Source organism: Pseudoflavonifractor sp., from assembly GCF_050943825.1.
Taxonomy (GTDB): Bacteria; Bacillota; Clostridia; order Oscillospirales; family Oscillospiraceae; genus Pseudoflavonifractor.
Genome location: NZ_JBMNPX010000011.1, coordinates 1 through 55,657 on the forward strand (window position 1 = coordinate 1; position 55,657 = coordinate 55,657).

60 protein-coding genes (1 of these 60 cut by a window edge) are annotated in these 55,657 nt (G+C 62.0%); 34 read left to right on the forward strand and 26 right to left on the reverse strand.

The features are described from left to right. The 4 genes from ACOX7T_RS09825 to eno all read left to right on the forward strand — a co-directional run. Positions 1-212, forward strand: a 212-nt coding sequence (locus ACOX7T_RS09825) for a hypothetical protein (protein WP_433442264.1), incomplete at its 5' end; no start/stop codon positions are given. A 452-nt stretch (positions 213-664) separates the two neighbouring features. Then, a complete protein-coding gene (gene tpiA, locus ACOX7T_RS09830; protein ID WP_433442266.1) occupies positions 665-1,441 on the forward strand; it encodes a triose-phosphate isomerase in 777 nt (258 codons plus the stop codon). 252 nt (positions 1,442-1,693) lie between these two features. Continuing rightward, positions 1,694-3,214, forward strand: coding sequence for a 2,3-bisphosphoglycerate-independent phosphoglycerate mutase (gene gpmI, locus ACOX7T_RS09835; RefSeq protein WP_433442268.1), 1,521 nt, complete (start codon positions 1,694-1,696; stop codon positions 3,212-3,214). 310 nt (positions 3,215-3,524) lie between these two features. Further along, positions 3,525-4,826, forward strand: coding sequence for a phosphopyruvate hydratase (gene eno / locus ACOX7T_RS09840; RefSeq protein WP_433442270.1), 1,302 nt, complete (start codon positions 3,525-3,527; stop codon positions 4,824-4,826). A gap of 422 nt (positions 4,827-5,248) precedes the next feature. Here eno and ACOX7T_RS09845 read toward each other — a convergent pair whose 3' ends face one another. The 4 genes from ACOX7T_RS09845 to ACOX7T_RS09860 form a co-directional block, all read right to left on the reverse strand. Next, positions 5,249-6,463: a hypothetical protein gene (locus tag ACOX7T_RS09845; protein ID WP_433442272.1), complete on the reverse strand. Its 1,215-nt coding sequence runs from the start codon at positions 6,461-6,463 to the stop codon at positions 5,249-5,251. Between the two features lie 96 nt (positions 6,464-6,559). Then, positions 6,560-6,820 (reverse strand): hypothetical protein, encoded by a 261-nt coding sequence (locus ACOX7T_RS09850; protein WP_433442273.1) that lies wholly within the window; start codon positions 6,818-6,820, stop codon positions 6,560-6,562. A 277-nt stretch (positions 6,821-7,097) separates the two neighbouring features. Next, positions 7,098-8,231, reverse strand: coding sequence for an AI-2E family transporter (locus ACOX7T_RS09855; protein ID WP_433442275.1), 1,134 nt, complete (start codon positions 8,229-8,231; stop codon positions 7,098-7,100). Between the two features lie 81 nt (positions 8,232-8,312). Next, complete coding sequence (locus ACOX7T_RS09860) at positions 8,313-9,242, reverse strand: patatin-like phospholipase family protein (RefSeq protein ID WP_433442277.1); 930 nt, start codon at positions 9,240-9,242, stop codon at positions 8,313-8,315. Between the two features lie 189 nt (positions 9,243-9,431). Here ACOX7T_RS09860 and nifS point away from each other — a divergent pair, with 189 nt between their 5' ends. Further along, positions 9,432-10,625, forward strand: a complete 1,194-nt coding sequence (gene nifS, locus ACOX7T_RS09865) for a cysteine desulfurase NifS (RefSeq protein ID WP_433442279.1) — start codon at positions 9,432-9,434, stop codon at positions 10,623-10,625. Positions 10,626-10,643: 18 nt separating this feature from the next. Then, complete coding sequence (nifU, locus tag ACOX7T_RS09870) at positions 10,644-11,081, forward strand: Fe-S cluster assembly scaffold protein NifU (RefSeq protein ID WP_433442280.1); 438 nt, start codon at positions 10,644-10,646, stop codon at positions 11,079-11,081. Between the two features lie 42 nt (positions 11,082-11,123). On the opposite strand, the gene ACOX7T_RS09875 is transcribed toward nifU, so the two are convergent. Further along, complete coding sequence (locus tag ACOX7T_RS09875) at positions 11,124-11,573, reverse strand: helix-turn-helix domain-containing protein (protein ID WP_433442282.1); 450 nt, start codon at positions 11,571-11,573, stop codon at positions 11,124-11,126. A gap of 252 nt (positions 11,574-11,825) precedes the next feature. On the opposite strand from ACOX7T_RS09875, the gene ACOX7T_RS09880 reads away from it, so the two are divergent. From ACOX7T_RS09880 to ACOX7T_RS09895, 4 genes are read left to right on the forward strand one after another with little or no spacing between them, the layout of a single operon-like run. Next, positions 11,826-12,044 (forward strand): hypothetical protein, encoded by a 219-nt coding sequence (locus tag ACOX7T_RS09880; protein WP_433442284.1) that lies wholly within the window; start codon positions 11,826-11,828, stop codon positions 12,042-12,044. Beyond that, a complete protein-coding gene (locus ACOX7T_RS09885; RefSeq protein WP_433442286.1) occupies positions 11,980-12,633 on the forward strand; it encodes a hypothetical protein in 654 nt (217 codons plus the stop codon). The genes ACOX7T_RS09880 and ACOX7T_RS09885 overlap by 65 nt, the downstream gene beginning before the upstream one ends. A 29-nt stretch (positions 12,634-12,662) precedes the next feature. Then, complete coding sequence (locus ACOX7T_RS09890; RefSeq protein ID WP_433442288.1) at positions 12,663-13,148, forward strand: RNA polymerase sigma factor; 486 nt, start codon at positions 12,663-12,665, stop codon at positions 13,146-13,148. After that, positions 13,135-13,773: a hypothetical protein gene (locus tag ACOX7T_RS09895; protein WP_433442290.1), complete on the forward strand. Its 639-nt coding sequence runs from the start codon at positions 13,135-13,137 to the stop codon at positions 13,771-13,773. Before ACOX7T_RS09890 ends, ACOX7T_RS09895 begins: the two co-directional genes overlap by 14 nt. Positions 13,774-13,868: 95 nt before the next feature. Here ACOX7T_RS09895 and rpsR read toward each other — a convergent pair whose 3' ends face one another. The 3 genes from rpsR to rpsF all read right to left on the reverse strand — a co-directional run bounded on the left by rpsR (position 13,869) and on the right by rpsF (position 14,991). After that, on the reverse strand, positions 13,869-14,108 hold the full coding sequence (gene rpsR, locus ACOX7T_RS09900; RefSeq protein ID WP_006572919.1) for a 30S ribosomal protein S18: 240 nt from the start codon (positions 14,106-14,108) through the stop codon (positions 13,869-13,871). Positions 14,109-14,198: 90 nt separating this feature from the next. Continuing rightward, positions 14,199-14,684, reverse strand: coding sequence for a single-stranded DNA-binding protein (locus tag ACOX7T_RS09905; protein WP_433442292.1), 486 nt, complete (start codon positions 14,682-14,684; stop codon positions 14,199-14,201). Positions 14,685-14,694: 10 nt separating this feature from the next. Continuing rightward, positions 14,695-14,991, reverse strand: a complete 297-nt coding sequence (gene rpsF, locus ACOX7T_RS09910; RefSeq protein WP_006572921.1) for a 30S ribosomal protein S6 — start codon at positions 14,989-14,991, stop codon at positions 14,695-14,697. Positions 14,992-15,365: 374 nt separating this feature from the next. Between rpsF and ACOX7T_RS09915 the strand changes: the two genes are divergently transcribed. After that, positions 15,366-16,142 carry a PepSY domain-containing protein gene (locus ACOX7T_RS09915; RefSeq protein WP_433442294.1) on the forward strand — a complete coding sequence of 259 codons (777 nt, stop codon included), beginning with the start codon at positions 15,366-15,368 and terminating at the stop codon, positions 16,140-16,142. A gap of 77 nt (positions 16,143-16,219) precedes the next feature. Here the strand turns inward: ACOX7T_RS09915 and galU are convergent, their stop codons facing one another. The 3 genes from galU to rd all read right to left on the reverse strand — a co-directional run bounded on the left by galU (position 16,220) and on the right by rd (position 18,079). Further along, positions 16,220-17,089, reverse strand: a complete 870-nt coding sequence (gene galU / locus ACOX7T_RS09920) for a UTP--glucose-1-phosphate uridylyltransferase GalU (RefSeq protein WP_006572926.1) — start codon at positions 17,087-17,089, stop codon at positions 16,220-16,222. Between the two features lie 43 nt (positions 17,090-17,132). After that, positions 17,133-17,678, reverse strand: coding sequence for a QueT transporter family protein (locus ACOX7T_RS09925; RefSeq protein WP_433442296.1), 546 nt, complete (start codon positions 17,676-17,678; stop codon positions 17,133-17,135). A 242-nt stretch (positions 17,679-17,920) separates the two neighbouring features. After that, positions 17,921-18,079: a rubredoxin gene (gene rd / locus ACOX7T_RS09930; protein ID WP_433442298.1), complete on the reverse strand. Its 159-nt coding sequence runs from the start codon at positions 18,077-18,079 to the stop codon at positions 17,921-17,923. Positions 18,080-18,195: 116 nt separating this feature from the next. Between rd and dusB the strand changes: the two genes are divergently transcribed. The 3 genes from dusB (at position 18,196) to ACOX7T_RS09945 (ending at position 20,938) form a co-directional block, all read left to right on the forward strand. Next, positions 18,196-19,167, forward strand: coding sequence for a tRNA dihydrouridine synthase DusB (gene dusB, locus ACOX7T_RS09935; RefSeq protein WP_433442300.1), 972 nt, complete (start codon positions 18,196-18,198; stop codon positions 19,165-19,167). A 33-nt stretch (positions 19,168-19,200) separates the two neighbouring features. Beyond that, complete coding sequence (locus ACOX7T_RS09940) at positions 19,201-19,797, forward strand: RNA polymerase sigma factor (protein WP_433442302.1); 597 nt, start codon at positions 19,201-19,203, stop codon at positions 19,795-19,797. Between the two features lie 64 nt (positions 19,798-19,861). Further along, positions 19,862-20,938 carry an anti-sigma factor family protein gene (locus tag ACOX7T_RS09945; protein WP_433442304.1) on the forward strand — a complete coding sequence of 359 codons (1,077 nt, stop codon included), beginning with the start codon at positions 19,862-19,864 and terminating at the stop codon, positions 20,936-20,938. Positions 20,939-21,034: 96 nt separating this feature from the next. On the opposite strand, the gene secG is transcribed toward ACOX7T_RS09945, so the two are convergent. The 7 genes from secG to ACOX7T_RS09980 form a co-directional block, all read right to left on the reverse strand. After that, complete coding sequence (secG, locus tag ACOX7T_RS09950) at positions 21,035-21,283, reverse strand: preprotein translocase subunit SecG (protein WP_433442306.1); 249 nt, start codon at positions 21,281-21,283, stop codon at positions 21,035-21,037. 151 nt (positions 21,284-21,434) lie between these two features. Next, positions 21,435-23,432: an FtsX-like permease family protein gene (locus ACOX7T_RS09955; protein ID WP_433442308.1), complete on the reverse strand. Its 1,998-nt coding sequence runs from the start codon at positions 23,430-23,432 to the stop codon at positions 21,435-21,437. Next, positions 23,422-24,189, reverse strand: coding sequence for an ABC transporter ATP-binding protein (locus tag ACOX7T_RS09960; protein WP_433442310.1), 768 nt, complete (start codon positions 24,187-24,189; stop codon positions 23,422-23,424). Before ACOX7T_RS09960 ends, ACOX7T_RS09955 begins: the two co-directional genes overlap by 11 nt. Positions 24,190-24,252: 63 nt before the next feature. Then, a complete protein-coding gene (locus tag ACOX7T_RS09965; RefSeq protein WP_433442312.1) occupies positions 24,253-25,296 on the reverse strand; it encodes an ATP-binding protein in 1,044 nt (347 codons plus the stop codon). 31 nt (positions 25,297-25,327) lie between these two features. Further along, a complete protein-coding gene (locus ACOX7T_RS09970; protein WP_433442314.1) occupies positions 25,328-26,011 on the reverse strand; it encodes a response regulator transcription factor in 684 nt (227 codons plus the stop codon). Between the two features lie 96 nt (positions 26,012-26,107). Then, entirely contained in the window at positions 26,108-26,443 is a 336-nt protein-coding gene (locus tag ACOX7T_RS09975) for a hypothetical protein (protein ID WP_433442316.1), read from the reverse strand. Positions 26,444-26,454: 11 nt separating this feature from the next. After that, entirely contained in the window at positions 26,455-27,657 is a 1,203-nt protein-coding gene (locus ACOX7T_RS09980; RefSeq protein ID WP_433442318.1) for a hypothetical protein, read from the reverse strand. A 204-nt stretch (positions 27,658-27,861) separates the two neighbouring features. On the opposite strand from ACOX7T_RS09980, the gene ACOX7T_RS09985 reads away from it, so the two are divergent. From ACOX7T_RS09985 to ACOX7T_RS10005, 5 genes are all read left to right on the forward strand, one after another. Continuing rightward, positions 27,862-29,034, forward strand: a complete 1,173-nt coding sequence (locus tag ACOX7T_RS09985) for an NAD(P)-dependent malic enzyme (protein ID WP_433442320.1) — start codon at positions 27,862-27,864, stop codon at positions 29,032-29,034. A 98-nt stretch (positions 29,035-29,132) separates the two neighbouring features. Next, positions 29,133-29,969, forward strand: coding sequence for a ubiquitin (locus tag ACOX7T_RS09990; RefSeq protein WP_433442322.1), 837 nt, complete (start codon positions 29,133-29,135; stop codon positions 29,967-29,969). A gap of 38 nt (positions 29,970-30,007) precedes the next feature. Beyond that, entirely contained in the window at positions 30,008-30,688 is a 681-nt protein-coding gene (locus ACOX7T_RS09995) for a response regulator transcription factor (RefSeq protein ID WP_433442324.1), read from the forward strand. Further along, positions 30,685-31,176 (forward strand): hypothetical protein, encoded by a 492-nt coding sequence (locus ACOX7T_RS10000; RefSeq protein WP_433442326.1) that lies wholly within the window; start codon positions 30,685-30,687, stop codon positions 31,174-31,176. The genes ACOX7T_RS09995 and ACOX7T_RS10000 overlap by 4 nt, the downstream gene beginning before the upstream one ends. A 61-nt stretch (positions 31,177-31,237) precedes the next feature. Further along, complete coding sequence (locus tag ACOX7T_RS10005) at positions 31,238-32,731, forward strand: sensor histidine kinase (protein ID WP_433442328.1); 1,494 nt, start codon at positions 31,238-31,240, stop codon at positions 32,729-32,731. Positions 32,732-32,814: 83 nt separating this feature from the next. Here the strand turns inward: ACOX7T_RS10005 and ACOX7T_RS10010 are convergent, their stop codons facing one another. Both ACOX7T_RS10010 and cdd read right to left on the reverse strand, forming a co-directional pair. Beyond that, positions 32,815-33,054 (reverse strand): hypothetical protein, encoded by a 240-nt coding sequence (locus ACOX7T_RS10010; protein ID WP_433442330.1) that lies wholly within the window; start codon positions 33,052-33,054, stop codon positions 32,815-32,817. 192 nt (positions 33,055-33,246) lie between these two features. Continuing rightward, positions 33,247-33,651 carry a cytidine deaminase gene (gene cdd, locus ACOX7T_RS10015; RefSeq protein ID WP_433442332.1) on the reverse strand — a complete coding sequence of 135 codons (405 nt, stop codon included), beginning with the start codon at positions 33,649-33,651 and terminating at the stop codon, positions 33,247-33,249. A gap of 208 nt (positions 33,652-33,859) precedes the next feature. Here cdd and ACOX7T_RS10020 point away from each other — a divergent pair, with 208 nt between their 5' ends. The 9 genes from ACOX7T_RS10020 to pgsA all read left to right on the forward strand — a co-directional run bounded on the left by ACOX7T_RS10020 (position 33,860) and on the right by pgsA (position 43,292). Beyond that, positions 33,860-35,218 carry a hypothetical protein gene (locus ACOX7T_RS10020; RefSeq protein WP_433442334.1) on the forward strand — a complete coding sequence of 453 codons (1,359 nt, stop codon included), beginning with the start codon at positions 33,860-33,862 and terminating at the stop codon, positions 35,216-35,218. A 25-nt stretch (positions 35,219-35,243) separates the two neighbouring features. After that, the gene (locus ACOX7T_RS10025; protein ID WP_433442336.1) at positions 35,244-35,930 is read left to right on the forward strand and encodes a response regulator transcription factor; all 687 of its coding nucleotides are present in this window, start codon (positions 35,244-35,246) and stop codon (positions 35,928-35,930) included. Between the two features lie 29 nt (positions 35,931-35,959). Continuing rightward, positions 35,960-37,390, forward strand: a complete 1,431-nt coding sequence (locus tag ACOX7T_RS10030; protein WP_433442338.1) for a sensor histidine kinase — start codon at positions 35,960-35,962, stop codon at positions 37,388-37,390. A gap of 74 nt (positions 37,391-37,464) precedes the next feature. Next, positions 37,465-38,445 (forward strand): DUF1385 domain-containing protein, encoded by a 981-nt coding sequence (locus tag ACOX7T_RS10035; RefSeq protein WP_433442340.1) that lies wholly within the window; start codon positions 37,465-37,467, stop codon positions 38,443-38,445. A 216-nt stretch (positions 38,446-38,661) separates the two neighbouring features. Further along, on the forward strand, positions 38,662-39,525 hold the full coding sequence (gene prmC, locus ACOX7T_RS10040) for a peptide chain release factor N(5)-glutamine methyltransferase (RefSeq protein ID WP_433442342.1): 864 nt from the start codon (positions 38,662-38,664) through the stop codon (positions 39,523-39,525). Between the two features lie 45 nt (positions 39,526-39,570). Then, the gene (gene recA / locus ACOX7T_RS10045; RefSeq protein ID WP_433442344.1) at positions 39,571-40,683 is read left to right on the forward strand and encodes a recombinase RecA; all 1,113 of its coding nucleotides are present in this window, start codon (positions 39,571-39,573) and stop codon (positions 40,681-40,683) included. Continuing rightward, the gene (locus ACOX7T_RS10050; protein WP_433442346.1) at positions 40,670-41,317 is read left to right on the forward strand and encodes a regulatory protein RecX; all 648 of its coding nucleotides are present in this window, start codon (positions 40,670-40,672) and stop codon (positions 41,315-41,317) included. The genes recA and ACOX7T_RS10050 overlap by 14 nt, the downstream gene beginning before the upstream one ends. 94 nt (positions 41,318-41,411) lie before the next feature. Then, a complete protein-coding gene (gene rimO / locus ACOX7T_RS10055) occupies positions 41,412-42,761 on the forward strand; it encodes a 30S ribosomal protein S12 methylthiotransferase RimO (protein WP_433442348.1) in 1,350 nt (449 codons plus the stop codon). Between the two features lie 3 nt (positions 42,762-42,764). Beyond that, complete coding sequence (gene pgsA / locus ACOX7T_RS10060; protein ID WP_433442350.1) at positions 42,765-43,292, forward strand: CDP-diacylglycerol--glycerol-3-phosphate 3-phosphatidyltransferase; 528 nt, start codon at positions 42,765-42,767, stop codon at positions 43,290-43,292. Positions 43,293-43,345: 53 nt separating this feature from the next. On the opposite strand, the gene ACOX7T_RS10065 is transcribed toward pgsA, so the two are convergent. The 3 genes from ACOX7T_RS10065 to ACOX7T_RS10075 form a co-directional block, all read right to left on the reverse strand. Further along, complete coding sequence (locus tag ACOX7T_RS10065; protein ID WP_433442352.1) at positions 43,346-43,834, reverse strand: zinc-ribbon domain-containing protein; 489 nt, start codon at positions 43,832-43,834, stop codon at positions 43,346-43,348. Positions 43,835-43,889: 55 nt separating this feature from the next. Then, positions 43,890-44,189, reverse strand: coding sequence for a hypothetical protein (locus tag ACOX7T_RS10070; RefSeq protein ID WP_433442354.1), 300 nt, complete (start codon positions 44,187-44,189; stop codon positions 43,890-43,892). Between the two features lie 65 nt (positions 44,190-44,254). After that, on the reverse strand, positions 44,255-44,863 hold the full coding sequence (locus ACOX7T_RS10075) for a helix-turn-helix domain-containing protein (protein WP_433442356.1): 609 nt from the start codon (positions 44,861-44,863) through the stop codon (positions 44,255-44,257). A 262-nt stretch (positions 44,864-45,125) separates the two neighbouring features. On the opposite strand from ACOX7T_RS10075, the gene ACOX7T_RS10080 reads away from it, so the two are divergent. The 6 genes from ACOX7T_RS10080 to ACOX7T_RS10105 all read left to right on the forward strand — a co-directional run bounded on the left by ACOX7T_RS10080 (position 45,126) and on the right by ACOX7T_RS10105 (position 53,645). Further along, entirely contained in the window at positions 45,126-46,499 is a 1,374-nt protein-coding gene (locus tag ACOX7T_RS10080) for an NCS2 family permease (protein WP_433442358.1), read from the forward strand. A 328-nt stretch (positions 46,500-46,827) separates the two neighbouring features. Further along, on the forward strand, positions 46,828-47,496 hold the full coding sequence (gene epsC / locus ACOX7T_RS10085) for a serine O-acetyltransferase EpsC (protein WP_433442359.1): 669 nt from the start codon (positions 46,828-46,830) through the stop codon (positions 47,494-47,496). A 27-nt stretch (positions 47,497-47,523) separates the two neighbouring features. Continuing rightward, a complete protein-coding gene (gene cysS / locus ACOX7T_RS10090) occupies positions 47,524-48,933 on the forward strand; it encodes a cysteine--tRNA ligase (RefSeq protein ID WP_433442361.1) in 1,410 nt (469 codons plus the stop codon). A 259-nt stretch (positions 48,934-49,192) separates the two neighbouring features. Continuing rightward, a complete protein-coding gene (locus ACOX7T_RS10095) occupies positions 49,193-49,657 on the forward strand; it encodes a MarR family winged helix-turn-helix transcriptional regulator (RefSeq protein WP_433442363.1) in 465 nt (154 codons plus the stop codon). After that, a complete protein-coding gene (locus ACOX7T_RS10100) occupies positions 49,651-51,798 on the forward strand; it encodes an ABC transporter ATP-binding protein (RefSeq protein WP_433442365.1) in 2,148 nt (715 codons plus the stop codon). The genes ACOX7T_RS10095 and ACOX7T_RS10100 overlap by 7 nt, the downstream gene beginning before the upstream one ends. Positions 51,799-51,833: 35 nt before the next feature. Next, positions 51,834-53,645, forward strand: a complete 1,812-nt coding sequence (locus tag ACOX7T_RS10105) for an ABC transporter ATP-binding protein (protein WP_433442441.1) — start codon at positions 51,834-51,836, stop codon at positions 53,643-53,645. A gap of 59 nt (positions 53,646-53,704) precedes the next feature. Here the strand turns inward: ACOX7T_RS10105 and ACOX7T_RS10110 are convergent, their stop codons facing one another. The 3 genes from ACOX7T_RS10110 to ACOX7T_RS10120 form a co-directional block, all read right to left on the reverse strand. Beyond that, complete coding sequence (locus ACOX7T_RS10110) at positions 53,705-54,574, reverse strand: DegV family protein (protein ID WP_433442367.1); 870 nt, start codon at positions 54,572-54,574, stop codon at positions 53,705-53,707. Positions 54,575-54,752: 178 nt separating this feature from the next. Beyond that, positions 54,753-55,433 (reverse strand): hypothetical protein, encoded by a 681-nt coding sequence (locus ACOX7T_RS10115; RefSeq protein WP_433442369.1) that lies wholly within the window; start codon positions 55,431-55,433, stop codon positions 54,753-54,755. A 15-nt stretch (positions 55,434-55,448) separates the two neighbouring features. Further along, a protein-coding gene (locus ACOX7T_RS10120; protein ID WP_433442371.1) for an RNA polymerase sigma factor crosses the window boundary here: on the reverse strand, positions 55,449-55,657 show its end. It continues 298 nt past the right edge of the window; 209 of the gene's 507 nt are visible here — the last part of the coding sequence; the start codon falls outside the window, past its right edge — the gene reads right to left on this strand; it ends in the stop codon at positions 55,449-55,451.

Below are 55,657 nucleotides of genomic sequence, written 5' to 3' on the forward strand. Positions count from 1 at the left end.
CGCAAAGGCGCCGCCGCGCGAGCGCGAGCGAGCCGCGCCAAAGGCGCGTCCAAGCGTTTGCGCAGCAAACCTTGCCGCAGGGCGAATTCATTTCGCCCGAGGAAGTGAAATCAAATGGGGTCCCCAATGGAGATTTGCTCCGTTGGGGTGCCTCCCTGGAGTTCATGGAGGGCAAGGAGCTGCCCGGCGTCGCCTGCCTGCTGGACGCCTAATTATCCGCAAAGGCGCCGCCGCGCGAGCGCGAGCGAGCCGCGCCAAAGGCGCGTCCAAGCGTTTGCGCAGCAAACCTTGCCGCAGGGCGAATTCATTTCGCCCGAGGAAGTGAAATCAAATGGGGTCCCCAACGGAGATTTGCTCCGTTGGGGTGCCTCCCTCGAGTTCATGGAGGGCAAGGAGCTGCCCTTTCGGGGTCCCCGCCGAAGCCCAGCGAAGCGGGTTCGGTGGGGAGAGGAGGAGCAGCGGAGTGATTGAGCTTTCGCCCCAGGGCGGAAGCGAGAGATACAGAGCTTGCTCCGACGGGGCCTGCCTGCTGGACGCCCAAGACTCCGGATTGTATTCCCGGTACCAGCTGATTCAGAAAGCTCGATTTCCGCAGGGCGCGACGACTCCGGCGCGCCGCCTGGGGAAGGCTTCACTTGATATATAATGAAAGGATTGAACTGCAATGAACCGCCGCTACCGCAAGACTATCATCGCCGGAAACTGGAAGATGAACAAGACCCTGACTGAGACCAAGGCTTTTGCTGAGGAGATCAAGACCATGCTGGGCAAGCCCAAGGGCTGCGACGTTGTCCTCTGCGTGCCCTATGTGAACATTCAGGCCGCTGTGCGTCTGTTCAAGGACAGCCGCATCGCCATCGGCGCTGAGAACTGCCACTATGAGTCCCACGGCGCCTACACCGGCGAGGTCTCCGCTGAGATGCTCAAGGACCTGGGCGTGAAGTACGTCATCATCGGCCACTCCGAGCGCCGCCAGTACTACAATGAGACCGACTTCACCGTCAACAAGAAGGTCCATGCCGCCCTGGAGGCCGGCCTGCACCCCATCGTCTGCGTGGGCGAGAGCCTGGAGCAGCGTGAGCTGGGCGTCACCATGGAGCTCATCGCCTACCAGGTGAAGGCCGCTCTGGCCGGCGTGCCCGCCGACAAGATGCGCCACGTTGTCATTGCCTACGAGCCCATCTGGGCCATCGGCACCGGCAAGACCGCTACCGCCGAGCAGGCTGCCGAGGTCTGCGAGAGCATCCGTGTGGTCATCCGCAAGCTGTACGGCGCCCGTGTTGCCCGCGCCGTGACCATCCAGTACGGCGGCTCCATGAACGCCAAGAATGCCGCTGAGCTGCTGGCTCAGCCCGACATCGACGGCGGCCTCATCGGCGGCGCCTCCCTGAAGCCCGCTGACTTCACCAGCATCATCAACGACGCCAACAATCAGGAGTAAGAGGAAGCGCTGAGCACCCGAGAGCAGGCGGGTAGGACCCGGAGCGGAGCAAACGGACCGCAGGCCCTGAAGGGGCGGAGGCCGGCTTGCGCAGTCGAAGGGGCCTAGACGCCGTTGCGGAGGGTGCGAGGCGTGACAGGAAGCGCTGAGCCCCCGACAGGCAAAGCGTGACAAGAAGGAGCGGAGTGCGGCGGACCCACAGGGTTCCGCCGCCTGCCGCCCCAATCTTACCTGAAGGAACTGAGGTTATTTATGAGTAAAACACCCACTACTCTTATCATTATGGATGGCTACGGTCTCCGCAGCGAGACCGAGGGCAACGCCATTGCCAACGCCCGCAAGCCTGTGCTGGACAAGCTGTTTGCCGAGAACCCGGTGAGCAAGCTGTCCGCCTCCGGCCTGGACGTGGGTCTGCCCGAGGGTCAGATGGGCAACTCCGAGGTGGGTCACACCAACATCGGCGCCGGCCGGGTGGTGTTCCAGGACCTGCCCCGCATCTCCAAGTCCATCAAGGACGGCGACTTCTTCCAGAACCCCGAGTATCTGCGGGCCATGGAGAACGCCAAGCAGGAGGGCCACGCCCTCCACGTGATGGGCCTGCTGTCCGACGGCGGCGTCCACAGCCACATCACCCACATCTTTGCGCTGCTGGACATGGCCAAGCAGCAGGGCGTGAAGGACGTCTATGTCCACGCCTTCCTGGACGGCCGTGACGTGCCCCCCGCCTCCGGCAAGGGCTACGTGGAGCAGCTGGCTGAGAAGTGCGCCCAGGTGGGCAACGCCCACATCGGCGTCATCTCCGGCCGCTTCTACGCCATGGACCGTGATAAGCGCTGGGAGCGTCTGGTCAAGGCCTACGACGCTCTGGTGCTGGGCGAGGCTCCCTTTGAGGCCGACCCCGTGGCCGCCGTGCAGAAGTCCTATGACGCCGGCGTCACCGACGAGTTCGTGGAGCCCGTCATCTGCTGCAAGGACGCGGTCATCAAGTCCGGCGACAGCGTGGTGTTCATGAACTTCCGTCCCGACCGGGCCCGCGAGATCACCCGCAGCCTGGTGGACCCCGAGTTCGACGGCTTCGAGCGGAAGAAGGGCTTCTTCCCCCTGACCTATGTCTGCACCACCGAGTATGACGCCACCATGCCCAATGTGACGGTGGCTTTCCCCCATCACGAGCTGAAGAACATCTTTGGCGAGTATATCTCCCGCCTGGGCCTGACCCAGCTCCGTATCGCCGAGACCGAGAAGTACGCCCATGTGACCTTCTTCTTCAACGGCGGCGCCGAGCAGGTGTTCCCCGGCGAGGACCGCTGCCTCATCCCCTCCCCCAAGGTGCCTACCTACGACCTCAAGCCCGACATGAGCGCCCGTGAGGTCACCGACGAGGCGGTGAAGCGCATCGAGAGCGGCAACTACGACGTGGTTATCCTCAACTTCGCCAACTGCGACATGGTGGGCCACACCGGTGTGTATGAGGCTGCCCGTCTGGCCGTTGAGACCGTGGACGAGTGCGTGGGCCGTGTTGTGGAGGCCACCCGCAAGATGGGCGGCGTGGCGCTGATCACCGCCGACCACGGCAACGCCGACCGGATGCTGGACGATGACGGCACCACCGCCTACACCGCCCACACCACCAGCCTGGTGCCCTTCTGCATCGTGGGCGCCAACGTGAAGCTGCGTGACGGCCGCCTGGCCGATATCGCCCCCACCATGCTGGACCTGATGGGCCTGGAAAAGCCCGCTGAGATGGACGGCAATACCCTGATCGAGGCCTAAAAGGGCTTTTCAAGGGCCATCCCGCCGCAAGGCGGATCGGCGCCTGCGCCGTTCAAGCGTTTTGCGCGGAGCGGAAAACCTTGGCGCTGACCGGATTCATTCCGGGCAGCGTGAAGTGAAATCCGGGGTCCCCGGGCGGCAAAGCCGGCTGGGGTGCCTGGAAAAGCCCGCCGAGATGGACGGCAACACCCTGATCGAGGCGTAAGCAGCACATCATTGTATGTTCGGGCGGTTCCTGCCGCCCTGACAGATAGAAGGCACGGCGGAAATACCGGAAGCCGTGTCCCTAAAATGAAAGGAGTTTTTGAACATGAAGCAGATTATCGAGATCGTTGATGTTCTGGGCCGTGAGATTCTGGACAGCCGCGGCAATCCCACCGTTGAGGTTGAGGTCTACCTGGAGGACGGCACTGTTGGCCGTGCCGCCGTTCCCTCCGGCGCTTCCACCGGTATCTACGAGGCCTGCGAGCTCCGCGACGGCGACAAGAGCCGTTACCTGGGCAAGGGCGTCCTCACCGCTGTGAAGAACGTCAACACCGAGATCGCTGAGTGCCTGGTGGGCATGAACGTCCTGGATCAGGTGGCCATCGATAAGGCCATGATCGCTCTGGACGGCACCCCCAACAAGACCAAGCTGGGCGCCAACGCCATCCTGGGCGCCTCCCTGGCCTGCGCCAAGGCCGCTGCCGAGAGCCTGGGCACCAGCCTGTACAACTACATCGGCGGCGTCAACGCCAAGACCCTGCCCGTTCCCATGATGAACATCCTCAACGGCGGCGCTCACGCCACCAACAACGTTGAGATCCAGGAGTTCATGATCATGCCCGTGGGCGCCTGCTGCTTCCGCGAGGCTCTGCGTATGTGCGCCGAGGTCTTCCATCAGCTGAAGAAGACCCTGAAGGAGAACGGCACTCCCGCCGCCGGCGTGGGTGACGAGGGCGGCTACGCTCCCAACCTGAAGAAGGACGAGGACGCTCTGAAGGTCATCGTGAAGGCCATCGAGGAGGCCGGCTTCAAGCCCGGCGAGGACTTCATGATCGCCATCGACGCCGCTTCTTCCGAGTGGTGGGATGAGGAGCAGAAGTGCTACATCCAGCCCAAGTCCGGCAAGAAGATGACCCAGCAGCAGCTGGTGAACATGTGGAAGAAGTTCGCCGACACCTACCCCATCATCTCCCTCGAGGACGGCATGGCCGAGACCGACTGGGAAGGCTGGGCTATGCTGACCAAGGCCATTGGCGACCGCGTCCAGCTGGTGGGCGACGACCTGTTCGTCACCAACGTGGAGCGTCTGGCCACCGGTATTGAGAAGGGCGTTGCCAACGCCATCCTCATCAAGGTCAACCAGATCGGCACCCTGACCGAGACTCTGGACGCCATCCAGATGGCCAACCGCGCCGGCTACACCGCCATCGTGTCTCACCGCTCTGGCGAGACCGAGGACGCCACCATTGCCGACATCGCCGTGGCCCTCAACGCCGGCCAGATCAAGACCGGTGCTCCCAGCCGTACCGACCGTGTGGCCAAGTACAACCAGCTGCTCCGCATTGAGGAGGAGCTGGGCGACGTGGCTCAGTACCTGGGCAAGGACGCCTTCTTCAACCTGAAGTAAGGAGAAGCGCTGAGACGTCGTGAGCAGAGCGGATGGACCAGAGCGAGGGTGAGAAACCGAAGGGCCGCGAAGTGGACCTGTTTCAAGCCCGAGCCGGAGGGAAGCCGCTCGTCGCGAACCGGCGAAGCGTGACAACACAGAACCAAACGGGGCCGCTGCCAAATGGCAGCGGCCCCGTTTTATATGCCGCCCAGCCCCAGCCCCTGCCCCATCTCAGATGGGGCAGGGGCTGGGCCGTGAATAAAAAGCAGAATAAAAAAGAGGAATCCCGCGCAAGTCCGGCAAAGCGGAATGTGTGGGGAAGAAGCGCGAAGAAAGAGGCCGCTGCCATTTGGCAGCGGCCAAGTATTTTATAGAGAGCCTCCGGCGCTCTGTTGTGTTCCCAGAGTGGGGTGAGCCAAGACAGATGCAGGGTTATCTGTTCAGGAGGTATAGAAAAAGTTCGGCATCTTGCTCAGGGAATAGTCTCGTCGTTGCCAAGATAACAGTCTGTATATAAAACAAATAGCTTCTTGACAAGTCAGTAATTTATCAGGTTTCGCACAAACCGTTTCTGAATAAACCGTACCAACTCCCTTTAATATTCCGAGCATATGAAGCTGCTCAGCTGCGTCATGCTCCTCAATTGATGAAAACTCGTCTGGATAAAAGACACTGTGCATCTCTGCATCCTCTACAAGTAGTTCAGGATACTGATACTGTATTAGATGGTCTATGATAAGAAAGGCTTCTCCGCGTGAAAGATAATCGGAATCCTGAAATCTGAACATATTAATGAGTTCTATCAATAAGGATTGAGGCAAATTTTCATTCTGGATCCGTTGATAGGCGTTATCTAACAATTCAAGAAAGAATAGTTTTGTAATATCGCCTTGATATGAAATATCTTGACTATACAGAAGTCCTTCCTGGAGGGCCATCTCAACTTCTATGGCAGCCCATGCGTCAGCGTCAAGAGCCTCCATTTGAATTTTCCCAACATAAAGCCTACTATCCTCTGCAGACCACTCTGATTGATAACCAAAGCATTTCAGTAATAGTTCGACTGCATCACTATTGAAATATATTATATTTTCAATTACATATGCATAGGTAAAATACGGATAAGCATATTCCGCAAACGGATCATTTTGCCCTGGTAACAGAGAACAATCATCGGAGAGCAGAATTTCCTCCAGCGCGAGCGAATATAAGCCAACGCCATTGTAGTAAGGCCGGCTCAGGAAAATAGAGGCGTAGTATTTGCCATTGTCCAACGGCGTCTGGGATACTTCATAAGGGACTTTACGCTGATCTATCCCTAAAGGCGCTAGTGTCAGAACATACTCATTGCCTTTGAAACAGAATGTGTTCTCCGTTTGAGGAGAGAAGGATTCAAATTCACAGCCAATGCTTTTCAATAAAATACCGATGGGTATGAGCGTTTCTATATCGCTACCCTGAGTGAGGATATGAGGGGTATTTGAAATTGCTTTCCCTTCCAAATAAATATAGCCAGTTGCTGTTCCTGCTGACTGATTGATGCTGTTTTCAGGCAGAGCGCTGGCACAGACCCATGGAACAGTTGACAGGAGCATCGCAAATGAAACAGATGCGATGATAGCTCTGCAGAGGAGTTTTGAAAATTTCTTTGTCATATTTCCTCTCCTTTGTGAGCTTAGGCGGCCTTGTGTGCCTTCTTAATACTGGGAAAGACACACAAAACGCCCCAAAACTCTATTTTTCAGGCAAACTCATTCTGTGTCCTCTACTACAGTCCATCCAAACATAGCCTTGAAGTCACGAAAGCAATCGGGACAAATCCAATAGTAGCCGTCCTCTGTTGCGTAACCCTCATGCAGCGTTCCATCAATGGCAGAAAATTTCTCCCAACAAAAAATACAATGCTTATGATCCCATTTGCTGGAACGCGCATTCCATTTTCTATGGTATAAAGTTTTCCCGGACAAATAATCTCCTTGCCAAGTCAACCTCCAATCAGTTTTATCAATCATATCGTCCTCTCCTGTTCCAGCTATTTGATCTTAATCTTATCACGATTCCGCAAACATGAAAATGAGGAAAATTAATTTTCTATCTTTTGGATATACGTCACAGACGGTCAAAAAATATGACATTGGGACACAACGGCTCGAAATCCGGAGTGCGTACCAATGCTGGAACATACCGCAGATAATGGTACTTTAAATTTAAGTTTTATAACTGGGAATACAACATCAAAGCAAAAATAAAAAAGAATCCGCACACGCGCAGCGTGTGCGGATTCTTTTATCAGGCCTTGGATTCACCCAGCCGGCGGTGCACATCCCGGCGGAGCAGGGTGTACAGCACCGAGGCTACCGGTACGCTGACCAGGATGCCCACGAACTGGAACAGTCCACCGCCCACCGTGACGGCGGCCAGCACCCAAATGGCGGGCAGGCCCACGTTGTTGCCCACCACACGGGGATAGATGACATTACCCTCAAACTGCTGAAGGCAGAGAAGGAAAATGAGGAAAATCAGGGTTTTCAGAGGGGAGACCATGATCAGCAGCACGGCGGCCACCGCGCCGCCCAGGAAGGCGCCCACCATGGGGATCAGGGCTGTGGCGCCCACAATGACGCCGATGAGAGGGGCATAATCCGCCTGGATGAAGAGCATGCCCAGCGCGGTGAGGCCGCCCAGAATACAGGCCTCAATGAGCTGGCCGCTGACAAAGGCGGTGAAGGTGTTGGCGGTCAGATGGACCACGTCGGTGACCCAGGCCTCAACCTTGGGCGGCGCGTAGGCCTTGAGCACCCGGCGGCACTGGGAGAGCAGGGTGGCCTTGCCCGAGAGCATATAGATCGAGAAGATGATGGACAGGAAGCCCGTCACCACGATGGAGATAATGTTACTGGTGATGGTCAGCAGCTGGGGAACAGCGGTGGTCAGGGTGTTGACCACGCCGTTGAGGGCGCCCTTGATGAGGTCGCTGAAGTTGGAGAGGTCCAGTTTGTCCAGATGCAGGGAGGAGAACAGGGGAGAGAGCCACTCCTGCCTGTTGAGCCATTCCTGAATATTGAGCATATAGCCGTTGATGCTGTTCAGGAAGATCTGAATGCTCTCCACCAGCTTGGGGAGTACCAGAGAGAAGAAGGCGATGATGAGCACAAACATTACCAGGTAAGAGGTAGCCACAGCCAGAGGCCGGGAGAGATTTTTGGCCTTTGTCCTCCTCAATCCCCGGTCGTAGAGCTGGGAAAAGAGCTGGCAGGGCCGGTTGAGCACGAAGGCGATGGCGAAGCCGATGAACAGGGGCTGGAACAGTCCGATGACGGTCCAGAACAGGCCGCGCACCTCATCAAACTGAATGATAAAGAGCACCAGGAGCACTGCGTAAGTAATAATCCAGAGAATACTTTTAAATAATTTTTTATCCATTCTTTCCGCTCCAGTCGGGAAAAAGTTACGGGGGTGCACCCACTATATCATTGTATATGGGGCAAGTCAATTAAAGTTTGGTTAAGATTGGGAGAGGCACAACCCTGCCAGCTGTTCCACACCGTCCCGGTAGCCCAGTTCCATCCGCCACCGGGCTCCCTTTGCAGTAAAGTCAAAGGTACCAGCCGGTCCGCCCAGCTCCGCGCTGGGGAAGATCTCCACCAGCCTGGCCTCCGGGAACAGCCCGGCATCCACTTTGGAACTGCCGGACAGGTGGACCACCAGGATAGTGCGGCAGCCCTCCAGCTCGTAAAGAGGCCGCACCGGCACATTGTCTCCCCAGGGCGGCAGGCCGCCGTCCAGATACAGCCTCTTCTCCACCGACCCCATGGGGAAGAAGAAGGGGATGGCAGCCGAGGCCTGCAGGATGGCCCGGATATCCTCCGGGGCTCTGCCGTTGAGCAGGAAGCGGTCCGGCTTGAGCCATGGAATCCGCAGGCAGGTGGCGTAGCACCGGACCGGAGAGGCGGCCAGCCGGGCACAGTCCACTGCACCGTCTATCATCTCACCCAGCCCGTCGGCGGAGATGATGCCCGACATGAGCAGCTGAGAGAGGGTGGGGAGCAGGCGATTCCGCAGAAAAAAGAGGGCCGTTGAGGCGGTGGCTCCGACGGAGACAGGGACTAAGGGATCGGGGACGCTGCCTCTGTGAAGAAAATCTTTAAAGCGCTGCCCCAGCCCTGGTGAGGACAGAAGCTGGGCAATCTGGGCCTCCGCTTTGTCCGGGTCGGGGGAGAAGATGATGTGGGTAGGGGACAGGTCCCGCCACACGGTCCGGGCACGCTCCAAATCCCCCGTGGCAAAGAGGGCAGCGTTGAGGGCCCCTACCGAGGTGCCCGACACGGCGGTCACAGATTGCTCCAGCCCCAGATCCCGCAGGGCCTGCCACACGCCGATCTCATAGGCGCCCTTTCCGCCGCCGCCCGCCAGCACCAGTCCCAGCTTTTCCACAGCACAGGCCACCTCCCTTAAATGATGAAAAACAGTTTACCAGAATCAGGGGAGAGAGAAAATATCCGGGGATAGAATTAAGGGAAAATTTTCGAAAGGACTTGACTTTCCGGCAGGATGTTTTATAATCATAGTAAACATATAGGAATTAAGAGGAATGAGAAATCAGCCTTTGAGAGGAGTATATCCATGTCCAGATTCATCTATGCAGATCATGCGGCCACAACGGCCCTTTCTGATACGGCCCTCAGGGCCATGACCCCCTATTTCCAGCAGCAGTATGGCAACCCCTCCAGCCTCTACCGCTTTGCCCAGGAGGCCAAGAGCGACCTGGAGCAGGCCCGGGCGGAGATTGCCGCCTGCCTGGGCGCCAGGCCCGAGGAGATTTACTTCACTTCCGGCGGCACCGAGGCGGACAACTGGGCCCTGAAGGGCGTGGCCGAGCTGCGCCAGAAGAAGGGAAAGCACATCATCACCACCGCCATCGAGCACCACGCCGTGCTCCACACCGCCCAGTGGCTGGAGAAGCAGGGCTATGAGGTGACCTATGTCCCGGTGGACAGCGAGGGTCGGGTGGACCCCGCCGCCGTAAAGGCGGCCATCCGTCCGGACACCATCCTCATCTCCGTCATGGCGGCCAACAACGAGATTGGCACCGTGGAGCCCATCGCGGAGATCGGCGCCATCGCCCGGGAGGCGGGGGTGCTCTTCCATACCGACGCCGTCCAGGCGGTAGGACATATCCCGGTCAACGTGGAGGACTGGAAGGTGGACCTGCTGTCCCTCTCCGGCCACAAGATCTACGGCCCCAGAGGCATCGGCGTGCTCTACATGCGCAAGCCCCTCCGGCTGCCGCCCCTCATCCACGGCGGCGGACAGGAGAAGGGCCGCCGGTCCGGTACGGAGAACGTGGCCGCCGCGGTTGGCCTGGCCGCCGCCCTCCGGGAGGCGGTGGACGGCCTGAACGAGGAGAGCCGCCGCCTGTCCGCTCTGCGGGACAAGCTGCTGGACGGCCTGTCCGCCCTGCCCTATGCCCGGGTCACCGGTTCCCGGGACCACCGGCTCCCCGGCACCGCCTCCCTGGTGTTTGAGGGCGTGGAGGGAGAGGCCCTGCTGCTCCAGCTGGATCGGGCGGGAATCTGCGCCTCCTCCGGCTCCGCCTGCTCCTCCGCCTCCCTGGACCCCTCCCACGTGCTGCTGGCCATCGGCCTGCCCCACGCCATCGCCCACGGCTCCCTCCGCCTGAGCCTGGGCCGGGAGACCACCGAAGAGGACGTGGACACCATCCTGCGGGAGGTGCCCAAGGCGGTACAGTACCTGCGTGAGATGTCCCCCGTGTGGGACAAAGAGACCGGCCGCCCCACCTGGGACCTGGACGAGTGAGAAAAGGAGAGACAAGCTATGCTGTATTCTGAGAAGGTCATGGACCATTTTGAGCATCCCCGCAATGTGGGTGAGATCCCCGATGCCGACGGCGTGGGCCAGGTGGGCAACCCCAAGTGCGGCGACATCATGAAGATGTACCTGAAGATTGACAACGACGTGATCACTGACGTGAAGTTCAAGACCTTTGGCTGCGGGTCGGCCATCGCGTCTTCCTCCATGGCAACCGAGATGATCAAGGGTAAGCCGGTGGCCGAGGCCATGAAGCTGACCAACGCGGCGGTGGCCGAGGCCCTGGACGGCTTGCCCGGACACAAGCTCCACTGCTCCGTGCTGGCCGAGGAGGCCATCAAGGCGGCCCTGGCCGACTACTACAAAAAGCAGGGCGTGGACCCGGAGACCGTGGAGGGCTTTGCCTGCGGCGGGTGCTGCGGCGGCTGCGGGCACGAGCATTAAAAGAACAGGACGGAAGGCCAACGGCCTTCCGTCCTGTTTGCGTTATTTCTGCTTCAGCAGCTCCCGGTGGACTGCCTTGGCGATGAGCTCCTGACCCTCGGGGGAGCGGAGGGTGTCCAGCACGATGGAGCGGAGCAGGTCCTGCACCTGCTTGCTGGAGAGCACCGAGTCCATCACCGTGCCCTGGGGCTGGGCGGAGGGCTGGGCCTTCCGGGGGGCGGGAGTGGGGACGTGGACCGGCTCGTCCTGGGGCACGGCGCCGCTCATCCAGTCCTCCTGGCGGGTGGGGTCGCTGCTCTCGCCACGCAGGTAGAACAGGGACACGCCGAAATAATTGGCCATCTTCTCCTGCTGGTCCTTGGTGGGGGTCTGGCGGCCGGTCTCAAATTTCTCAAAGGCGCCCTTGGGGAAGCCCAGAGCGGCGGCCGCCGCGGGACGGCTCAGGCCCCTGGCCGTGCGGAGCTCCTCAATGCGCTGTGCAAGTGTAACCATGAAACAAACTCCCTTTCGGTTGAACTGACAGGCAATATTATACCGCCTCATGAGCCCCGCCGCAAGAGCGGAAGACAACGGCTTTCCACCGTGCAGAGGGCGGAATGTGGAAGGACGGAACCTGTCTGCCCCTCTGTGCGTCCAAAGAGAGAAAAATATCCGCCTGGCTGTTGCAATTCGGGTGCCTGGTTTGTATACAGGGCAGAAGGGGCTGAACCCCTCCCGATTTCAACACTGGAAAGGATGGTTTTTATGAAAAAGATGATGTGCGGCGCGCTGTGCGCGGCTCTTCTGACCTGCTCCGTGGGTGCGGCGGCTGCCGACAGCTATACCGTCACGGTGGATGGCACCGCCCTGGACCTGAGCGGCAAGACGCCCTTTGTGTCCCAGGAGAAGGTGATGGCCGGTGGCCGAGGCGCTGGGCTACACCGTCACCTGGACGGCGGAGGATGCCCAGCGGGTGGAGATTGACAACGGCGTGGTCCGCACCTGGGTGACCATCGGCGTGGACAGCTACTGCCGCACCAGCAGCACCGCGCTGGGCATGGGCGCACCCCAGTCCTTCGGCGCGGCGCCGGTGGCCATGGACAACACCACCTATGTGCCGGTGGACCTCTTCGCCATGATGGGCGACACGGTGGAGACCGACGGTACCGATATTACCTTCGCTGCCATGGAAAACCAGACTCAGATCCCCAACCCCATCGTGGCCTATGACACCCTGGAGGAGGCCATGGCCGCCGCTGGCGTGGAGGTCGTGCTGCCCGACTTCCCGGCGGAGTGGCAGCAGAGCCAGGTCTCCGTCATCGGCGGCGACCTGCTCCAGGTGACCTACACCAACGGCACGGACACCATCCTGTTCCGGGCCGCCGCCGGGGACGAGGACACCAGCGGCGATTACAACGTCTACGACAATACCTGGACCGTGGGCGACGTAACCCTGAAGGGCAGCGGGGATCAGGCTGTGCTGGCCATCTGGCAGCGGGACGGCGTCAGCTATTCCCTCAGCTTCTCCGCCCCCATGGACGGCGCTGCGGCCGCTGAGCTGGCGGGCGCCTGAGGAAGAGACATAACAGGGAGTGACAGAACATGCCGGACGAGAGGCAGAACGGGGCACGGGTGCTGGAGGGCTATGGGGACGCCATTCTCAGGCTGGCCTACTCCTACCTCCACAGCCGGACCGACGCGGAGGATGTGCTCCAGGACACCCTGGTGCAGTATCTGACGAAGCGTCCTGAGTTCGGGGGACCGGCCCACGAAAAGGCCTGGCTCATGCGGGTGGCCATCAACCTGTGCAAGAACCAGCTCTCCGCCCCCTGGAAGCGGCGCTGGGAGGAGCTGGACGAGGATCAGCCCTGCTTTGACCAGGAGGAGAGCGCGGTGCTGGAGGCGGTAAACGGCCTGCCGGTAAAGTACCGGGAGGTCATCCACCTCTACTACGTGGAGGGCTACTCCACCGCCGAGATCGCAAGTCTTCTTGGCCGCGGAGAGGGTGCCGTGCGGGTACAGCTGAGCCGGGGACGGGAGCGTCTGCGGCAGGTGTTGAAGGAGGCGTATGACTTTGGAGAAGAATAGGTATTCCGTGGCCATGGACAAGCTCCATGTCACGCCGGAGGAGCGGGAGCGGCTGCTGGAGCGTGCCCTGGAGCAGGCGCAGCTGCAGAAAACCGCGCCCAGAGCCGTACACACATACCGCCGCTGGGCGCCCTTGGCTGCCGCTGCCTGTATCTGCCTGGTGCTGGCAGGTGTGATGGTCATCCCCAGCTGGAGCGACCCCGTTACCTCACCGCCCGTCCAGGTGACCAACCCTGTAGTCCAGTCGGAGGACCTGGAGGCACTTCAATCTGCCGCTCCCTTTGCGCTCTCCGTTCCCACGGAACTGCCCGAGGGCTGGAAGGTGGAAAGTGCATCCCTCATCATGGGCTCCCTGGCCCAGGTGGTGTACACCGACGGCACGGACACCATCACCTACCGCATGGCGGAGGGGGCAGAGGATGTGAGCGGCGACTACAACGCCTATCCCTGGACGGAAGAGGCCGATTTGGACGGCATTACTGTCACCCTGAAGGGGCAGCAGGAGGGCGCTGTCCTCCTGGCGGTGTGGACCGACGGAGCGTACAGCTATGCCATCTCCTGTTCCACCCCCCTGACGGCAGAACAGGCGGCGGCCATAGCTGCCAGCGTGGCGCCGATGGAATAAGAAAAAATAGGAGGCCCGGGAGCAATGCTCCCGGGCCTCCTGCGCAATAAAAAAGAGACGCGCTCCGTTTGGAACGCGTCTCTGATGTGACGGAATTAGTCGGTCACGTAGGGCAGCAGAGCGATCTGACGAGCCCGCTTGATGGCCTCGGTCAGCTGACGCTGATGCATGGCGCAGGTGCCGGTGGTACGGCGGGGCAGGATCTTGGAACGCTCAGAGAGGAAGCGGCGCAGCTTCACCGCATCCTTGTAATCGATGTGCTCGACCTTGTCCACACAGAAGGTGCAGACCTTGCGGCGCTTCCGGCCGCGGGGACGCTCTCTATCCATAGCCATGGTAGCAAAACCTCCGTTTCGTGGGGCGATGACCCCTTGATGTCATGGGCACGCAGATGCGGCCCGGAATGTTGTGTGTGGGCTGCGCCTTTAGAAGGGCAGCTCGCCGTCGTCATCGGTCAGGTCGCCGAACTCGTTGCCGGAAGGACCGGCAGGCGCGGCGTAGCCAGTGGACGGGGCGGGGGCGGGAGGCGGCGCATAGCCGCCCTGAGCGCCGTAGCTGGGGGCGGAATAGCCGCCGGCCTCGGCGTCCCGCTTGGAATCGCCAAAGTAGACATTGTCCGCGATGACCTCGGCGGAGCGGCGCTTGCCGCCGTCGCGGTCGGTCCAGTCGCGGATCTGCAGACGGCCCTCCACCACGGCCAGACGGCCCTTGGTGAAGAAGCGGGAGACGAACTCAGCCGTCTGCCGCCAGGCCACGATGTCGATGAAATCGGTGGCCTTCTCGCCGGTCTGCTTGTCCTTGAAGTCCCGGTCCACGGCCAGAGAGAAGGAAGCCACAGGGGTCCCCGTCTGAGTGTGCCGCAGCTCGGGATCACGGGTCAGACGGCCCATGAGAATAATGCGGTTAAGCATATCTTCCTCCTTACTCGTCCTTGCAGACGATCAGGGAGCGGACAACGCCGTCAGTAATGCGGAAGATACGATCCAGCTCCAGGGGGAAGCTGGGGGCGGAAGTAAAGGTCATGAGGACGTAGTAGCCGTCGTTCTTGTCGTTGATGGGATAGGCCAGACGGCGCTTGCCCCACTCGTCAACCTCGGTCAGAGTGCCGTTGGACTCCACCAGGGTCTTGAACTTGGCCACGAGGGCGGCGGTAGCCTCCTCGCCCAGATCGGCGTCCAGAATGTAGACAGCCTCGTAGTTCGCGCTGAGCTTTGCCATGTTTTGTGCACCTCCTTATGGACGTATGGCCCTCATATCTCGGATGAGGGCAAGGATGAGTTGTCTGTATCGGATACAAACAAGCTATACTATTATATAAAAAAATCCAGGATTGTCAAGAGGAATATGCGGGAAAATTAAAAAAACGCAGAGAAAGAGCGGATTTGGCAGCCGGGCCGGGGAGATTTCCGGGCCTGGTTTTTTGCCGGGAAAATTTTTTTGAAAAAATTTTTTCCGCTGTGCAATAAAACGCACGCCCCGTCCGTTAATGGTGCAGAAGGGCACACAAGGGGCGGACCTCTCCCGGGGGAGGGCGCTCCGCCCACACACCAACATATAAAACAATCAATGGGTAAAGAAAGGAAGTATTGAGTATGAAAAAGAAGGGTTTCTTCAGCGGTTTCGGCGCCGGTATCCTCACCACCGCTCTTGTGATTGGCCTGGGCATGTCCGCCTTTGCTGCCAGCCGCCCCATCACTGTGGAGGATAACATCCGCGTGACCATCAACGGCGCGGTCTTCTCCCCCAAGGACGCCAACGGCAAGGACGTGCCCCTCTTCTCCTACAACGGCACCACCTACGCCCCCGTCCGTGCCATCTGCGAGGCCGCCGGCCTGGAGGTGGAGTATGATTCCGCCACCTACACCGCCGTCCTCACCACCGCCGACCGGGTGGCCGCCTCCGACCCCAACTCCGGCAGCTACATCGGCGTGGACAAGGCCAAGAGCATCGCTCTGTCTGACGCCGGCGTCAACGCCGCCGACGCCGTGTTCCTCAAGGCCAGACTGGACCGGGATGACGGCCGGATGGAGTATGAGGTGGAGTTCTACAGCGGCAGCAAGGAGTACGACTACGACATCGACGCTCTCACCGGCGAAATCCGCAGCCGGGACTGGGAGCTGGACGACTTTGACCTCTACGACGACGACCGGACCCAGGTTTCCGCGGACAACGTGATCACCGCCGAGCAGGCCAAGGCCATTGCCAAGGCCAAGGCTCCTTCCACCGCAACGGTGGTCAAGTGCGAGCTGGACGAGGACGACGGCCGCTGGGTCTATGAGCTGGAGCTGCGGGATGGCCGCACTGAGTATGAGTGCGACATCAACGCCGTCACCGGCGTCATCCTGGACTGGGAAGTAGACCACGACTAATAATAAATCCACGACACAAAACAAAACACCGTCCCTGCCGCTTCTGCGGCAGGGACGGTGTTTTATCTGTGAGGAATTCAGAGCAGCTCCGCCTTCTCCTTGATAAAGCCCTTGAGCCATGCGCCGGTCTCAGGGTGTTCAAGCGCGAAGTCGATGGTAGCCTCCAGGAACCCTTTCAGGTTGCCGGTATCGTACCGGCGGCCCTCAAAGTCCACGGCGATCATCTGGTTCTGACGGCACAGGGTACGCAGGCCGTCGGTCAGCTGGATCTCGCCGCCGTAGCCGGGAGCCTGGTGCTCCAGAATGTCGAAGATGTCGGGGGTGAGGACATAGCGGCCCAGGATGGCGTAGTTGGAGAACATCTCGGTGGGGGCGGGCTTCTCGTTCATGTCGGAGACGGAGAAGATCCGGTCCTCCAGAGGGGAAATCTTGACGGAGGAGTACTTGCTGATGGCCTCGGTGGCCACCTTCTGCACGCCAACACAGGAGGCGTTATACTTCTCGGCAGCCTCAATAAGCTGCTTCATCACGGGCTTGCGGGCCCGCATGATGTCGTCGCCCAGGAGCACGGCGAAGGGCTCGTCCCCTACGAAGCGGCGGGCACGGGAGATGGCGTGGCCCAGACCCTTGGTCTCCTTCTGCCGGACATAGAAGATGTTGGCCAGGTCGGCGGCACGCCGTACCTCGGACAGCTCCTTCTCCTTGCCGGCCTGGTTCAGCCGGGTCTCCAGCTCGGGGTAGTAGTCAAAATAGTCGTCCATGGCCGACTTGGCCCGGTTGGTGACAATCAGAATGTCCTCGATACCGGCGGCCACAGCCTCCTCGATGATGTACTGAATGACCGGCTTGTCCACCATGGGCAGCATCTCCTTGGGCACCGTTTTGGTGGCGGGGAGCATGCGGGTGCCCAGGCCGGCGGCGGGAATGACAGCTTTACGGACCTTCATAGCGAAAACCTCCAGCTTGTGCGGGCGGAGGACCGCCCGCGGTTTACAGGTGTGCCAGATGTACGGCGGGGATCATGGGACGGAAGAACTTGACCCTGGACAGGCCCTTCAGCAGCACGGTGCCCAGCACATAGCAGGCCAGGGCCTCACCCACCACAAAGGTCCACATGTTGAACCAATAGGACGCCCAGAACACGCTGTTGATGGCGCCCGCCTCGGCCCAGGCCCACATGGGGGGCAGCAGAAGGGCGTTCATCACGATGGGGGGCAGAGCGGCCAGGTACCACCGGGGCATCTTTGCAGTCAGCCAGGCGGCCAGCGCAGTGGCCAGGGTGCCCACAATCATGTCGATGGGGCCGTAGGGGGAGAGGACGTTGGTCAGCAGGCAGCCCAGGGCCACGCCCGGCGCGGTGGCCGGGAACAGGAAGGGCAGCACGGTGAGCGCCTCTCCCAGCCGCACCTGGACGGGGCCGAAGGTGAGCTGAAAGATGTTGCCGAAGTAGCACAGGACGAAGTACACGGCCGCCACCACAGCGGCCAGGGTCAGCTCTCTGACGGTGAATTTGCGCTTGGAACTGGTCTGGATCATGGAAACAATACCTCCAATTTTATCTTTAGAGTGCGCGCGCCGCGCACAGCGGAACAGGTCCCTACCCCGGAGGCATGGCGCATACGCCTCCGGACGGCTTTCTCTGTTCCGGTTGGACCGGGTTTTGGGAACCGGTCGAGGGTATTGTAGCATGATTTTCGTCAAAAGAAAAGTGGAAAAGGGGAGAAATGAAAATGAGGTGTGCCCCACAGAGCGGGGCACACCTCATTTTTCAGCGGTCATTACATGGGAGAAAAGCTGTCCTTGCCCACCTGGCACAGGGGGCAGACCCAGTCCTCGGGCACATCGGCCCAGGCGGTGCCGGGGGCCACGCCGTTATCGGGATCGCCCACCTCGGGGTCGTAGATATAGCCGCAGATATCGCAGACGTACTTGTCCATGAAACACAGCTCCTTTGCTTCAAAATTCGTTTCCCCGCCGGGGACGCCTTAGCGCTTGTCCCGGGGGTCGCTTTATGATACAATGGCGGTAATCCATTTGTCAACTGAGGTTTGTTGTGAAAATCAAAAATGTTACAATAAATTCAAAATTATGTCTTGCGCCCATGGCGGGCGTCACCGATTTGGCCTTCCGCACCATCTGCCGGGAGCTGGGTGCCGGGTACACCATTACCGAGATGGTCAGCGCCAAGGCCCTGTGCTATCAGGACAAGAAGTCCATCCCGCTGCTCAAGCTGGGGGAGGGGGAGCACCCCTGCGCCGCCCAGATCTTCGGCAGCGACGAGAAATGCATGGAGGAGGCAGCCGCCATCGCCGGGGAGGTGTCCGGCGCGGACATCATTGATATCAACATGGGCTGCCCGGTGCCCAAGGTGGCCAACTCCGGCGACGGCTCCGGCCTGATGCGGGACGTGGACAAGGCCGTCCGGGTGGCCGAGGCCGTGGTGCGGGGCGCCGGTGAGCGGCCTGTGACCGTCAAATTCCGCCTGGGCTGGGACAAGGGCTCCATCAACTGTGTGGAGTTTGCAAAGGCCATGGAGTCTGCCGGGGTATCCGCCGTGGCGGTACACGGCCGCACCCGTACCCAGATGTACGCCGGCACTGCCAACTGGGACTACATCCGGGAGGTAAAGCAGGCGGTGTCCATTCCGGTCATCGCCAACGGCGACGTGTTTGACGGCCCGGCGGCGGTACGCATCCTGCGCTACACCGGCGCGGACATGGCCATGATTGGCCGGGGCTGCTTCGGCAACCCCTGGGTGTTCCAGCAGGCCAAAGCCGCCCTGGAGGGGGAGGCGATTCCGCCCCTGCCCCCGCTGGCCGAGCGGGTGGACACGGCGGTGCGGCAGTTTGAGCTGGCGGCCGCCCACAAGGGGGAGCACATCGCCTGCCTGGAGGCCAGAAAGCAGTACGCATGGTACCTGAAGGGCGTGGCCTTTGCCGGATACTACAAGGAGCAGATCAGCCACATCAACACCCTGGAGGACATATACCAGATTACGGTTGGTATTAAACGTGACCTGAAATAACAATTTGGAATGGAAAAAGGCAGGTGAAACGGAGTGGAAAACGAGCGGGAGCTGGTGGCCCGTGCCAAGAGAGGCGACCAGGAGGCCTTCGGGGCCCTGGTAGAGGCAAACCAGGGCCGCATCTACAATCTGACACTGCGGATGACGGGCTCTCCTGAGGATGCGCTGGATCTGTCCCAGGAGGCCTTTCTTAACGCCTGGCGGGGGCTGGACAAGTTCCAGGGAGACAGCTCCTTTTCTACCTGGCTCTACCGCCTGGCCTCCAACGCCTGTATCGACTTCCTCCGCCGGGAGAAGCGGCGGAAGGACATCTCCATGACGGTGTCGCTGGACGATGAGGAGGAAGAGCGTCAGGCCGAGCTGCCCGACCACCGCCACTCCCCCGAGCGGGAAGTGGAGCGGCGGGAGCTGCGGGAGGACATCCGCCGGGGGCTCATGTCCCTCTCGGAGGAGCACCGGCAGGTGCTGGTAATGCGGGAGCTCAGCGGCATGAGCTACGCGGAGATCGGCGCGGTGCTCAAGCTGGAGGAGGGGACGGTCAAGTCCCGCATTGCCAGAGCGCGTGTGGCCCTGCGCAAAATTTTGGTGAAGGACGGGAACTTTTCCGGCGCTTCATCGTCCATAACATGAAGAAAGAAAAACGCATCCCCCAAAAGCGCTGTACGCTGCGGGGGAGAAAGAGAGGTGAAACGCCGTGTATACCTGCGATCAGGCGCTGGATCTGCTCAGCGCCCGGCTGGACGGGGATTTGACGCCCGAGGAAGCCGCCGGGCTGGAGGAGCATCTGTCCCACTGCCCCGACTGCCGGGCTCTGGCGGCGGATCTGGAAGAGCTCCACGCCGCCATGCCGGGGCTGTATCAGGAGCCGCCTCCCGAGCTGAAGGAGCGGGTCATGGCCCGGATCAGGGAGGAGAGCGCGCCCATCTCCCTGGAGGAGGTCCGGAAGCGACGCTCCGGGCGAAAGGTATGGCGTTCCTGGGGCGCCATGGCCGCTGCGATGGCCGTGGTGTTCATGAGTGCCCTGGCTATGCGCTTCGGCGGCGATACCACAGGAATTCCCGAAAATGAGCCGGTGCCCAGCGCATCGGTCTATTCCGCCCAGCCGGAGGCCAGTGAGCCTGCTACGGCGGATTCGCTGCCAGTGGAGGGTAAGACGGCTGTCTCTGGCGAAGAGAATGATGTCCAGACCGAGCCCTCTGTCGGTGAGACGGAAGGAAAGCAGGTCCAGCCCGCTCAGGCGGATGCCCAGACCTCTGGCGGAGAGGGAACCGGCAAGAGCACCACCGGCGCACAGGCATCCCAGTCGCCCCAGAACGGCGGCCAGACGGGAGAAGCTGGCGGGGACGGCCAGGGACAAAACACTGGGGTGACGCCCTTCCGGTCTGCCGAGCCTGAAGATACGCCCGAGGAGAACAGGGGCGTCAGCGTGCTCCAGACGGCCATTGACCCTGTGGCAGCGGCTGCCGGACGGATTTATGAGGAGATTCTCTCCGCCGACTGGCCCACAGGCACAGCTGCGGCGGACGAGAGCCTGACCGGCTACTGTCTCACCAGTGCGGACGGGACCCGGACCGCTATGCTCCGCTATCTGCGGGAGAGCGAAAACGGGATGTACAGCATTTTCAAGCTGTATGAGACCACCACCGACAGTGAGGACAGCACCCTGAATTTCTACGCCGTACCTGTGGCGGGAGACGGGGAAATCCTCACTGCGTGGACGGACAACACCCCCGGAGATGACGCCGCCTTCTGGAAGGCCGTGGATGAATAACAAAAAAGAGCTGAGGCCGATTGGCCTCAGCTCTTTTTATGCTTACAAAAAATCGGCGCTGCCCCGTCAGGAGCAGCGCCGGTTTTCATTGCATTCTTACTTCATCAGGCTCAGGACAAGGGTAAGCACCATAAACAGGATGGCGACCCACTTGGTCCACTTGGCCAGCTTGGCGTCCCAGGTCTTGGCCTTGTTCTTGGCCATAAAGGTGTCCATGCCGCCGGCGATGGCGCCGCTGAGGCCGGCGCTCTTGCCGGACTGGAGCAGAACCACAGCGATGAGGAACAGACCGGAGAGAATCTGGATAACCGTCACAACAATCTTGGGAATGCTCATTGCTTTCATCGTTCCTTTCGACCCCGAGGGGGCGCTGTATTTTCACAAAAGGGCGCACTCTGACCATGCACCGTCTAAACGTAGCACTAATCATAGCATATTTGACCCGGGATTGCAAGAGGACGATGAAAATTTCCGGTTTTTCTCCGCGCTTTTGTACTCAGCGGCCACGGACAATCCGGCGGCTGCCCCAGCAGGTGGCCAGGAAGTAGGCGCCATATACCACCAGGATAAACACGGCGGTAACGGCGCTGGAGGCCACGGCGTCCAGCTTGCCAACCGACAAGATAACTCTGTTGGCCGCTGTCATGCCCACCACAGCGTGGATGACCGCCAGGAACAGCGGCAGGAAGAAGGCCAGAAATACCTGGACATACACCGACCGGTCCCGCATCTTCTCCTCCACGCCCAGACGGGTGAGCACCGCGTACCGCTCCTGGTTGTCCGCCGCCTGGCTCAGCTGCTGGAGAGCCAGCACCGCCGCCGAGGTCAGCAGGAAGATGATGCCCAGGTAGATACCCAGAAAGAGGACCAGAATCTTGGTGCCCATGGTCTCCTGATAGACCTCCAGCTTGGTGTAGGTGCGGGTGCTGCCGGCATCCTCTCCCAGCACGGAACGGTAGTAATCAGAGAGGACGCTCCGGAGCAGCGCCTCCGTGTCCTCCTTGGGCACGTCGGTGCGGTAATTGGCACAGTAGTAGGTGACATTGCGGTACATTTTACTGGTATCCCAGTCGCCCGCACCCTCCAGAACCTCATCGGGGATGATGAGATAGTTCTGAGCCTCGCTGGAGTAGCCGATGGACAGGGCGGCATGGATGGGGTCCGCTCCGGCTGTCAGGGTGTGGTGATTGGCTACCAGAGAAGGGTTGTCGGCAAGCAGCCGGGTCATCCATTCATCCTCAACCCCCACCACCCAGAGGTATGTGGAGGGCTCCAGCGTGATGGGTTCCAGTCCCTCCAGGGAGCGGAGGCCGTTGTAGCTGGACAGGGGGAGCACATGCTCCACCAGATATTCATCCCACTCGGGCACGTAGAGCTGTCCCTGCCACAGCTCCACCTCGGCGCTCTGGGACAGCTGGATCTCAGGGTCAAAGCCCGCCTCCTTCAGTGCGCCGGGGATATCTGTGGGCAGCTCCTCGCCTGTCGCTGCGTCATAACGCTGGGCGGCCAGGGAGACATCATAGGGCGCCTGGGCGTTGGTGAGCTGGGAGATGGTGTTGTTCAGGCCGATGGAGCAGGCGGTAATGCCGATGGCCAGCAGGAGCATGAGGCAGATGACCGTCATGGACACATAGGTGCTGTTGATGCGGGAGTTGAACTGGCGCAGGATGAACATATTCAGGCCCTTGTAGTAGAGCTTCTTGTTGGCCTGGCACACCCGCAGCAGGAAGCCGGACAGGGACAGGAAGAACAGCAGGGTGCCTGCCGTGCCCAGGGCCAGCATGACAAAGAACAGGGTGTCCACCCGCAGGATGCCCCGGTAGAGGAGCATGGCGTAGGCGATGCCCAGCAGCACGGCCCCCACCACAAAGAGGACCGCCGACACACCCAGGTTCTTCACCTTCAGCTCCTGGTTCCGCTTGCCCGCCTGCATCAGGTCAAGCAGCTTGCACCGGGACACGGACAGGGAGTTGAAGCACATGACCACCAGAAAGATGACGCCGAAGTAGAGCACCGTCTTGCCCAGGGCGCGGGGAGAAAAGACGAAGTGAAATTCGGGAACGTCAATGGCAAAGAGGCTGGCGGTAAACACCGAGATGAACTGGGACAGAAAGACGCCCAGGGCCAGGCCCACCCCCAGGGACAGCAGGCCGATGAGGAGCGTCTCCAGGAAGAGAAGGCCGGAGATGGCGCCGGTGCCCATGCCAAGCAGCAGGTAGGTGCCCAGCTCCTTCTTCCGGCGGCGGACCATGAAGCTGTTGGCGTAGAGAATGAGAAAGGCCAGAACCACCGACACAAACACCGAGATGACGTCGATGAGCTGGATGATGGTGCGGGCGATGTTGTTTCCGCCCTTGAGAGCCTCCATGACGTACTGGGCGTCCATGGAGTTGAACACGTAGAAGATGCACACGCCGAAGGTGAGGGTGAGGAAGTACACCGAGTAGTCCCGCAGGCTGCGTGTCACATTCTTCAGGGCCAGCTTAGAGAACATCCCGGTCGTCACCTCCCAGCAGGGTCACAACCTGGATGATGCGGGTGAAGAAGGCCTTCCGGCTGTCCTCCCCACGGATGAGCTCGGTGAAGGGACGGCCATCCTTGATAAAGAGGATACGGTGGCAGTAGCTGGCGGTAAAGGCGTCGTGGGTGACCATGAGGATGGTGGCCTGCCGCTCCCGGTTCAGGGCCTCGAACCGGTCCAGCAGCAGCCGGGCAGCCTTGGAGTCCAGGGCGCCGGTGGGCTCGTCGGCCAGCACCAGGGTGGGACGGGTGATGATGGCCCGGGCGGCCGCTACACGCTGCCGCTGGCCGCCCGAGAGCTGGTAGGGGTACCGGGACAGGCACTCCTCAATCTCCAGCAGCCGGGCTGTCTCCTTCACCCGGGGCTCAATCTCCTTTGCCGGAGTCTTGAGAATGGTGAGGGCCAGGGCGATGTTCTCGAAGGCGGTGAGGGTGTCCAGCAGGTTGCAGTCCTGAAAGACAAAGCCCAGCCGCTCCCGGCGGAATTTGGACAGGGCCTTGTTCTTCATGGCGGTAATGTCCGCGCCGTCCACAATGATGTGTCCGGCGGTGGGCCGGTCGATGGTGGCGATGCAGTTGAGCAGGGTGGTCTTGCCGCTGCCCGATGCGCCCATGATGCCCACGAACTCCCCCGGCTGGACGGAAAAGCTCATGTCGTCAATGGCCCGGGTCACAGAACTGCGGGCGCCGTAATATTTTTGAAGATGAGTGACGGTGAGAATCGGTTCCATGGCGGAATCCCTCCTTATGGGCCTATTGTACCCCGGCCCGGCCGGCGGGGCCATGGGCGGACCTTACGGGGAGGTGACAGTTTTGTAAGGCTGGCCCTCCGCCAGGTGGAAGCGGCCCAGGGGGAAGGTGAGGGCGGCCAGGGTTCCGCCGCCGGGCGGACAGGAGAGGGACAGCCCCAGTCCCAGCCGGGCGCACAGCTTTCTGCACAGGTACAGCCCCAGACCGGTGGAGCGGGTGGACAGCCTCCGACCGTTGGAGCCGGTGAAGCCCTTGTCAAACACACGGGGCAGGTCCTCCGGCGGGATGCCGGGGCCGTTGTCCAGGAGGGAGAGGACCACCCCGTCCCGCTTCACCTCCTGGGAGAAGGTGAGCTTGGGGGCGGCGGAGCGGTACTTGAGGGAGTTGGAGATAAGCTGGCCCAGGATGAACTCCACCCACTTTCCGTCGGAGCAGACCACCGCGTCCAGTTCCCTCAGCTCCACCCGGAATCCGGCCTCAATAAGGGGACGGACGTACCGCCGCAGGGCGGCGGAGACGGCCTGACTCAGAGGCATGGACCGGACGGCGTAGTCCCGGTCCACTGCGCCGCTGCGGGCGTAAAACAGGGCCTGCTCCACATAGCCCTCAATCTGGAACAGGGCGTCTTCCACGCTGTCGGACAGGGGGCCGGGGTGGTTCTCCAGACACAGCCGGGCGGCGGCAATGGGGGTCTTGACCTCATGAATCCAGGTCTCGATGTACTCCCGGTACTCCCCCATGTCCCGCCGGGCGTCCCCCACCGCCTCCGTCATGGAGGCACCCATGGTCCGGGCGGCGGAGAAGAGAAATTCGCCCTCGGGAAAGCCGGGCTCCACCATCACCTCAGAGAACAGGTACTTCTCGTCCAGGGCCTCCAGCCTGCCCTCCATGTCCTGATAAAACCGGAGCTTGCGGGCAATCTCGCCGCCCAGGGGCAGGAGGACGCACAGGGCAATCACCAGACAGAGAAAGAGTGTAGCCGAAGGGGGGACCCGCAGCAAAAACAGCAGGGCCGCCGTGAAGAGCAGAATAAACACAAGCCCCAGCAGGTGGGGCAGCTTTTCTTTGAGCAGGGCGGACAGAGTCATGGCGGGACCTCCCTTTCAGCGGAATAGCCGGTCAGGACAGCAGCAGCTGGTACCCCTGGCCACGGCGGGTGATGAGCACGTCCTTCAGGCCCAGCTCCTCCAGGGTGCGGCGCAGCCGGGTCACGTTGACGGTGAGGGTGTTGTCGTCCACAAACTGGTCGGATTGCCACAGGGCGTTCATCAGGGCGTCCCGGCTGACGATCTGCCCCGGCTGGCGGAGCAGCTGCCGCAGGAGCAGCACCTCGTTGCGGGTGAGTCGGGCATCTCTGTCCTCAAAGCGCACCGTGCCGCTGCCCAGGTCCAGGGACACGCCCCCCGCCGACAGTACCGACGCTCCGCCGCCGGAGGGGTAGGCACGCTGGAGCAATCGGGCCATCCGGGCCAGGAGAATCTGGGGGTTGAAGGGCTTGGTGATGAAGTCGTCCGCACCCAGGTTCATGCTCATCAGCTCGTCCAGCTCGTCGGAGCGGCTTGTTACTATCATAATGGGCAGCTGGGCGCTGCGGGCGCGCAGGTCCCTGCAGACGTGGTAGCCGTCGTACCGGGGCAGACCCAGGTCCAGCAGCACCAGCTGGACGCCGCTGGACAGAATCTGTCCGGCCAGGTCCTCAAATCCTGCCGGGAACAGGCAGCGGTAGCCGTACCGCTCCAGCAGCGCGGAGAGCTCATCCCGCAGGCGCAGGTCGTCCTCCGCCAGAAACACCGTATATCCCATTGTCTCACATCCTTTTCCACAGTGTACCACGAAATTGTGGATAAGGTCCTTAAGAAAACATAAAAAAGCCCCGGAGCGCCGCTCCGGGGTGGAAAATCAGGATTGTTCCAGCAGCAGCTGGTACACGGCGCCCTGGACATAGTCCATGTCCTCAAAGGTGACACCGGGAGCGGGACAGAGCAGGATGCCGTCATCTGCGCAGGAGACCAAAATGTGATACTCCTCCTCCAGACGGCGGGCCATCTCTTTGGTGTCCCGGCCGGTAAAGGTCACCGACACCAGCGGCCCGTGGAACGCAAAGGGATCGGCGGGAGCATCCACCCGCAGCCCATCCTCCTCCAGCTCCAGCATCCGGCCCAGCAGGTGCCGCAGCAGTCTGGCCCGACGTTCATCGGACGGGACGGGCGCGTGATTCATCAGAACGGTTCTCATGGCAGACCTCCTCACCAGTCCAGGGCCTCGCCCACAGCCAGACGGAAGGTGTAGCCGTCCTCCCGGAGGGCGGGGAGGATGATGTCCAGCACCTGAGCCGAGCGGGTGTCGTCGTCCAGGGTGATGTGGGCCAGGGAGCGCTTGGAATCCGCGCTGCGGAGCACCGACGACGCGCAGTAGGAGACAGAGGAGGACTCGGGCAGGGACACGTTGCCCTCCCATACCGACCAGCCGTCGGCCTCCAGAGCGGCGATGGTGTCGTCGTCCCCATTTTCCACCAGCACGGTGCGGGTATTCATATGGGCGGCCAGCTCCAGCAGCCGGTTTCCCTCGGTGAGCAGCTGAGTTGCATCGGAGGCGGGACCGCCCGCCACCGACAGCCCTACGCTGTGCCCCGCGCCCACCATGCGGCGAATGAGGGCGGCGTTGTCTCCGATGGCATCAGGCGGCATAAAGAAGAGGGCGGTGCGGTTCTCACGGGCCAGAATGTCCAGAATATCGGCCAGACCTGTCCCGTCGGTGTGGTGGAAGGCCAGGGAGACCGTCACATAGCGCTTGTCGCCCGGCTCACTGCTGTCCGTGGGGGATGGAGAGGGGGAGAAGGGAATGGTGACAGAAGGGGAGGGGGAGACGGACTGGGACGGCGACGTGGAGGGATTCAGGCTTTCCTGGCCCCGCCAGTACTTTTTATAGGCGTCGGCGATAGAGGTAGACAGGGCGGAATCCATGAAGTCCCGGTCGGAGAGCACGGCGCTGGAGGTGGTCAGACGGATGACCTGGCCGTAGATGGTGGCCTCCTGGTAGGACTGGATGCCGAAATAGGAGCACACACTGGGCATGGACACGTAGATCATGCTGCCCCGGACAATGGCCCGGGTATAGCCTGTGTTGCCGTCCCGGTCCTCACAGGTACCGGCGTTCAGGTCGTATTTCAGCAGCGCCTGCTTGGTGTAGAGGGTGAGCACGTTGTCGCGCAGGGAGTATTTGACGCCCAGATCCACGTCTACCACATTGGGGTCAAAGACCGTATAGGGTATGTAATAAGTGCCGCCCACCTGGATGGGCATGTTGGTGGAGCTGATGGGGGTGATCACCTGGTCGTTGAGGGCCAGAATATTGATTTTGCCCTCGGCGGCCTGGGCGCCGGACAGGGAGATCCCCAGCACAATGGCTGCGGCGCACAGCAGGGAGAGCAGACATTTTTTCCAGTTCATATCGGACACACCTCCCGGAAAAGGGGCGGAAAGGGAATGGGGCAATACACAATCATTATACCACATGCGCTCGGCCCGGGTAAAGTGGAAAGACCCGGGCCGCTCTTGCGCCGGTCTGACGGGCATAGTATAATAACAAGATATTAATTGCCCCGGAGCGGCGGAGCGCCGAAGCCGGAAAATCATGTGAAAAGAGGCCCATCTATGGATTATGCAAAAGAGTCCCTGCGCCTGCACTACGAGTGGAAAGGCAAGCTGAGCGTGACGCCCAAGGTGGCGGTGGACAGCCGGGAGGCCCTCTCCCTGGCCTACACCCCCGGCGTGGCCGCCCCCTGCCTGGAGATCCACAAGGACCCGGAGAAGAGCTTTGAGCTCACCGGCCGCTGGAACACCGTCACCGTCATCACCGACGGTACCGCTGTGCTGGGCCTGGGCGACATCGGCCCCGAGGCCGGTATGCCCGTCATGGAGGGCAAGTGCCTCCTGCTCAAGGCCTTCGGTGACGTGGACGCCATTCCCCTGTGCATCCGCAGCAAGGATGTGGACGACATCGTCAACACCATCCGTCTCCTGGCCGGCTCCTTCGGCGGCATCAACCTGGAGGATATCGCCGCCCCCCGGTGCTTTGAGATTGAGAAGCGTCTGAAGGAGTGCTGCGACATCCCCATCTTCCACGATGACCAGCACGGCACCGCCATTGTGGTGGCGGCCGCCCTCACCAACGCCCTCAAGCTCACCGGCAAGAAGATTGAGGACATCCACGCCGTGTTCTCCGGCGCAGGCGCGGCGGGTACCGCCGTGTTCAAGCTGCTGTGGAAGATGGGCCTGCGCCACGCCGTCCTCTGCGACATCAACGGCGTGGTCTACCCCGGCCGGCCCGACCTGGCCGGCGATCCCTGGCTCTCTGAGCTGGCCGAGCTGAGCCAGCCCACCGTCCGGGGCGGTCTGGCCGAGGCCATGGTGGGCGCCGATCTGTTCGTGGGCGTGTCCGCCCCCAACCTGGTCACCGGGGACATGGTGCGCTCCATGGCCAAGGACCCCATCCTCTTCGCCATGGCCAACCCGGTGCCCGAGATCATGCCCGACGTGGCCCTGGAAGCCGGCGCCGCCGTGGTGGGCACCGGCCGGAGCGACTTCCCCAACCAGATCAACAACATGATGGCCTTCCCCGGCGTGTTCCGGGGCGCCCTGGACGTGCGGGCCAGGGATATCAACGACGAGATGAAGCTGGCCGCCGCCTATGCCCTGGCCGACCTGGTGGGGGACGACCTGGCCCCCGACCACATTGTCCCCGAGGGATTTGACACCAGAATCACCCCCGCCGTGGCCAAGGCTGTGGCTCAGGCCGCCCGGGACAGCGGCGTGGCCCGGCTGTGAGCGCGGGCATTTTAATTGAGTTTTAAGAATCAGTAAATGGTCTCCGTGCTCTTGCGGGGGTATACTGTCTCCAGATAACAGGAAATGGGGGAACCTCCATGGCAGTGACAATGGAACAGGTGGAGCGCCTTCGGGAGAAATCGGGCGCCACCTATGAGATGTGCCGGGACGCGCTGGAGCGGACCGGCGGCAATCTGCTGGACGCCATCATCCTGCTGGAGCGGGAGGGGCACAGCCGCACTGCCGGAGCCACCTTTACCACCAGACCGGGAGAGAAGGCCGCTGAGGCTGCCCGGCTGGTGCTCAGCCCGGAGAGCGCCCAGAACGGCCGGGGCAGGAAGCGCAGCGACTGGCGGGACGGCGCCGCCGAGGTGTGGGAGGCGGCGAAGAACCTGCTCCGCCACGCCACGGTGAACCAGTTTGAGGTGTGGCGCCGGGGAGAGATGATGACCTCCATGCCGGTGCTCATCCTGGTGCTGCTGTTTATCCTGGTGTTCTGGATTACGGTCCCCCTGCTGATCATCGGCCTGTTCCTGGGCTGCCGGTACCGCTTTGTGGGGCCGGACCTGGGCAAGGAGTCGGTCAACAACGTGATGGACAGCATGTCCGACACGGTGGACGGCATGGTGGAAGAGGTGCGCCGGGAGTTCACCGACGAGAAGAAGGAGAAAGCGTCTCCTGCCGGTGAGCCGGACCGGGAGGCGCAGAAGCAGGAGCGGCGCAAAAAAGCAGAGGCCGCCGGAGAGAAGGCCGCGCGGGCAGCGGAAAAAGCGGCCAGCGCGGCGGAGAAGGCCGTGAAGAAGGCGGCGGAGGCCGCCCAGCGGGCCGATGTGGCCGACAAGGCCATCAACGCCGTGGATAAGGCCCTGGGGGCCGTGGACAAGAAGCTGGAGGAGCTGGACCGCTGGCTCTCCAGCAGTGACAAGAAGGAGTAAGGGCGGCGCAGCCGCCGCCTGTTGGGAGGCAAAGGGATATGCCCAAGATTCTGCTGGTGGAGGACGAGGAGAAGCTGGCCCGGGTGGTGGAGCTGGAGCTGCGCTACGAGGGCTACGAGGTGGAGAAGGCCTTTGACGGCCGGGAGGGTCTGGAAAAAGCCCTCTCCGGTGGCTTTGACCTGATTCTGCTGGACATCATGCTCCCATCCATGTCGGGCATGGAGGTGCTCCGCCGCCTGCGGCGGGAGAGCCAGGTGCCCGTTATCATGGTCACCGCCCGGGACACCGTGGTGGATAAGGTGTCCGGACTGGACTCGGGCGCCGACGACTACATCACCAAGCCCTTTGAGATTGAGGAGCTGCTGGCCCGCATCCGTGCTGCCCTGCGCAAGCGTCCGGCACGGCAGGAGAGCGCCGTCCTCACCGCCGGGCCCCTGACCATGGACCCGGAGCGCCATGAGGTCACCGTGAAGGGCACCCCGGTGGAGCTGACCCGCCGGGAGTTCGATCTGCTGCGCTATCTGCTGGAGAACAAGGAGAAGGTTATCTCCCGGGAGTCCCTGCTGGACAACGTGTGGGGCTTTGACTTCGTGGGAGAGACCAACGCGGTGGACGTGTATATCCGCTTCCTCCGCGCCAAAATTGACGAGGCATTTGGTATCAAGCTGATTCACACCGTCCGGGGTGTGGGGTATGTAATTCGGGAGGAAAACGAATGAAAGCCGAAGCGATTGTGTATACCAGCTGCACCGGAAACACCAGACGCTACGCCCACATGCTGGGCAAGGCCGCCAATCTGCCGGTGCTGGACCTGAAGGAGGCCAGCCTGGCCCCCAATACGCCTGTGATTTACCTGGGCTGGCTGATGGCCGGCGGAGTGAAGGGCCTGAAGCAGGCCCGGAAGCGGTTTGACGTCCGGGCCGTGTGCGCCGTGGGCATGGCCGTGCCCAGCAAGGAGGGCAAGGAGAAAATGGCCAGGGACAACGGCCTGGACGGCGGGGAGTCCCTGTTTTACCTCCGGGGCGGCTACGCCCCCAGGCAGCTGCCTTGGCTGTACCGGACCATGATGGCGGTCAAGACCAAGTCGGTGCTCAGGCAGCCCGTCAAAACCGAGGCTGACCGCATGCTGCGGGACGCCTTTGTCAACGGCGGAAGCTGGGTGACCGAGGAACAGCTGGCCCCTGTGCTGGCGTGGCTGGAGGGCTGACCTCCGGCAGGGATAAAAGCGGACAGGCCGGAGCCGTCCGGCGCGGAATGGGGAATGGAGTATGGCAGCAAAACAAGTCAACAGGCCGGAACGGACCAAATCCTCCATCGTTCTGCGGCTCAACACCAGGCTCTTTTTCCGCCTGCTGGGCATCTATGTGGGCATGAACCTGCTCATCACCCTGCTCTTCTGCGGGGGGATGTTCATCTGGGCGGAGAAACAGGCGGCTGAAATCAACGGCCTGGTGGAGGAGCGGGGCGTGCCCACGGCGGAGGCCACCGAGTGGATGAACGCGGGCGACTACATCGTCACCGCGGGTATCGGGGACAGCGAGGGCTACCGGCTGCCCGCATGGCTGCCCACCCCGGACGAGACCGCACGGGGCGTGCGGTACTTCAACCCGGGAGAGATCGACTTCTTCTTCCTGGTGGCCTTCCGCACCGGCGGCGCCACCAGCTACACCGTGGAGATGCCGGGAGAGGAGCCCTATGCCATCACCCTGGACCTCCAGGGCCCCATGACCTTCTTTTCCGTGGCGTCCCGGGTGCTGCTGGTGTTCCAGCTTCTGAGCCTGATCTCCAACCTGTTCAAAAACGCCGGGACCATCAAAAAGACCCTGCGGCCCATCCAGGACCTGGCTGCGGCTGCTGCACGGCTCAACACCGTCTCCGGCATGTCCCCCGAGGAGCTCCAGGCCCTGGCGGGCAAGCTGGACCAGATCAACGCCACCCACCTGGACACCCGCATCTCGGTGACCGGCCAGCAGAAGGAATTGAAAACCCTGGCAGAGGCCATCAACGCCATGCTGGACCGCATCAACGAGGCCTACCGCTCCCAGATGCGCTTTGTCTCGGACGCCAGCCACGAGCTGCGCACCCCCATTGCCGTCATCCAGGGGTACGCCAACATGCTCAACCGCTGGGGCAAGGACGACCCCGAGACCCGGCAGGAGGCCATCGACGCCATCAGCGCCGAGGCCGCCTCCATGAAGGAGCTGGTGGAGCAGCTGCTCTTCCTGGCCCGGGGAGACAACGAGTCCATGCACGTGGAGTTTGAGGACTTCGACCTGACCGCCGTGGCCGCCGAGGTGCTGCGGGAGACCGAGATGATCGACCAGACCCACCAGTTCTCAGCCCGGTGGGAGGAGAATGTGACCGTCCACGCCGATGTGGGCCTTATCAAGCAGGCCATGCGCATTCTGGTGGACAACTCCATCAAGTACACCCCCGCCGGCGGCTGCATCCGCCTGGGGGTGGAGAAGCGGGACGGCACCGCCCGGCTCACCGTCCAGGACGAGGGCCAGGGCATCGACGCCGAGAGCCTGCCCCATATCTTTGAGCGGTTCTACCGCACCGACCAGTCCAGAGCCCGCCAGACCGGCGGCACCGGCCTGGGCCTGGCCATCGCCAAGTGGATTGTGGACCGCCACGGCGGCTGGTTCGAGGTGACCAGCCGGGAGGGCATCGGCACCCGCATGACCGTGGTGCTCCCCCTGGCTCCGCCCGTCCAGCAGTCCGCCCCGGCCCAGCCAGCGGAGGACAAGAAGCTGGCCTGAAAGAGAAAGAAAACATAAGCCCGAGGCAGAATGCATTCTGCCTCGGGCTTATGTTTTACAGTCTTAATCGTAGGGGCTCTTTTTCAGCTGACCTGTTTTTTCTGCGATGATGTTCCACACCTTGCGCTGAAGCCCTGCCAGATGAAGCGGGCAAAGAGCGTGTTGAATACGACGATAACCTCCAGGGCGCCCACTTCCCAGTTCAGGACGCTGATATACCGCAGCAGCCTGCATCCGCCGAACAGGGCGCACAGCAGAGGCTTTTTTGACCGGGAGGCAAACAGATACATCCCGGCGGAGAGAAGGGCGATGATACAAAGCACGACAAATACAGCGACAAAAACCCTGCGCCACAGAACCGGATTCCCGTTTTTTATAGCGCCCAGGACGGAGAAAAGGGTTATGGACAGGGGAATGACAGCCAGTGCAAGGCACATAAGGCCGGACAACAGCCTGAACCATCCGGCAGCGAACTTAAGCGACCGGCGCAAAGCAATCACCGCCTTTTTGCCGGCTCAGTCCTCCGTGGTCAGGGACTTGGGGCCGAAGCCGTAGGGCAGCAGCTCTTTCAGGGGAAGGGTGACAAACTCGTGGTCTCCACGGGCCACCAGCACCGTCAGGTCGGGGGCAAACTCATAGAGCATCTGACGGCAGGCGCCGCAGGGCCAGCAGTAGTCCGCCGAATTGCCCACCACGGCGATGCGCTTCCAGTCGTCCCGGTGGCCTTCGCTCACCGCCTTCACAAGGGCGGTGCGCTCGGCGCAGATGGTGGAGCCGTAGGCCGCGTTTTCCACGTTGCAGCCGGTAAACACCGTGCCGTCGGCACACTCCAGGGCCGCGCCCACGGGAAAGCCGGAGTAGGGCACATAGGAGCGCTCCAGCATGGTAAAGGCCAGTTCTACCAGTTCTCGATCGGTCATAGGGCATGCCTCCTTTAATTCATTTTATCCTATGGGGCGGGGAAAAGTCAACTGCAGCCACAGGAGACATAAAATTTACAAATTACCATACCAAACAACAGGGAAATGTGATATGATAATCTCTGAATATTCTGCTGTTTTGTACCGGTGCAGGGCGGGCCACCCGCCGCGCCGGACCTGGATACATTCCGCCCCCGGAGGGTCTGATATGAAGAAAAAATGCCTGCTGTTTTTTGTTGCCGCGCTGATGCTGGGCACCCTTACCGGCTGCTTCCGCTCGGTGGACGAGCTGTTCACCCTGCCCAAGCTGCCCGAGGAGTACCAGAATCTGCAGGAGAAAATTGAAGAGGTCACCACCGGCACCGGCGCCGAGTACGCCGCCCCCATCATGGGCGCCAACAACCAGCCCGTCCAGCTCCAGGACCTGGACGGGGACGGGGTCATGGAGGCCCTGGCCTTCTTCCGGGTCAGCGCCTCCGGCGACGACAAGCCCCTGAAGATCTACATCTTCCGCCTCACCGAGGAGGGATATGAGCTGGGCACCGTCATTGAGGGCGAGGGGGCCGCCATCAACTCCATCAGCTATGAGGACGTGTGCGGCGGACCCTCCAAGGAGCTGGTGGTGAGCTGGCTGGTGAGCGGCAACGCCTATGTCCTGTCGGTCTACTCCATCGAGCACTACCAGGCCACCGAGATGCTCCACACCGGATACACCAGCTTTGAGCTCCAGGACCTGGACATGGACAACCGGAAGGAGATCGCCGTGGTGCGGCTGGACACCATCGAGGGCAAGAGCCGGGTGGAGTTCTACGACGCCGAGGAGAACGACCTGGTGCTCCGGTCCAGCCCCATGCTGTCCCAGGGCGTCACCGGCATTGTGACCGACGGCGTCCAGACCGGTTACCTCCGGGGAGATGCCGAGGGCAACACCACAGCCCCCGGACTATTCATCACCTCCTACCAGGGAGAGGGCGTGGTTACCGATATCTTCGCCTGGCGGAACGGCGCCCTGGAGAACATCACCCTGGAGAGCAGCGAGGCGGGCAGCGGCGTGGGTGTGAGCAATTCCACCCGCCGATCCAAGGATGACGCCATGCCCAAGGACATCAACGACGACAATTTCCTGGAGATCCCCATGCCTGTCCCCCTTATCTCCGGCGGCGGGACCACCACGGCGGAGACCCTGTACACCTGGGTTCAGTACGACCTGAGCGGGGCGGGCACGCCGGTGTTCACCACCTACCACAACTTTGACGACGGCTGGTACTTCATCCTCCCCGACTGGTGGGAGGGCAAGATCACCGTCAGCCAGTACTCCACCATCGGTGAGAAGGCCACCGCGTTCTCCCTGTGGACCGGAGAGGAACAGGAGCCGGAGACCTTCCTCACCATCTATAAGCTGACCGGGCCCAACCGGTACACCCGCTCCCGGATGGGGGAGCGGTTCACCCTCACCGCCGACGAGAACACCATCTACTCCGCCGAGCTGAAGACCGACGTCTGGGACTGCGGACTGGATGAGCTGGGCGTGCAGGAGATGTTCAAGCAGAGCACAACGGACTGGTAAAACGGGACTAAGAGGAGGCAGGAACATGAAAAAGGTACTTGTGCTGGAGGATGAATCCAACATCCGCAGCTTTGTGGTTATCAATCTCAAACGGGCGGGCTATGAGGCCATTGAGGCCGAGACCGGCGAGGAGGCCCTGGCTCAGCTGCGCCGCAACCCGGATATCAAGGTGGCCCTGCTGGACATCATGCTGCCCGACATGGACGGCTTTGAGGTCTGCCGCCGCATCCGGGCCAGCGACAGCCAGATCGGCATCATCATGCTCACCGCCCGCACCCAGGAGATGGACAAGGTCACCGGCCTGATGACCGGCGCCGACGACTATGTGACCAAGCCCTTCTCCCCGGCGGAGCTGACCGCCCGCATCGACGCACTCTACCGCCGCACCGGCGGCGCCGAGAAGGAGAACAGCGGGGAGATCTCCCAGCCCCCCTTCCTCCTCAACACCCGCAACCAGACACTGGAGAAAAACGGCCAGCGGGTCAAGCTGACCCCTGTGGAGTACTCCATTGTGAAGCTCTTTATGGAAAAGCCGGGCCAGGCCCTCTCCCGGGAGGAGATCCTGGACACCGTCTGGGGCAGGGACTACTTCGGCGAGCTGAAGATCGTGGACGTGAATATCCGCCGCCTGCGCATCAAAATCGAGGACAACCCCCAGAACCCCACCTATATCACCACCGTATGGGGCTATGGATATAAATGGGGCTTCTGAGAGAAAAAATCCGGGGTGAACAGCCACACATGAAATCCAACAAATTCAAAGGCATCCGCAAACGATGGATGGTCAACTCCATCAGCGTGGTGCTGCTCATCGTCCTGCTGGCGGTGACCGCCTTCTCGGTGGCCCTGGCGGGCTACTACTACTCCAGCATGAGCTCTGAGCTCAAAGGCAAGGCGGAGAGCGCCGTCAGCCAGAGTACCGCCCGCACTGAGACCGAGTACCTCCAGTACGCTCAGGACTATGTGTCCAACCGTTTCTCCGACCAGGACGGCATCCAGGTCCAGTTCATCAACGCGGCAACCGGCACAGTCCAGGTCTCCAGCTACGGCAATGACGACCGCTACGGACTCACCGCCGGCACCAAGCCGGACACGCCCGACATCTCCGGCGCCATTGAGACGGTGGACACCGTCTCCTGGACCGGAAACGACCCGCAGACCGGCGAGCACATCATGGCCGTCTCCAGCCCCCTGGTCATCAACGGCGAGGTGGTGGCCGTGGCCCGCATGGTCACCTCCCTGCGGCTGGTGGACCGGCAGATCACCATGATCATCGTCATCGCCCTGCTCATCGGCGCGCTCATTCTGGCCCTGGTCTATTTCTCCAACCTGTATTTCGTCCGCTCTATTGTGGAGCCAGTGGCCAGCATTACCGAGACCGCCAAGCGCATCGCCGCCGGCAGCTACGGCATCCAGATTGAGAAGAAGTTTGACGACGAGATCGGCGATCTGACCGACACCATCAACGACATGTCCCTGAAAATCAAGCAGTCGGAGAAGCTCAAGAGTGAGTTTATCGCCTCTGTCTCCCACGAACTGCGCACCCCCCTCACCGCCATCAACGGCTGGGCCGAGACCATTCAGAACGGCGAGGTGCGGGACGCTGAGGACGTGCGCAAGGGCATGAATATCATCGTCTCCGAGGCCCGCAGGCTCACCAACATGGTGGAGGAGCTGCTGGAGTTCTCCCGCATTGAGGACGGCCGGTTCACCCTGTCCATCGAGCCGGTGGACATCAAGGCCGAGCTGGAGGACGCGGTGTACACCTACAAGGAGTTCTTCCGCAAGGAGGGCATTATTCTCAACTACGAGGACACCGAGGAGGAGTTCCCCACCATCGAGGCCGACCCGGAGCGGCTGCGGCAGGTGTTCTCCAACCTCTTTGACAACGCCGCCAAGCACGGCGGCAGCGGCAAGCGCATCGACACCGCCATCCGCCGGGAGGGGGAAGAGATTATCATCACCATCCGGGACTACGGCCCCGGTATCCCCGAGGAGGAGCTGCCCCACGTGAAGTACAAGTTCTACAAGGGCTCCTCCAAGGCCAGAGGCAGCGGCATCGGCCTGGCGGTGTGCGACGAGATCATCACCCGCCACAACGGCACCCTGGACATCGGCAACGCCGAGGGCGGCGGCTGTGTGGTCACCATCCATCTGCCGATTGGAACATAAGTTCTAATTTTTCTTGCAATCGGGCCGCCGGTCTGATAAAATACAAAAGGCAACAAAAGGAGAAACACGACCCCATGTCAAATGAACACAAATCCTGCGCCACCCCGTTCAAGACCATGATCGGCGGTCAGGCGCTCATCGAGGGCATCATGATGATGGGCCCCGAGAAAAAGGCCATCGTGGTCCGTAAACCCGACGGCGAGCTGGAGGAGAAGGTGGACGACCGGGTCCTCATCAAGGACAAGTACCCCGTCCTGGGCCTGCCCTTCATCCGGGGTATCTTCAGCTTCGGCTCCTCCATGGCCAACGGCGTGAAGGCCCTCATGTTCTCCGCCTCCTTCTTCCCGGAGGATGAGGAGGAAGAGGAGGAGCCCTCCAAGTTCGAGCTCTGGCTGGAGAAGCATCTGGGCAGCGAGAAGGCCGCCAGCTTCTTTGTCACCCTGGCGGTAATTATGGGTATGGCCTTCTCTGTGGGCCTCTTCATCCTGCTGCCCACCGCCCTGGTGGGCGCCGCCGGCGCGCTGGCGGGCGGCATGCCCATGTGGCTGCGCAACCTGCTGGAGGGCGTGGTCCGGGTGGTCATCTTTATGGGCTACCTTATCCTCTGCTCCCGCATGAAGGACATCCGCCGGGTGTTCTCCTACCACGGCGCCGAGCACAAGACCATCTTCTGCTACGAGAAGGGCCTGCCCCTGACGGTGGAGAACGTCCGGGCCCAGCCCTGCCACCACCCCCGCTGCGGCACCAGTTTCCTCTTTGTGGTCATCGTGGTGGCCATTCTGGTGTCCAGCGTGGTGTTCTCCTTCATCGAGGTGACCAACACCTTCGCACGTATGGGCCTGCACCTGCTGATGCTGCCCATCGTGGTGGGCATTACCTACGAGATCAACCGCTGGGTGGGCGCCCACGACAACATCATCTGCCGGGCCGTCCGTGCGCCGGGGCTGTGGATGCAGAACTTCACCACCTTTGAGCCGGACGACTCCATGATCGAGGTGGGCATCCGCTCCCTGACCCTGGTGCTGCCCAGCGAGAAGGGTAAGGATGCCTGGTAACAGGAAGCGCTGAGCACCCGGGAGCAGGCGGATAAGACGGGAGCGGAGGCAAAAGCCCAAGGAGGGGCACAGCCCCGGATGGGTTTTGCCGCAGTCGTACGGCTTATGCGCCGTCGCGGAGGGTGCGAGGCGTGACAGGGAGAAGCGCTGAGCCGCCGTGAGCAGATACAGCGTGACAAAGAAAGAGAGAAAACACAGACAGGTGTGTGAGTGTGTGTGGCAACAACCTATAACAATCTCTATCTGGACGCCCGGAAGAGGCTGAAGGCGGCCGGTGTGGAGGCCGCCCAGCTGGAGGCCAGAGAGCTGGTCTGCTTTGCGGCAGGCAAAAACAGGGAGCAGTTCCTCCGGGATATGTCCCTCTACGCCTCCGACGAGGTGGAGGCCAAGGTGGCGGAGCTGATGAACCGCCGCCTGGCGGGGGAACCGGTGGCCTACCTCATCGGCGAGTGGGAGTTTTACGGCCTGCCCCTGGATATCTCCAGAGACGTGCTTATCCCCCGGGCGGACACCGAGGTGTTGGCCGAGCAGGCTATTCTGGCCGCCCGTGCCGCCGGAGAGGGGGCCAGAGTGCTGGACCTGTGCGCCGGCAGCGGCTGCGTGGGCCTGGCGGTGGCCGCCAACGCCCCCCTGTGCCGGGCCGTGCTGGCTGATGTGTCGGAGGAGGCGCTGAAGATCTGCCGCCAGAACATCCGGCGCAACGACCTCAACGCCCGGGTGACCTGCGTCCAAGCCGACGCACGGCAGGCGCCGTCCGCCAAGCTGTGGGATTTTGACGTCATCGCCTGCAACCCGCCCTATATCCCCACCGGGGACATTGACGGCCTGGACACCTCTGTCCGGGACTACGAGCCCCACCTGGCACTGGACGGCGGCGACGACGGCCTGGACTTCTACCGGGATATTGCCGAAAAGTGGCGCACTGCCCTCCGGCTGGGCGGCGTGCTCCTCTTTGAGGTGGGCATCGGCCAGGCCGCCGACGTGGAGCAGATTCTGGCCCTCTGCGGCTATGAGGACATTGAGACCTTCCAGGACACCGGCGGCATCTGGCGCGTGGTGAAGGGAACGGCCAACCAATAACAACACCGGGGCGGACGTCCGCCCGCTGAAAGGATGATACACAACATGGCAGACAAGAAGAAAGCCGCCGTGGAGAGCGCGGCGCCCGCCGCTGACAAGAAGAAGGCTCTGGAGACCGCCATGGCCCAGATCGAGCGGGCCTACGGCAAGGGCTCCATCATGCGCCTGGGCGACAACGCCAACATTGTGGTGGAGGCCATCCCCACCGGCTCCCTGGCACTGGACCTGGCTCTGGGTATCGGCGGCCTGCCCAAGGGCCGCATCATTGAGATCTACGGGCCTGAGTCCTCCGGTAAGACCACCCTGGCCCTCCATGTGGCCGCCGAGGCCCAGAAGCGGGGCGGCGAGGTGGCCTTCATCGACGCCGAGCACGCCCTGGACCCCACCTACGCCCGTGCGCTGGGCGTGGACATCGAGTCCATGCTCATCTCCCAGCCCGACACCGGCGAGCAGGGCCTGGAGATCTGCGAGGCCCTGGTCCGCTCCGGCGCCATCGACGTGGTGGTGGTGGACTCGGTGGCCGCCCTCACCCCCCGTGCTGAGATCGAGGGCGACATGGGCGACTCCCACGTGGGCCTGCTGGCCCGCCTCATGAGCCAGGCCCTGCGTAAGTTGGCCGGCTCCATCGCCAAGACCAACTGCATTGTCATCTTCATCAACCAGCTGCGTGAGAAGGTGGGTGTGGTGTACGGCAACCCGGAGGTCACCACCGGCGGCCGCGCCCTGAAGTTCTACTCCTCCGTGCGCATCGACGTGCGTCGCACTGAGGCCCTCAAGAGCGGCTCCGAGGTTATCGGCAACCGCACCCGGGCCAAGGTGGTCAAGAACAAGGTGGCCCCCCCCTTCCGGGAGGCCGAGTTCGACATCATGTACGGTGAGGGCATCTCCAAGGTGGGCGAGCTCATCGACCTGGGCGTCAAGCTGGACCTGGTGCAGAAGAGCGGCTCCTGGTTCGCCATGGGCGACATGCGCCTGGGCCAGGGCCGTGACGCCGCCAAGCAGTTCCTGCGTGACAACCCGGAGGTGGCCGACAAGCTGGAGGCCGACATCCGCCGGGACGCCTACAAGCTGATGCCCAACCAGGCCAAGGCCGCCGCCCGTGCCGCCGGCCGCGCGGTGGACGTGTCCGCCGAGGACTTCGAGGATGAGGATAACTAAACTCCTGCCCTCACAGCGGATTCAGGGCCGGTGGCTGTGCCACCTGGAGGACGGGACTATCCTGCGGGTGACCGAGAACGAGGTGGCCTGCTTCGGGCTGTACTCCGGCATGGAGCTGACCGGAGAACTGCGGGCGCAGCTGGAGGAGGCCGTCCGCCGGGGCGAGGTGAAGGAAAAGGCCCTGCGGCTTTTGTCCGGACGGCCTATGTCCCGGAAGGAGCTGGTGGACAAGCTCACCACCCGGCCCCGTGACAAGGAGAAGGAGCCCATCCCCGAGGAGCTGGCCGAGGAGGCCGCCAACCGTCTGGAGGAGCTGGGCTACCTCAACGATGCCGAGTACGCCAGCACCGTGGCCCGGCACTACGCCGCCAAGGGCTACGGGGAGCGGAAGCTGCGGGACGAGCTGTGGAAGCGGGGTGTCCCCCGGGAGTACTGGGACCAGGCATTGGAGGAGGTCCAGGACCCCACAGACGCCATGGATGCCTTTATCCGCCGCAAGCTCATGGGCCGCACCGCTAACCGGGAGACGGTGGGCAAGCTGTCCGCCGCGCTGGCCCGAAGGGGCTACCGCTGGGAGGACATCCGCGCCGCCCTGAGCCGGTACGGTGAGACCTTCGAGGACGAGAGCATTTGAGAGCAGAGAGAGAAATTCAAGGGAAAACCGGAAAATGGGGCATTTTCCCCTTTTCATTTTGTACGTTTCGTGATATCCTGTACTTCACGTTCAGATGAAGGAGTTACACGCTGTGAATCAGTATAAAATTGCGTTTGTTTCCCTTGGCTGCGCCAAGAATCTGGTGAATACCGAGCAGATGATGGCCCTGTGCCGGGATGCGGGCCACGAGGTGGTCGCCAACCCCGAGGGGGCCGATGTGGCCGTCCTCAACACCTGTGGCTTTATCGACTCTGCCAAGAGCGAGGCCATTGACAACATCCTGGAGCTGGCCGAGCTGAAAAGCAAGGGCGCTCTGGGCAAGCTGCTGGTGACGGGCTGCCTGTCCCAGCGATACAAGGACGAGCTGATGGAGGAAATGCCCGAGGTGGACGGCGTGCTGGGTACCGGCAGCTACACCGACATCGTCCCCGCTGTGGAGTCCGTCATGGAGGGCGACCAGCCCACCTTCTTCGGCGACATCGACCACACCATTGAGGATGGTGCCCGGATGGTGTCCACCCCCGCCTATACCGCCTACCTGAAGATTGCGGAGGGGTGCGACAACCGATGCTCCTACTGCATCATCCCCTATCTCCGGGGCCGCTACCGCAGCCGGACCATGGAGTCCCTGCTCGCTGAGGCCAAGGAGCTGGCCGACCGGGGCGTGAAGGAGATCATCGTCATCGCCCAGGACATCACCCGCTACGGCACCGACCTCTACAAGAAGCGGATGCTGGGCGAGCTGCTCAAGGAGCTGTGCAAGCTGCCCTTCCACTGGGTGCGGCTGCACTACCTGTACCCCGACGAGCTGGACGACGACCTGATTGACGTCATCGCCAGCGAGCACAAGATCCTCAAGTACATCGACATCCCCCTCCAGCACATCAACGACAGGCTGCTCCGGTCCATGAACCGCCGGGGCACCAAGGCGGAGATTCTTTCCCTGCTGGACAAGCTGCGGGCGCGGATTCCCGGCCTGGTGCTGCGCACCTCCCTCATCGCCGGTCTGCCCGGCGAGGGTGAGGCGGAGTTCGAGGAGCTGTGCGACTTCCTGCGGGAGGCCCACATTGAGCGGGCCGGCATCTTCCAGTTCTCCCCCGAGGAGGGTACCCCTGCCGCCGTCATGCCTGACCAGGTGGACCCCGACACCGCCGCCCGCCGGGTGGAGCTGCTGGTGGACCTCCAGTCCCGCGTGATGGACGCCTTCAACGAGAGCCGCCTGGGCGAGACCTTGGAGGTGCTCTGCGAGGGCTTTGACCCCGACATGGGCTGCTACGCCGGCCGCTCCTACGCCGATTCCCCCGACGTGGACGGCAAGGTGTTCTTCACCGCCGCCGGGCTGGTGCCCGCCGGTACCTTTGTCAACGTGCGCATCACCGGCACCGAGGACGGCGACCTGATGGGCGAGATTGAGGAGGCGTAAGGGATGAATACGGCCAACAAGCTCACCCTCAGCCGGGTAGTCATGATTCCGCTGTTCCTGGTGGTGCTCTATCTGGGCTTCCCCAACAGCCAGTATGTAGCCCTGGCCATCTTTATCCTGGCCAGCATCACCGACTTCGTGGACGGCTACATCGCCCGCCACTGCAACCAGGTCACCGACTTCGGCAAGTTCATGGACCCCCTGGCCGACAAGCTGCTGGTCATGGCCGCCATGCTGTGGTTCGTGGAGACCGGCCGCTTCCCCGCCTGGGCCCTGCTGATTGTCATCGCCCGGGAGTTTGCCGTCACCGCCCTGCGGCTCATCGCCGTGGAGCGGGGGAGAGTGATTGCCGCCGCATGGTCCGGCAAGATCAAGACCGCCTCCACCATGGTGGGCATCTGCGTCATGTTCGTGTTCCCCAATCCGGTGGTGGACACGGTGGTCATGACCATCATTGTCCTCACCACCCTCTACTCCGGCGTGGAGTACTTTATCAAAAACCGGGACGTTATGGACTGGAAGAATATGTGATACAAAAAAAGACCGGCCGCTCAGCTGAGCGGCCGGTCTTTTTATATGACGGATTAGAATGAGGCCACGATGACGGAGAGCACCAGACTGATAAGCCACCACAGGGCAAAGGCGGTGAGAATGGCACCCACCGTGGACCAGAAGGTGAGGGGGCGCACCCGGCGGATGGTCTGGTTATCCGCCACAGGCTTGGCTTGGAGAATGGCTTCCGGGCTTCTGGTGTCGCTGTCCCGTACCACCTTGGCCATGCCGCAGGGGCCAAAGGAACATCTGGCGGCCTCGTAGGCCTTGGAGGCGGGCACGCCCTTGAGCAGGACAGCGGGGAGGTTGGCCACGCACTGCTCCGCCTCGGCCTGAGACATGTGGAAATCCCGGCAGAGGTTCTGGAGCACCATCTTTTCTCCCGGCTGGGCGTCCAGCAGCACCAGGGAGCAGGCGGGGGCGTCGTCGGGCAGCTGGGACAGGGGATAGCCGCAGTGGACACAGGCGGAGGAGAGGTCGGAGATCTCCTTGCCGCACTCAGGACAGCGAATCAGCGCCATATTGCACACCTCTTTTTCAAAATCATTGGAGTGGAAGGGACTCAGTTCTATTTTATCACCGGCTCTGCTGCCGGGCAAGGCGGAGAAGGGGCAGGAGGGCCAGGCCACCCGACAGATAGGCCAGCAGGTCCAGCGGATCGGACACCGAGCCGGAAATCAGAAGGGGGGAGACATACTCCCAAAACAGGCCGCACAGGAGCAGGAAGGCGGCAGCGGGCAGCGCTCTGGTGAGGGGCGGAAGCCGTCCGGCGGACAGCAGCAGGTTGGCCAGGGAGAGAATCATGGCTCCTGCCAGAATGTCGTGGAAGTACCAGGCGAAGAAGCGGCCTGCAGCTCCCGGCAGGCCGGTGAGCACCAGACGGCTGAGCCAGTACAGGGATGCGGTGAGGAGGATGAGAGCCAGCGGAATGGCGTTATCCCTTAGAAAAGAGACATGAGCAGCAGGGCCAGAATAACGCCCAGCATGACCGCCAGCACTGTGCCGCCGAACCCCAGGCCGCCCCGCTTCTCCTCCGGGGCTTCGATAGGGTCCGCCTGGAGCATGGACTCCTGGCTCTGAGCGCTCTCGTCCCGGATGACCTTTACCAGGCCGCAGCTCTCAAAGTCCTTGGCCCGGCGGTAGGCCTCCTCCAGCGTCAGGCCGGAGGCCAGAGCCACGGGCAGAAGGGGGACCATCCGGTCCACATCCTCCTCCGACATGCCGCTGTTGCGCAGGATACGGCGGGTCTCCCAGGGGCTGGGATTGGTGTCTACCAGGATGAGAGAGTAGCCGCCGGGCGTCGTCTGAGCCTTGGGCTGGGCCTGAGCGGCGGAGCCGTCATCTTTCTTCTCCTCCCGCCCCAGCAGCAGGTAGTCAGCGGACAGATGGAAGAGCTCGCACATCTTGCCCACCGCCTCCAGGTCGGGCTTGGTCTGACCGCTCTCCCACTTGCTCACAGCCTGGCGGGACACCCCGAGGGCTTCCCCCAGCTGCTCCTGGGACATGCCTGCCGCCCGGCGGGCTGCGGCAATCCGTTCATTCAGTTCCATAGAGAACCTCCTTCTATTCCAACGTCCGCCGTCCCGCACACCGGGGGATGACGGCCTTTTTTCTGGTTTCAGTGTACCAAAAAGAGGGGGGTTCCTCAAGCGATACAGACTGGAAATCTGTCAACCTCAGGTTGACAAGGGGCAAAAAAGCATCTGAGGAGTGCAAAAAGGGGAGAGAGGTGGAATACTTGACAACTCTTTCCACCCTGTTATACTAATGTCTGTTGACAAACCGGCTTTACCGGCAGGGAGGAGAATGCGCATGGAGACACAGGGAGGCGTTTTGGACCGGGTGTTCCGGCTCAGGGAGCGGAACACCAGCGTAAAAACCGAAGTTGTGGCGGGCGTCACCACATTTGTGACTATGGCCTATATTCTGGCCGTCAACCCCATGATTCTGGGGGATGCGGGCATGGACAAGGGCGCGGTGTTCACCGCCACCTGTCTGGCCTCTCTGATTGCCACCGTATGTATGGCGTTCCTGTCCAACTACCCCTTCGCTTTGTCGGCGGGCATGGGTCTCAACGCCTACTTTGCCTACACTGTGGTCCTCAAAATGGGGTACAGCTGGCAGATGGCCCTGGCCGCCGTATTTGTAGAGGGCGTCATCTTCATCCTCCTCTCCCTGACCCGGGTGCGGGAGGCGGTGTTCAACGCCATCCCAATGTCCCTCAAACACGCCGTCTCGGCGGGTATCGGACTGTTTATCGCCTTCATCGGCATGCAGAACTGCAAGCTGGTGGTGGACGGCTCCACCCTGGTGGAGATGTACAGCTTCGCCGACAACAGAGCCGACTTCTCTACCGTTGGCATCACCGTGGTGCTGGCTATGGTGGGCGTGCTCATCACCGGCATCCTGGTGGTGCGGAAGGTGAAGGGAAATATCCTGTGGGGTATCCTGGCCACCTGGGCCCTGGGCATCCTCTGTCAGCTCACCGGGCTGTATGACCCCTCGGTGCTGGGCAGTGTGCTGCCCGACTTCTCCGGCGGCATCGCCGTACCCAGTCTGATGCCCACCCTGGGCCAGATGGACTTCAGCGCCCTGCTGACCCCCGACTTTGCGGTTGTGGTGTTCGCGCTGCTCTTTGTGGACGTGTTTGACACCATGGGCGGCCTCATCGGCATCGCTTCCAAGGCGGATATGCTGGATGAGCAGGGGCGCCTGCCCCGGCTGAGAGGCGCTCTGCTCTCCGACGCCATCGGCACCACCGCCGGCGCCGTGCTGGGCACCTCCACCGTCACCACCTTCGCCGAGAGCGCCGCAGGCGTGGCCGAGGGCGGCCGCACCGGCCTGACCGCCCTGGTCACCGGCGGCCTGTTCGGAGTGGCCCTGTTCCTGTCCCCCCTGTTCCTGGCTGTGCCCTCCTTTGCCACTGCCCCCGCCCTCATTGTGGTGGGCTTTATGATGACAGCCTCCATCCTCAAGGTGGACTTCAACGATCTGGCCGACGCCATCCCCGCCTTCCTCTGCTTCCTGGCCATCCCCTTCCTGTACTCCATCTCCGAGGGCATTGCCCTGGGCGTCATCTCCTACGTGGTCATCCACGCCGCTGCCGGCCGGGAAAACCGCCGCAGGATCAGCCCCGCCATGTATGTGCTGGCGGTGCTCTTTGTGCTCAAATACGTCCTGATTTAAAGGGACACGCCGCCCTTGACACACCGAAGACGCCGTGATAGTATAATGAACTATACCGGCGGAGGATTCTGCCCGGGCTGAATATCGCGAGGAACGGAAAGAGTAGCGCAGGCCTTACCGGCCAGAGAGGGACCGTCACCGGCTGAGAGCGGTCCCGCGGGAACCCCGCGCGAAGTGCATCCGGGAGCGAGAGGGATGTGGATGCCCTCCGGCTGGCCCCGTCATCGGCCTTTGAGTGAGAAACGAGAGTGGAACCGCGGTTTTTAATCGCCTCTTGTGCCCTTTGGGCACAGGAGGCGTTTTCTTTTATCTCCCGCCGGACAGGCGGATGGACAGGAGGTATTCCATGACCAGACTCGGCGAGACCCTGCGGGCCTATCAGGCCCGTGACCCGGCGGCCCGCAGCCGCCTGGAGATATTTTTGCTCTACCCGGGCGTACACGCCGTCATTTACCACCGCATTGCCCACTGGTTCTACCGGCACAGGCTCTTTTTCCTGGCCCGGTGCGTGTCCCAGTGGAGCCGCTGCTGGACCGGCATTGAGATCCACCCCGGGGCCAAGATCGGCCGCAGGCTGGTCATCGACCACGGCATGGGCATCGTCATCGGCGAAACCGCCGAGATCGGGGACGACTGCCTCATCTACCACGGCGTCACCCTGGGCGGTACCGGCAAGGACCACGGCAAGCGCCACCCCACCCTGGGCAACAATGTGATGGTGTCCGCCGGAGCCAAGGTACTGGGTCCCTTCAAGGTGGGGGATAATTCCCGCATCGCGGCCAACGCAGTGGTGCTCACTGAGATTCCCCCCGATGCAACCGCTGTGGGCGTGCCTGCCCGGGTGGTGCGCATCGCCGGCGAGAAGGTGGATTACGCCTCCAAGGTGGACCAGATCCACGTCACCGACCCGGTGCAGAAGGAGCTCCAGGCCCTGTCCTCTCGGCTGGAGTGGCTGGAGCAGTTCATCGACCAGCAGGCCAAAAACGGAAATCTTTAATCTATAAAAACAAGGAGATATCAGGATATGAAGCTCTACAATTCCCTGTCCCACACCAAGGAGGAGTTTGTCCCCCACGTGCCCGGCAAGGTGTCCATGTACACCTGCGGCCCCACGGTGTACCACTTCGCCCACATCGGCAACCTGCGCTCCTACATCATGGAGGATGTGCTGGAGAAGTTCCTCCGGTACGACGGCTATGATGTGACCCGGGTCATGAACATCACTGACGTGGGTCACCTGGCCTCCGACGCCGACACCGGCGAGGACAAGATGGTCAAGGGCGCCCAGCGGGAGCACAAGACCGTCATGGAGATCGCCAAGTTCTACACCGACGCCTTTTTCTCCGACTGCAAGAAGCTGAACATCAAGTACCCCGACGTGGTCCAGCCCGCCACCGGCATGATCGACAGCTATATCAAGGTCATCACCTCCCTGCTGGAGAAGGGCTACGCCTACCCCGCCGGCGGCAACATCTACTTCGACACCTCCAAGCTCAAGCAGTACTACGTCTTCAACGACCACGACGAGGAGGATCTGGCCGTGGGCGTCCGGGACAGCGTGGAGGAGGACCAGAACAAGCGCAACAAGGCTGACTTCGTCCTGTGGTTCACCAAGAGCAAGTTCGAGGACCAGGCCCTCAAGTGGGATTCCCCCTGGGGTGTGGGCTACCCCGGCTGGCACATTGAGTGCTCCTGCATCTCCATGAAGTACCTGGGCGAGTACCTGGACATCCACTGCGGCGGCATTGACAACGCCTTCCCCCACCACACCAACGAGATCGCCCAGTCCGAGGCCTACCTGGGCCACCCCTGGTGCAAGTACTGGATGCACGTCCACCACCTGAACACCAGCAACGGCAAGATGAGCAAGTCCAAGGGCGAATTCCTCACCGTGTCCCTGCTGGAGGAGAAGGGCTACGACCCCCTGGTCTACCGTCTCTTCTGCCTCCAGTCCCACTACCGCAAGGGCCTGGTGTTCTCCTGGGAGAACCTGGACAATGCCAAGGCAGCATACGACAAGCTGGTGGCCCGTGTGGCCGCCCTGAGCGAGGATGGAGACGTGGACCAGGCCGCCGTGGACGCCGCCAGAGCCGCCTTTATCGAGGCCGTGGGCAACGACCTGAACACCTCCCTGGGCGTGACTGCCGTGTACGACGCTCTCAAGGCCGACGTGAGCGACGCCACCAAGCGGGCCATCATCGCCGACTTTGACAAGGTGCTGGGTCTGGACCTGCTGGGCCGTGCCGCCGCCCTGAAGGAGAAGGAGTCCGCCCCCGTGGAGGGCGCCGAGGAGATCGAGGCCCTCATCGCCCAGCGGGCGCAGGCCAAGAAGGAGAAGAACTGGGCTCAGGCCGACGCCATCCGTGACCAGCTCAAGGCCATGGGTGTGGAGATCAAGGACACCCCCAACGGCGTGGAGTGGAAGCGGATCTAAAACAAAACAGAGCAGCTTTGCCCCCTGGACTGCGGATGCAGTCCAGGGGGCTTTTGTATATCTGTCGTTGACATAAAAAATACAGAGACGGAAAGCACTGGCGGAGAGGCGTTTCCGGGCATGAGACAAAGTGAATGGTACTGAGAATGGATTTTTTTGTGCACAATGCGGTTGACAGAATGAAGCCCGGCGCGTATGATATCATAACGTGATTAAATAATAACGTTGTTAACAGTTAGCAAAGAAAGTTGGTGAGAGATTGGAGCACAGAGAGACAGAACGGGCCCTGTTCCGGGCGCTGCACCGGTTCGGAAAGGTGAACACCGGGCAGATCATCGAGATGGAGGGCCTGACCCAGGGAGAGTTCTTCGGGCTGTCCATGCTGCGGGAGCACCTGAAGGCCCACCCCGAGGGGATGCACGTCCGGGAGCTGGCCCAGTGCACCCGGGTGTCCACACCGGGGGCCTCCCGGATGCTGCGCGCCATGGAGGAGAAGGGCCTTATCGAGCGGCGGATTGACCGGAACGACCGGCGCAACACCTACATTTTCCTCACAGAGCAGGGAGAGGAGGCCTGGAACCGGACGGCGGCGCGGCTTTCCACATTTCTGGACCGTGTTGTGGATAGAATGGGGCTGGAGAACGTCCAGACCATGATTGACCTGTGGAACCAGTTCTCCGACATTCTGGAGGACGAACGAGCAAAGGAGACAGAGCAGTGCTGAAATTGATTCGCTATCTCAAGCAGGTGAAATGGCCTATCCTGGCCATTATGCTCCTGCTGGTGGTGCAGGCCTGGTGCGACCTGAGCCTGCCCCAGTACACATCGGATATTGTGGACATCGGCATCCAGCAGGGTGGCATTGAACACGCTGCCCCCGACCAGATCCGGGATGAGACCATGGAGAATCTGAAGCTCTTCATGGAAGAGGACGACTGGAACAAGGTAGAGGCCGCCTACACCCTGGGTGAGGACGGCATCTGGTACCGGAACAGCGTAAATGAGAGCACCCTGGAGGAGCTGGACGAGGTATTCGGTATGCCCATGCTCATGCTCTCCGCCATGGAGGAGCAGGGCATGGACGCGGCCACCCTCCAGGCCATGCTGACCTCCGGCCAGATGACTCTGGAGCAGCTGGAGGCCATGGCAGACCAGGCCATGGAGCAGTTCGGCAGCCAGTCCGACATGATCGTGGAGCAGAAGGCCCTCCTCTTCGTCAAGGAGGAGTACGCCGCCATGGGCCTGGATCTGGACCAGATCCAGATGAACTATCTGCTCTCCACCGGCGGCAGGATGCTGGGCATCGCCCTGCTGATGGCCGTGGCAGCCATCCTGGTTGGCCTGCTGGCCTCCCGTACCGCCGCCCAGCTGGGTATGAGCCTGCGGGGCGATGTGTTCAAGACCGTCATGTCCTTCTCCAACACCGAGATTGACAAGTTCTCCACCGCGTCCCTCATCACCCGCTCCACCAACGACATCCAGCAGGTGCAGATGGTTGTGGTGCTCATGCTGCGCATCGTCATCTACGCCCCCATCCTGGGTATCGGCGGCATCATCAAGGTGGCCACCACCCACACCGGCATGGAGTGGATTATCGCCGTGGCCGTGGGCTCCGCCCTGGTGCTGGTGGCTCTGCTCATGAGCCTGGCCCTGCCCAAGTTCAAGCGGATGCAGACCCTGGTGGACAAGATGAACCTGGTCTCCCGTGAGATCCTCACCGGCCTGCCCGTCATCCGGGCCTTCAGCCGGGAGAAGCACGAGGAGAAGCGCTTTGACCTGGCCAATCTGGACCTGAAAAAGACCCAGCTGTTCACCAACCGGGTCATGACCTTCATGATGCCCATGATGATGCTGCTGATGAACGGCGTGTCCATCCTGATTGTGTGGAACGGCGGCCACGGCATCGACGCGGGCACCATGCAGGTGGGCGACATGATCGCCTTTATCACCTACACCATGCAGATCGTCATGTCCTTCCTCATGATCGCCATGATCGCTATCTTCCTGCCCCGGGCCAGCGTGGCCGCCGGACGTATCGACGAGGTGCTCCAGACCAAGCCGGTCATCCGGGACAAGCGGAAGGTGAAGGACAACACCAGGGAGCAGTGGCAGGGCGTGGTGGCCTTTGAGGACGTGTCCTTCCGCTACCCCGACGCGGGCGCCGACGTGCTGGAGCACATCACCTTCACCGCCCAGCCCGGCCAGACCACCGCCATCATCGGCTCCACCGGCTCGGGCAAGTCCACCCTCCTGAACCTGATCCCCCGGTTCTTTGATGTGAGCTACGGCCGCATCACCATGGACGGCGTGGACATCCGGGATCTGTCCCAGCACAAGCTCCACGAGCTGCTGGGCTATGTGCCCCAGAAGGGCGTGCTCTTCTCAGGTGACATCGAGTCCAACCTGAAGTTCGGCGGCGCGGACATCACCGACCAGGCCATGGAGGAGGCGGCGGAGATCGCCCAGGCCAAGGAGTTTATCGACTCCAAGCCCGACGGCTACCAGACCCCCATCGCCCAGGGCGGCACCAACGTGTCCGGCGGCCAGAAGCAGCGGCTGTCCATCGCCCGGGCCATCGCCAAGAATCCCAGAGTATTCCTCTTTGACGACTCCTTCTCCGCACTGGACTACAAGACCGACGTGATCCTCCGCCGGGCCCTCAACGAGAAGGTCAAGGACGCCACCGTCATCATCGTGGCCCAGCGTATCTCCACCATCCTCCACGCCGACCAGATCGTGGTGCTGGACGAGGGCAAGATCGCCGGCATCGGCACCCACGAGGAGCTGATGAAGAATTGTCCCACCTATCAGGAAATCGCAAGAAGCCAGCTCTCCGCAGCTGAGTTGGGAGGTGAGGGAGCATGAACGAGACAAAACACACTCCGCCCCGCAGGGGCCCCATGGGAGGCATGGGCCACGGCGGCATGCGGCCCGGCGAGAAGGCCAAGGACTTCAGGGGCACCATCGGCAAGCTCCTGGCCTACATGGGCCGGTACAAGATCGGACTGCTCTTTGTGCTCCTCTTCGCGGCGTGCTCCACCGTGTTCAACATCTTTGGCCCCAAAATCCTGGGCAACGCCACCACCGAGCTGTTCAACGGCCTGGTGGCCAAAATCAGCGGCACCGGCGGCATCGACTTCGGCCGCATCGCCCAGATCCTCCTCTTCCTCCTGGGCATGTACCTCATCGCCGCCCTCTTCGGCTCCATCCAGGGCTGGATTATGAGCGGCATCGCCCAGAAGATGGCCTACCGCATGCGCCGGGATATCTCGGAAAAGATCAACCGCATGCCCATGAAGTACTTTGAGTCCCGTACCGTGGGCGAGGTTCTCTCCCGCATCACCAACGACGTGGACACCATGGGCCAGAGCCTCAACCAGAGCATCACCCAGCTTATCACCTCGGTGACCATGATCATCGGTGTATTCATCATGATGCTCACTATCAGTCCCCTGATGACCCTCATCGCCGTCATCATCCTGCCCGTGTCCATGCTGCTTATCAGCATCGTGGTAAAGCACTCCCAGAAGTACTTCAAGGCCCAGCAGGAGTACCTGGGCCACATCAACGGCCAGGTGGAGGAGTGCTACTCCGGCCACAACGTCATCCGGGCCTTCAACCAGGAGGAGACCGTCAAGGCCAGATTTGACGAGACCAACCGCATCCTGTTCCAGTCCGCCTGGAAGAGCCAGTTCTTCTCCGGTATGATGCAGCCCATCATGAACTTTGTGGGCAACCTGGGCTATGTGGCCGTGGCCGTGTCCGGCAGCATGCTGGCTGTGGCCGGGGTCATCAAGGTGGGCGACATCCAGGCCTTCATCCAGTACGTGAAGAACTTCACCCAGCCCATCACCCAGATTGCCCAGGTCTCCAACATGCTCCAGTCCATGGCCGCCGCCGCCGAGCGGGTCTTTGAGTTCCTGGACGAGGAGGAGGAGACCGCCGACCCCGCCCAGCCCGCCTCTCTGGCCGACGTGAAGGGCGGCGTGGACTTTGACCACGTCCACTTCGGCTACAACCCCGACAAGATCATCATCAACGACTTCTCCGCCCACGTGGAGCCGGGCCAGATGGTGGCCATCGTTGGCCCCACCGGCGCGGGCAAGACCACCATGGTCAAGCTGCTCATGCGGTTCTACGACGTCAACTCTGGCGCCATCCGGGTGGATGGCCACGACGTGCGGGAGTTCCGCCGGGCCGACCTGCGGGAGACCTTCGGCATGGTGCTCCAGGACACCTGGCTGTTCAAGGGCACCATCATGGAGAACATCCGCTACGGCCGCCTGGATGCCAGCGATGAGGAGGTCATCGCCGCCGCCAAGGCCGCCCACGTCCACCACTTCATCCAGACCCTCCCCGGGGCCTACCAGATGGAGCTCAACGAGGACGCCACCAACATCTCCCAGGGCCAGAAGCAGCTTCTGACCATCGCCCGGGCCATCCTGGCCGACAACAAGATCATGATTCTGGATGAGGCCACCTCCTCGGTGGATACCCGAACCGAGCACCTCATCCAGGACGCCATGGCCAACCTGATGAAGGGCCGCACCAGCTTTGTCATCGCCCACCGGCTCTCCACCATCAAGAACGCCGACCTCATCCTGGTGATGAAGGACGGCGACATCGTGGAGCAGGGCAACCATGAACAGCTGCTGGCCAAGGGCGGCTTCTACGCCGGCCTCTACAACTCCCAGTTCGAGGACGTGGGATAAACAGACAAAACGCCCGCCGCGCAGATGCGCGGCGGGCGTTTTCTGTATATGGATTGCGGTCAGCGGCCGGTGCCCCAGAAGGAGAGGGCCATGACGCCGGGACCGGTGTGGGCGCCGATGATGGGGCCCATGTGGAAGATGGTGACCTCCGCGTCGGGGTGCCGCTCCAGAACGGTGGCCTTCAGGAACTCCGCGTCGGACAGGCAGTCGCCGTGGCAGATGAACACCTGACGGCTCAGATCCGGGGTCCAGTCCTTGTCCATGTGGTCCACCAGGGCCAGCAGGGAGTTCTTGCGGCCACGGGCCTTGGCGGTGTTGGTCAGGTGCCCCTCACTGTCACAGTGCATTACGGGTTTAATCTGCAGGGCGGAGCCCACCACGGCGGTGGCGGCGGAGATGCGCCCGCCCCGGCGCAGGTGGTTCAGGTCCTCCACCGTGAACCAGTGGGCCGCATTCTGTTTGTGGTCCTCCACCCAGGCGGCCAGCTCCTCCAGGCTCAGACCAGCGGCCTTCCGGGCCGCAGCCTCAGTCACCAGCAGGCCCTCGCCGGCAGAGGCGGCCAGGGAATCCACACAGATCAGCGTCCGGTCGGGGTACTTCTCCCGCAGGTCCTCCATGCAGATTTTCGCCGCCTGGATGGTGCCGGACAGACCAGAGGAGAAGCAGATGTACAGCACGTCCAGCCCCTGGTCCAGGCAGCGGGTAAAGTGCTCCTCATAGACAGTGGGGTTGATCTGGGACGTGGAGCCCATCTTGCCCCCGCGCATTCCGGCAAAGAACTCCTCGCCGGTGATGTTGCCCCCGGGGCCGAAGGTGTAGGGCACGCCGCCCAGCTGGCACTCCATGGGGATAATCTCCACGCCAATCTGGCTGGCCCAGGCCTCGGTCAGGTCCGCGGTGGCGTCGGTAATAATCTGATAGCCGCTCATCATAACACTCCTTTATTTCCCGTGCGGCGGTCGCCGCACAAATAGACGGATGCTGCCCTCATTATACAGCCTGGAGCGGCAGGCCGCAAGGACGGAAGTCCAGCGGCGGGAAAAAGGGAGAAAATAGAATACAAAATGTATATTATGGAATCTAAAATACGAATTGGAACGAAAAATGTCAGCAATCCAACTCTCGCTGGATAGCGGTCCAGACGGCTGGGCAGGGCAGGGCGCCGCTTTCCCGCACTGCCTGTGCGGCGCGGCGGCGGGTCATGGGGCGGGCGATGCCTGACACCGGCGGCCGTCCGGCGGGCTGGAGCAGCATCCGGCGCAGGGGGAAGGCCAGGAAGAGCACCAGCAGGAACAGGAGGGGGACGAGAGACCAGGAGAAGGGGGAGCTACTCTGGCGGTTGGGGAGGAAGGGCTGGGGCAGGACGGGAGCGTCTGTACCAGGGGTAAAGGAGATTTCATAAGGGCCTACCGACAGCTCTACCATGTCGCCGTATTCTGCACGGAGGTAGTCGGCATAGGCTTCCGCCGCCTCCTGGCCGTTCAGGGTGGTGATAGTGACCTGGATGCAGTGGATACAGGGCGCGCCGTCTGTATTGAGGCCATTGCCCCGGCTGCCCAGGCCTAAGGTGACAATTGGATTGCCCGCTGTTCCCACCAGTTCGGAGAGCTCGTTGTAGACCTCCATGAGCTGGGCGTGGGACCAGCGGCAGGAGGTAGAGGACACGCTGTCGGTGCTGTCCGCGGCGGCAATGGCGGAGTCTGTTGGGACCGCCGCCTCGGCGCTGGCAGTTGGTAAAGCCAGCGCCGCCAGAAGGAGCAGTGAGAGAAACATATAACGCAGTTTCATGGTTACCTCCAATCGTCATCCGTTCAGATAGTCCCGCACCCGCCCGATGGCGGTGTGGTAGCGCCGCAGGGCCGTGCCCAGAGGAATGCCCAGCAGATGGGCGCACTCCCGGAACCGGAGCCCGCCGTTGAGGTGCAGGCTCACCAGCAGGCGGTCCTCTGATGAGAGCCTGTTTAGTGCGGCCTCCACGTCCAGCCCCAGGTCCAGATCTGCCTGTGGGATGG

Bases quoted from the DNA above. Each gene is read 5' to 3' on its own strand.
- tpiA (WP_433442266.1), top strand. From the start codon at position 665: ATGAACCGCCGCTACCGCAAGACTATCATCGCCGGAAACTGGAAGATG.
- gpmI (WP_433442268.1), top strand. From the start codon at position 1,694: ATGAGTAAAACACCCACTACTCTTATCATTATGGATGGCTACGGTCTC.
- eno (WP_433442270.1), top strand. From the start codon at position 3,525: ATGAAGCAGATTATCGAGATCGTTGATGTTCTGGGCCGTGAGATTCTG.
- ACOX7T_RS09845 (WP_433442272.1), bottom strand. From the start codon at position 6,463: ATGACAAAGAAATTTTCAAAACTCCTCTGCAGAGCTATCATCGCATCT.
- ACOX7T_RS09850 (WP_433442273.1), bottom strand. From the start codon at position 6,820: ATGATTGATAAAACTGATTGGAGGTTGACTTGGCAAGGAGATTATTTG.
- ACOX7T_RS09855 (WP_433442275.1), bottom strand. From the start codon at position 8,231: ATGGATAAAAAATTATTTAAAAGTATTCTCTGGATTATTACTTACGCA.
- nifS (WP_433442279.1), top strand. From the start codon at position 9,432: ATGTCCAGATTCATCTATGCAGATCATGCGGCCACAACGGCCCTTTCT.
- nifU (WP_433442280.1), top strand. From the start codon at position 10,644: ATGCTGTATTCTGAGAAGGTCATGGACCATTTTGAGCATCCCCGCAAT.
- ACOX7T_RS09875 (WP_433442282.1), bottom strand. From the start codon at position 11,573: ATGGTTACACTTGCACAGCGCATTGAGGAGCTCCGCACGGCCAGGGGC.
- ACOX7T_RS09880 (WP_433442284.1), top strand. From the start codon at position 11,826: ATGAAAAAGATGATGTGCGGCGCGCTGTGCGCGGCTCTTCTGACCTGC.
- ACOX7T_RS09890 (WP_433442288.1), top strand. From the start codon at position 12,663: ATGCCGGACGAGAGGCAGAACGGGGCACGGGTGCTGGAGGGCTATGGG.
- rpsR (WP_006572919.1), bottom strand. From the start codon at position 14,108: ATGGCTATGGATAGAGAGCGTCCCCGCGGCCGGAAGCGCCGCAAGGTC.
- ACOX7T_RS09905 (WP_433442292.1), bottom strand. From the start codon at position 14,684: ATGCTTAACCGCATTATTCTCATGGGCCGTCTGACCCGTGATCCCGAG.
- rpsF (WP_006572921.1), bottom strand. From the start codon at position 14,991: ATGGCAAAGCTCAGCGCGAACTACGAGGCTGTCTACATTCTGGACGCC.
- ACOX7T_RS09915 (WP_433442294.1), top strand. From the start codon at position 15,366: ATGAAAAAGAAGGGTTTCTTCAGCGGTTTCGGCGCCGGTATCCTCACC.
- galU (WP_006572926.1), bottom strand. From the start codon at position 17,089: ATGAAGGTCCGTAAAGCTGTCATTCCCGCCGCCGGCCTGGGCACCCGC.
- ACOX7T_RS09925 (WP_433442296.1), bottom strand. From the start codon at position 17,678: ATGATCCAGACCAGTTCCAAGCGCAAATTCACCGTCAGAGAGCTGACC.
- rd (WP_433442298.1), bottom strand. From the start codon at position 18,079: ATGGACAAGTACGTCTGCGATATCTGCGGCTATATCTACGACCCCGAG.
- secG (WP_433442306.1), bottom strand. From the start codon at position 21,283: ATGAAAGCAATGAGCATTCCCAAGATTGTTGTGACGGTTATCCAGATT.
- ACOX7T_RS09955 (WP_433442308.1), bottom strand. From the start codon at position 23,432: ATGTTCTCTAAGCTGGCCCTGAAGAATGTGACACGCAGCCTGCGGGAC.
- ACOX7T_RS09960 (WP_433442310.1), bottom strand. From the start codon at position 24,189: ATGGAACCGATTCTCACCGTCACTCATCTTCAAAAATATTACGGCGCC.
- ACOX7T_RS09965 (WP_433442312.1), bottom strand. From the start codon at position 25,296: ATGACTCTGTCCGCCCTGCTCAAAGAAAAGCTGCCCCACCTGCTGGGG.
- ACOX7T_RS09970 (WP_433442314.1), bottom strand. From the start codon at position 26,011: ATGGGATATACGGTGTTTCTGGCGGAGGACGACCTGCGCCTGCGGGAT.
- ACOX7T_RS09975 (WP_433442316.1), bottom strand. From the start codon at position 26,443: ATGAGAACCGTTCTGATGAATCACGCGCCCGTCCCGTCCGATGAACGT.
- ACOX7T_RS09980 (WP_433442318.1), bottom strand. From the start codon at position 27,657: ATGAACTGGAAAAAATGTCTGCTCTCCCTGCTGTGCGCCGCAGCCATT.
- ACOX7T_RS09985 (WP_433442320.1), top strand. From the start codon at position 27,862: ATGGATTATGCAAAAGAGTCCCTGCGCCTGCACTACGAGTGGAAAGGC.
- ACOX7T_RS09990 (WP_433442322.1), top strand. From the start codon at position 29,133: ATGGCAGTGACAATGGAACAGGTGGAGCGCCTTCGGGAGAAATCGGGC.
- ACOX7T_RS09995 (WP_433442324.1), top strand. From the start codon at position 30,008: ATGCCCAAGATTCTGCTGGTGGAGGACGAGGAGAAGCTGGCCCGGGTG.
- ACOX7T_RS10000 (WP_433442326.1), top strand. From the start codon at position 30,685: ATGAAAGCCGAAGCGATTGTGTATACCAGCTGCACCGGAAACACCAGA.
- ACOX7T_RS10005 (WP_433442328.1), top strand. From the start codon at position 31,238: ATGGCAGCAAAACAAGTCAACAGGCCGGAACGGACCAAATCCTCCATC.
- cdd (WP_433442332.1), bottom strand. From the start codon at position 33,651: ATGACCGATCGAGAACTGGTAGAACTGGCCTTTACCATGCTGGAGCGC.
- ACOX7T_RS10020 (WP_433442334.1), top strand. From the start codon at position 33,860: ATGAAGAAAAAATGCCTGCTGTTTTTTGTTGCCGCGCTGATGCTGGGC.
- ACOX7T_RS10025 (WP_433442336.1), top strand. From the start codon at position 35,244: ATGAAAAAGGTACTTGTGCTGGAGGATGAATCCAACATCCGCAGCTTT.
- ACOX7T_RS10030 (WP_433442338.1), top strand. From the start codon at position 35,960: ATGAAATCCAACAAATTCAAAGGCATCCGCAAACGATGGATGGTCAAC.
- ACOX7T_RS10035 (WP_433442340.1), top strand. From the start codon at position 37,465: ATGTCAAATGAACACAAATCCTGCGCCACCCCGTTCAAGACCATGATC.
- recA (WP_433442344.1), top strand. From the start codon at position 39,571: ATGGCAGACAAGAAGAAAGCCGCCGTGGAGAGCGCGGCGCCCGCCGCT.
- ACOX7T_RS10050 (WP_433442346.1), top strand. From the start codon at position 40,670: ATGAGGATAACTAAACTCCTGCCCTCACAGCGGATTCAGGGCCGGTGG.
- rimO (WP_433442348.1), top strand. From the start codon at position 41,412: ATGAAGGAGTTACACGCTGTGAATCAGTATAAAATTGCGTTTGTTTCC.
- pgsA (WP_433442350.1), top strand. From the start codon at position 42,765: ATGAATACGGCCAACAAGCTCACCCTCAGCCGGGTAGTCATGATTCCG.
- ACOX7T_RS10065 (WP_433442352.1), bottom strand. From the start codon at position 43,834: ATGGCGCTGATTCGCTGTCCTGAGTGCGGCAAGGAGATCTCCGACCTC.
- ACOX7T_RS10075 (WP_433442356.1), bottom strand. From the start codon at position 44,863: ATGGAACTGAATGAACGGATTGCCGCAGCCCGCCGGGCGGCAGGCATG.
- ACOX7T_RS10080 (WP_433442358.1), top strand. From the start codon at position 45,126: ATGGAGACACAGGGAGGCGTTTTGGACCGGGTGTTCCGGCTCAGGGAG.
- epsC (WP_433442359.1), top strand. From the start codon at position 46,828: ATGGACAGGAGGTATTCCATGACCAGACTCGGCGAGACCCTGCGGGCC.
- cysS (WP_433442361.1), top strand. From the start codon at position 47,524: ATGAAGCTCTACAATTCCCTGTCCCACACCAAGGAGGAGTTTGTCCCC.
- ACOX7T_RS10105 (WP_433442441.1), top strand. From the start codon at position 51,834: ATGGGAGGCATGGGCCACGGCGGCATGCGGCCCGGCGAGAAGGCCAAG.
- ACOX7T_RS10110 (WP_433442367.1), bottom strand. From the start codon at position 54,574: ATGAGCGGCTATCAGATTATTACCGACGCCACCGCGGACCTGACCGAG.
- ACOX7T_RS10115 (WP_433442369.1), bottom strand. From the start codon at position 55,433: ATGAAACTGCGTTATATGTTTCTCTCACTGCTCCTTCTGGCGGCGCTG.